The organism is Serratia sp. DD3 (assembly GCF_000496755.2).
This window is the reverse complement of sequence record NZ_AYKS02000032.1, coordinates 1-57,671: the sequence shown is the minus strand read 5'-3', so window position 1 is coordinate 57,671 and position 57,671 is coordinate 1. Positions and strand designations below refer to the sequence as shown.

Here is a 57,671-nt window from a genome sequence, read left to right as displayed (position 1 = left end):
CCAGTTCCTGACGGATTTGCTCAACCTGCTGGCGAATATCATCTTCCAGAGCCAGGAAGACTTCACGGTAGTTAGGTAGCGCTTGGCGTAACTGCTGTTTGACCGTGTTTATTGCGGCAGGAATGTTATCGATAAGTAAGGAAGCCATGAGTGTTCTCCTTGGGTGGTCTTTGAGCGAGGGCATACCCGTTGCCATTTAAGGCGCGGGGAGTTTGACCTCAACTTGAATGCACTGGATACAGAGAGAAGGTTGATGTTTTGTTGTTTTTACGTTAACCATTATCCGGTTTTATTAGAGGGAAATAAAGGGAAGTGTTTCATTCATAACTTCCCTGTTTTCGTTATTCGAAACTGATGTCAGTTTTTGGCAAGGGTTTCGTCAATCTTTATTCTCAGTCTGGGGCTAAGTGCAAAAAGCCTGTTGGTCATCAACGCCTGGCTAAGGGATACAGCGCTGCTGAGCCGTGGTATCAAGCCGGAAAAAATTTTTATTGGGGGGACTCGACAGCCTTACGGCGGTGGGATATGTTCAAACGCTGGCCACTCAGTGGTCAACGTCGCTCGGATGGTCCGGGCGCTAACGTCTTTTGAGGTATTTATGTCTGATAACAACCCACGCCGTTTCACACGGATTGAACGTCTTCCTCCTTATGTTTTCAATATCACTTCTGAACTGAAAATGGCTGCACGCCGTCGCGGTGAGGATATTATTGATTTCAGCATGGGTAACCCGGATGGGCCAACACCCCCACATATTGTTGAAAAACTCTGCACGGTAGCACAACGGGAAGATACCCATGGCTACTCAACATCACGGGGTATTCCTCGTTTGCGCCGGGCCATTTCGCACTGGTACCAGGAGCGCTATCAGGTGGATATCGACCCTGAAAGTGAAGCCATTGTCACCATTGGTTCGAAAGAGGGGCTGGCACATTTGATGTTGGCGACCCTTGACCATGGGGATACGGTGTTGGTGCCAAACCCCAGCTATCCGATCCATATTTACGGTGCGGTGATTGCCGGTGCTCAGGTGCGCTCGGTGCCGTTAGTGGAAGGGGGCGACTTTTTTGGTGAATTAGAGCGGGCCATTCGTGAAACCATTCCACGGCCAAAAATGATGATTCTTGGCTTCCCGTCTAACCCGACGGCGCAATGTGTTGAGCTGGATTTCTTTGAGCGCGTGGTGGCACTGGCCAAGCAATACGATGTGTTGGTGATTCACGATCTGGCCTATGCCGATATTGTGTATGATGGCTGGAAGGCCCCTTCCATTATGCAGGTACCCGGTGCCAAAGAGATTGCCGTAGAGTTCTTTACGCTATCAAAAAGCTACAATATGGCGGGCTGGCGTATTGGTTTTATGGTGGGTAATCCAGAACTGGTCAGTGCATTGGCGCGGATTAAAAGCTACCACGACTACGGTACCTTTACCCCACTGCAGGTGGCTGCTATTGCTGCGTTGGAAGGGGATCAACAGTGTGTGCTGGATATTGCCGAGCAGTATCGTCAGCGCCGTAATGTATTGGTGAAAGGGTTGCACGAAGCCGGTTGGATGGTGGAGAACCCCAAAGCCTCGATGTATGTGTGGGCGAAAATTCCACAGCCCTACGCTCATCTGGGGTCACTGGAATTTGCCAAGCGCTTGCTGGCAGAGGCCAAAGTGTGCGTTTCACCAGGAATTGGTTTTGGTGATTACGGCGATAGCCATGTACGCTTTGCGTTGATTGAAAACCAGGATCGTATCCGCCAGGCGGTGCGTGGCATCAAGGCGATGTTCCGGGCTGATGGGCTGATCAAACCCGCCAAATCGTCTACCGCGTAATCAGTTATACCAGACGATAGCCAAGGGTAGACAGCCTCCGGTAATGAACGAGAATCTTTGTGTGGCAGGGTTCCGATTTTGAACTATGCTTTTTTTACTGAATTGTACAGGGTGTGTATATTTTTTATTCAGTAAGAGTATTATTATGTCTGTAGCTTACTTTGTGAGCTATCAGCATCTAAGTGATAACACATTGTTTTTTTACTGTAAAACGTTCAGGAGGAGGCAATGGAAACCTTGGAAAAGTGTTACGTTTACGCAAAAAATACGAGCAACATGGATTTTCTCGCTTCTACAGTAGCATTCTTAGAGTTTCAAGGGCGTGAAATCGATGCTAATGGTGTGGCTGGTAATATGTCACCTGAACAGTGCGATAATTTTTTAGAGCGTCTTAATCACTACCGCTCTATCTATAAAAAGCAATCGCAGACAGCCTAGGCAATTCTGTATAAAAGCCCCGAGGATAACCTTCGGGGCCTTTTCCTAACACAACTTAACAGTGCTTACTTAACAGTGCTTACTTAACAGTGCTTAGTGTAGCTCTGGCCAGTATTCCTTATTGGCGGCGATCAGGTCATCAAGAATAGCCTTGGCAACTGAAGCACTCGGTACCGTTTTAGACAAGGTGATCGCCTGCCACAGTTTCAGGTAACTCCTTTGTTCCCAGGCGTCGACCACCAGTTTTTCCACCGCCACTTGCTGGCTCATCAAACCTTTCTGAAATTGCGGTATATTCCCCACCACCAAGGGCTCTGGCCCGTTAGTTCCCACCAGACAAGGGATCTCCACCATCGCTTCAGGATCAAAATTATTGATGGCACCATTATTGGGCACAATCAACAACATGCGTTCTTGGGTGTTGAAGGCGATAGCGGTGGCCAGATCAACAATATAGGAAGCGTGTTCGTCAATTTCCAAATGACCTGCGGAGGATTTCCCCGCCTGAATGATGGCATGACAGGAACCAAAGACCTGTTTTTCACGGTGTTCCATAACCTCGTTTGCCCGGGTGTGTTGCGGGTTGGCATGTTGCACCTCGTAATCGGGGAACAGGTAATACTTCAGATAGGTGTTCGGCAGCGTGGTAGGATCCAAGGCCCACACATCTTTCGCTTTTGCGAAGGTATCATTCCAACTGGCTTCGGTGGCGTGATGGTCTGTTGGTGGGACATAACCGAATTTTTCTACATGTTGACGAATTTTCGGCATTAAATCATTGCCTGCCAGATCTTCGACAGACGTCCACCAGCCAAAGTGATTCAGCCCATAGTAGCGAGTGCGCATCTGCTTGCGGTCTTGCAACCCGGCAATTTGCGCCATGCGGGCTTCAATGCCAATCGGCATATCACAGATATTGAGAATTTTGGCTTGAGGGCGCAGCCGGCGCGTAGCCTCGGCAACAATCGCCGCCGGGTTGGAGTAATTGAGCATCCAGGAATTAGGGGAGTACTTTTCCATATAATCGGCAATCTCCAAAACACCGCCAATGGAGCGCATCCCATAGGCGATCCCCCCTGGGCCGCAAGTTTCCTGGCCGACAACGCCATGACTGAGCGGAATTTTCTCGTCCTTTTCCCGCATCGGGTATTTACCCACCCGAATATGTGCCATCACAAAATCCACATCACTGAAAGCGGCTTGTGGGTGGGTGGTATAGCTGAATTCAATGTCTGGTGCTTGTTCTTGCAGAATGATTTTGCAGGCTTCAGCAATGGTTTCCTGACGTGCACCATCGTTATCATAGAATTTAATCGCTCGCAGCGGAAAACGGTGCTGGTTAGCTAATAACATCAAGACAATACCGGGGGTAAAGGTACTACCACCACCAGCGACAACGACTGAGAATTTTTTCATGATATAGCCTCCATCATGGTTGTTTTTTCGGGAATAGGAATAGTTTTCATCAGGGCTTCAATTTGATCCCTGACTTGAGGAACATGCAGGCCGACAATGACCTGAATACCATTGCCGCGACGCACCACACCATGTGCCCCCAGTGCTTTGAAGACATCATCACTGGCGGTTTGCGCCATATCTACCAAGGTGATACGTAAGCGAGTGGCGCAATTATTGACGCTGGAAATATTGTCACTTCCTCCTAGAGCTTGCAGGAAAGCAGCGGCCTGTTGGTTGTTAGCGCCTTGGCTTGCCATCGCGGTGGTTTGTTTACGTGCAGCTTGGTAGTCAGCTTTGTTGTAGAGCTTGATTTCACTCTCTTCGCGACCCGGGGTTTTCAGATTAAAGCGCAGGATCAGTGTGCGGAAGACCACAAAATAGATCCCGGTGAACGCGATACCGATACCTATTTGTGTGGCTATCATCGAGGCATGGTTATGGAACATCGGGATCCAGTTCTGTGGCAGGAACTGATCAAGTAAGCCACCGCCCATATTGCCGACCACGCCAAAAAGGTACATCACGGTTGCCATGGTGGCGGCGAGAACGGCATGGACAGCAAAGAGCACTGGTGAAATAAACAGGAAAGTGAATTCCAGCGGTTCAGTGATGCCAACCAACATGGCGGTGAGGGTGGCAGGGATCAATAATCCCGCAACCTTGATACGATTTTCTTTGCTGGCGGTGAAGTACAGTGCCAACGCAATACCGACAGAACCGAACACTTTCGAGTTACCGTGCAAGGCAAAACCGCCTTCGGGGAACAGCGTTTTTAACGGCACGGTACTTTGGCTGAATTCTTGCAGATGCTGCGCCCAGTAAACCTGAATCCCCCCCTCTACGGCAGCCGGGCCGTAAATGAAGGGGCCATAAATAAAGTGGTGCAAACCTGTTGGGATCAGAATACGTTCGAGGAAAGTATAAACCCAGACCCCAAGGGCTCCTGCGCTACGCAGAAAAACCTGTAAAGACTCAATACCCAGTTGGACTTTGGGCCAGCTTAGCAGCGTCAACCAGGCACAAGGGATCATCACCAGGAAAGCGATAATGACCACAAACGAACTGCCTTGAAAAATACCTAAAAATACGGGTAGGGGTTTATCGAAATAGCGGTTATGGATGGCGGTGACCAACCCGGCAATGATAATAGCCCCAATAATACTGGTATCGAGAGTTTTAATCCCGGCGATGACGGTTAAGCCGCTGCCGGCGGTGGGTTCAGCAGTGAAGTCTACGCCAAAGTAGCTTCCCCAGGTCATTCCCATGGCATTAATAAAGTAGTTCCAGGTCAGAAAACTGACTAATACCGCCAGACAAGCGCGCCCCTGAGCTTGTTTAGCCAAACCAATAGGCAAGCCTGCAGCGAATATCAGCGGCATATTACGAAATACCGTCCAACCCCCTTCTTCAATGATATGAACAATTTGTGCAAATAAATGCGTGGGGTCTGCCAGCGCCTCACCAACAAACATCGGACTACGTAGCATGATGGCGATACCCACCACCATACCGGCAAAAGGAAATAGCAGCACTGGGGTGAACATGGCGCCGCCGAAACGTTGTATTTGACTGAGCATACTTAAATCCTCATGTAACAACCTGAATAATTATTGATGGTTTTTTTAGTATGAAGCTGGGGGGAGCATAAGAAGTGGTCAGTGATATAGCTTGGTCAGTTGTGGCGATTCGTGATCGCACGCATGGTTTTTATTGCGCCAAAGTTGTCTAATTTTTAATGATTTTCTAGACAAAAGAATTTTAACTTAGAAAGTGGGTTAGCAAAATTAAGTATAATTAACTGTTTAATAAATATTTATAGGGAATATTACCTGATGATTTTTTGGTTAAAAGAGATCTGCTGATGATCTACAAATCCATTGCCGATCAACTGCGAATTCGTTTGAACTCTGCCGATTACAACATTGGCAGCCCGTTACCGAGTGAAAAACGCCTGGCAGAGGAGTTTAACGTTTCGCGTATGACGATCCGTAAGGCTGTAGATTTATTAATAAGTTGGGGGTTGGTGGTCAGGCGCCATGGCAGCGGTATTTACGTTGCACAAAAAGATGTGCATCATGAAACCACCAATCTGACGGGTTTTATTGAAGTGATGAAAAATCAGGGCAAGCAGGTGATCAGTGAAGTGCTGGAGTTTGTGGTCATGCCAGCGCCACCGGCCATTGCCAGTCAGCTACGTATCAAGATTGATGAGCGGATCTATTATTCACGTCGTGTCCGTTCAGTAGATGGCAAACCCTTGATGGTAGAAGACAGTTATATGCCAGTAAAACTGTTTCGCAATCTGTCGCTAGCGCATCTGGAAGGGTCAAAATTTACTTATATTGAAGATGAGTGCCAAATAGTTATTTGCGGTAATTATGAAAGTTTAACACCAGTATTGGCGGATAAAAAAATGGCCGCGTTGCTCAATATTGAACCGCTAACACCGATTTTAAGAATTACCTCCCTTTCTTACAGCGATAATGGCCAATTTCTTAACTATTCGGTGATGTTCCGTAATGCCAGTGAGTACCAGGTGGATTATCACCTGCGGCGCGAGTCACCGCGCCGTGATATACGTTAACTTGTCAATATTAAAGCTGGAGAGTAAATCGCTCCCCTAATAGGGGGAACCCTAACGGTTCCCCATTTCCTACTGTTATCCTGTATCAGGATCACGGGTTTTTAGATCGTTTGAGCCGATTACCATTCGCATCGATAAAGCTGCCAACAACCGTTTAGCCTGGGGGATTGATTTTTTTACCTTGTAGTGTGTAAACCTCTTTCTGACCCTCTTGTTTCGGTGTCGCATAGAGGTAACCATTGAGGTATTCAATACGGTAATAATTGGGTGGCAGAATGGGTTTGCCCGTTAGGGTATAAGCACCATATTTCCGTTGGTAATCATCCGTTTTCTCTCCCAGTGAAGCAATAAAGAGACCGTTAACAATTTTGGGATTAACAAACTTCATCGGAATGACAAACTGCCGGGTACGGAAATTGTAGAGCCCATAACTGCCATTGGTTGTTTTCTGAACCAGATACAGGTCATCGCCAACATTCTCCAAGATACTTTCAAACGGCATTTTTATTATCTGGCGCGTTTTGGGATCGACCGAGATATAGCTGGAGATAAGCCAGGATGAATCTTCATTATTTTGAGATGGATTTTCATTATGCACGCGGTAAATACCTTTGATGTTGAGATCGTTAGATTCGATAACAGCAAACTGCGGTTTGATGACCCAGTTGCCACGTTTATCGATAAAACCAAACTTGTCGGTCGCATCATCTTTGGCGATGTATAAATCTTGCTTAGCCAGGCTGTTGGCGAAGTTTTGGCTAACAGTACGTGTTTGCTCTTCGGGGAGGATATAGAGCACCACGGATTGCGGTTGGGCAACAAAAGTGAGGTTCTTTAGTATCAGTATTTTATCCTCAGGGTCGTTTTTAAACTCTGCAGAGATTTTTTCCAGATGTTGCTGCAAGCTGTTGCTATCAGCGAACTGTTTAATATTGTCCCGGGTTTTAACCAAAGCTTGATGGTAAAGTTTGAGCTGTTCTATTTGCCCTTTAGAAGGGACAGAAAGGGTAGTGCTGCCAGGCATTCGCAATGATTTCCCGCCAGCGGTCAAGCCCTCTACCAGATAAGTGGCTGACAGGGGTAGGGTGAATTGCAATGCAACCATCCCCTCCTGCATACCAATCAACTCATAGCTTGAACCATCATCGTTAGTGACTTTTTTATTATCTTTGTCTAGGACGACTTTTTGGTAAGAGGGATAAAAAGAGTAACGAACGTCCATTACCATGCGATCTAAGGGTTTTTTGGTTGTCAGTGTTAATGGGCTGCTAAGTTCCTGGTAACCATCAGCCGCAATGGACGGATCTTCAATTGTCGGGGCAAATTTTTGTTCGCTGCCATCGCTGAAATAGAGATGGGTAATTTTATATTCCGCTAAGGAGGAAGTCAGTCCAACCAGATCATCGAGATTTTGATCAGAAAAGCGGATCTTAGAGTTTTCGGATGAGAGTATTTGCTTGAATTTAATCGGTTGCTTTTTAAGTAAATTGAGCTGTTCAGTCAATTGTTGACTGGTGAGTAATGTAAAGGGTTCTTCATATTCAATGGATGAGTCAAGCTTTTTTTGGCTGATTTCCATTTTACGATCAGTCGCGTCAAAGAAGTCAGAGGCTGCTCCCCGTTTTCTTTCCAGTCTGTTAATGGAGTGACCGAGCTCACTGATCAGATCATTCAGGCTACTCTCAGCTTCAGGCATTGATAGCGTGGCGATATTGTCAATGCTCTCTTCAGTGCTCTCTTTTACGGTCAGTGGATTCTCTTCGGCATTGGCCCCAAAAACCATGAGCATCAAAACCAAGCTAACCCATCGTCCTATTTTACCGGGTAATTTTTTTTCCATTTTCAATTTCCTGAATTTCCTATTATCCAAATTTTCTCAGCAGGTTGGGCAGTTTGTCTATGCGCTAAATTATTCGAGTTGCTTAGGGAGCTCCATCCCTCCACTCATGCTCCACTGCACCACACTAGCATCATCTGGGCAGAGGGCTTGTTCGGTAGGTTCAAACAGACCTTTTGCCCACTTTTCTGTGGCGGTGTACCCAAACAGCCGCCAACGTAGCGGGTTTTTTCTGCACAACTTTGATCTGGTACCCGATATTACCCCTAATGGAGTAGCCTTGCATGAGGGTACGGGCTACGAGCACTCAATGGCCTATGTTATTATTTGGCAATCTAAAGAGGAGTATAAAATCCCCATGCTGGAAGCTAAAAGCCTGAGTTGTTTCCGTGATCAACGTCTCTTGTTTGACGGGCTCAGTTTTTTAGTGAGCCCAGGGGAGATTATCCAGGTTGAAGGGCCTAATGGCGCGGGTAAAACCAGCTTGCTGCGCATTTTGGCGGGGCTAGTGCAGCCAGAGAGTGGTGAGGTGTGTTGGCAAGGGGAAAATACGCGCTACCACCGCAGCAACTATCATCAGCAACTGCTATTTCTCGGGCATCAGCCAGGGGTTAAATCTATGTTAACCCCATTTGAAAATTTGCAATTTTATCAAGCCGTTGATCAACAGCCGGAGCCTGGCGCAGTCTGGCAGGCACTGGAGCTAGTGGGGTTGACGGGCTATGAAGATTTGCCGGTGGCGCAACTTTCAGCCGGGCAACAGCGGCGTGTGGCGCTGGCGCGATTATGGTTGAGTCATAAACCACTGTGGATCCTGGATGAACCTTTAACGGCAATAGACAAACAAGGTGTCGTTGCACTGGTGGCACTGTTTGAACAACATCGGCAGCAGGGGGGAATGATAATACTCACCACCCACCAAGATCTGATTGGTACCCCATCGGCGGTAAGGAAAATTCGCCTGGCAGCAACAAGCGCGGAGAGTTCTTGATGTTTTTTATCATCCTGCGGCGTGAACTGAAAATAGCTTTCCGCAAAGGTGCCGAGATTGTTAACCCGTTATGGTTCTTCCTGATTGTTATTACCCTGTTTCCGTTGGGGGTAGGGCCGGAACCGCAACTGCTGGCGCGCATTGCACCGGGTATTATCTGGGTAGCAGCGCTGCTGGCGTCACTGCTTTCTTTAGAGCGGTTATTCCGTGATGACTTCCTCGATGGCTCTTTGGAACAGTTATTACTCTTGCCGAGCCCTCTGGCGATGACGGTGTTGGGCAAAGTCTGTGCCCATTGGCTGGTTACCGGGTTGCCATTGTTATTACTCTCACCCTTGGTCGCGCTGTTGTTGTCGTTGGATATGCATACCTGGTGGGCGATGGCGCTGACCTTGTTGCTGGGTACGCCAGTATTGAGTTTGGTCGGGGGGATTGGCGTCGCATTGACCGTGGGGCTACCTAAAGGGGGGGTACTCTTGAGTTTGTTGGTTCTGCCGTTGTATATCCCGGTGCTGATATTTGCTACGGCGGCCATTGATGCTGCCGCCATGGGCATGCCCATAGATGGTTATCTGGCTATCCTGGGGGCGATGTTGGCAGGCAGCATCACGTTGGCGCCTTTCGCTACTGCGGCGGCGTTGCGTGTGAGCATACATTGATTGTGAGCATACATTGATTGTGAAGATACATTGATCCTGAGTATCCATTGATGTGGCGTGGTTATAACCCTACTACCCAGGGCCGCCACCGAATAATTCTTTACCGTGAGCAAAAAAGATAATGTGGAAATGGTTACATCAATTTGCCCATCCAGAGCGTCTGTACTCTCTCTGTGGGCGCTTAGTTCCCTGGTTTGCCATCGCGGGGGGGCTTTGCCTGTTGATAGGTTGGGTGTGGGGATTTGGCTTCGCCCCCAAGGATTATCAGCAAGGTGATAGTTTCCGCATTATGTATATCCATGTCCCGGCGGCGATCTGGTCGATGGGGATCTATGCCTCCATGGCGGCTGCGGCGTTTATCGGCCTGGTATGGCAGATAAAAATTTCCGATACCTTGGTGGCGGCCATGGCGCCGGTTGGGGCGGTGTTCACTTTTATCGCCTTGGTTACCGGTTCCGCTTGGGGCAAACCGATGTGGGGCACCTGGTGGGTGTGGGATGCGCGCTTAACCTCGGAGCTGGTATTGTTGTTCCTCTATTTAGGCATTATTGCCCTGTACAATGCCTTTGATGATCGTCGTCTGGCTGGTCGTGCTGCGGGTATTCTGGTGCTGGTGGGGGTGGTCAATCTGCCCATTATCCATTTCTCCGTTGAATGGTGGAACACATTGCATCAAGGATCGACCAATATGCAGCAAAGTATTGCGCCAAGTATGCGCACACCATTACGTTGGGCCATTTTCGGTTATCTGCTGTTCTTTATCACACTTACCTTGATGCGTTTGCGTAATCTGATTCTGCTTCATGAGCGCCAGCGCGCCTGGGTTATCGCGTTGATTAATCGGGAGCGTCAGTCATGAGTAGCGCGGCATTCAACTCCTGGTCGGACTTTTTTGCTATGGGGGGCTATGGGTTCTACGTCTGGTTGGCGGTGGCGGTTACCTTGCTCTCATTGCTAGGGTTACTCACTCATACCTTATGGCAACGTAAGCAACTGTTGGTGGAGATACGGCGTCAGGCCGCCCGTGAACAGCGCATTCGTCAATCAAATCAAAAAATGGCAGTACCGCAATCCGCCAATCGACAGGAGAAATCATTGTGAATCCACGTCGTAAAAGCCGCCTCTACCTGGCGATAGTGGTCGTCATGGGTATCGCGCTGACTATCACGCTGTTGCTGTATGCGCTGCGTGCCAATATCGATCTGTTTTATACCCCAAGTGAAATTTTACAAGGCAAGGGGCAGAAGCATGAAAAGCCACAAGTGGGTCAGCGTTTGCGCATTGGCGGGATGGTGATGCCTGGCTCGGTTAAGCGTGATCAGGACAGCTTACGGGTGAATTTCAAAGTATATGATGCTCATGGCGCCATTGATGTGACCTACCAAGGTATTCTGCCGGACTTGTTCCGGGAGGGGCAAGGGGTTGTCGCGCAAGGCGTATTAGGCGAGGGCAATGTTGTCAATGCCAGTGAAGTGCTGGCAAAACATGACGAGAAATACACACCACCAGAAGTGACCGCAGCGATGCAACAGAACCATCAAGGCCCTGCATCCAACTATAGCAGCCAGCCTCAAGGGGAGAACCTGCCATGATACCGGAAGTGGGTAATTTTCTACTGTGCCTGGCATTAGCGATTTCACTGTTATTAAGCATCTATCCACTCTGGGGCGCTGAGCGGCAGGATAGCCGAATGATGTCGGTGGCTCGCCCGTTAACTTATGGCATGAGCGCGGCAATAACCTTGGCATTCCTCTGCCTGGTGTATGCGTTTATCACCAATGATTTCACCGTGGCTTATGTAGCCGCTAACTCTAATAGCCAACTGCCGGTCTATTACCGTATTGCAGCGACTTGGGGGGCCCACCAAGGTTCACTGCTGTTATGGGTGTGGCTATTAAGTGGTTGGTCGCTGGCAGTGGCCTGCTGCAGTAAGCGGATGCCACCTGATGCCGTCGCCCGGGTCTTGGCGGTGATGGGGATGATAACGGTCGGCTTTTTGCTGTTTATTATTGTTACCTCTAACCCATTTGTACGTACTTTGCCTGATTTTCCCATCGACGGTGCCGATCTAAACCCCTTACTGCAGGATATCGGGCTGATTTTCCATCCCCCTTTATTATATATGGGTTATGTTGGCTTCTCGGTGGCGTTTGCCTTCGCCATTGCTTCGTTGATGGCGGGCAGGCTTGATACGGCCTGGGCACGCTGGTCTCGGCCCTGGACCATGGCCGCTTGGGTATTCTTGACACTGGGCATCGTGCTGGGTTCGGCCTGGGCCTATTATGAATTGGGCTGGGGCGGCTGGTGGTTCTGGGACCCGGTAGAAAATGCGTCCTTTATGCCGTGGTTGGTGGGTACCGCGTTGATTCATTCATTAGCGGTAACTGAAAAGCGTGGCTCCTTTAAAGCCTGGACGGTGTTGCTGGCAATTGCCGCTTTTTCACTGTGCTTATTGGGTACCTTTCTGGTGCGTTCCGGTGTGCTGGTGTCGGTCCACGCTTTTGCCTCAGACCCGCAGCGCGGGATGTTTATTCTTGCTTACCTGGTGATTGTTATTGGTGGTTCACTGCTGCTGTATGCCGTGAAGGGCGGGCAGGTACGTAGCCGGGTACAGCATGAGGTTTTCTCACGGGAAACCTTTTTACTGGGTAATAACGTCTTGTTGATCGCCGCCATGTCAGTGGTGCTGTTAGGGACCTTATTGCCACTGGTACATAAACAGTTAGGGCTAGGCAGTATTTCTATTGGCGAGCCCTTTTTTAACACCATGTTTACCTGGCTGATGGCACCCTTTGCGTTGTTATTAGGCATCGGGCCACTGGTTCGCTGGCGACGTGATGAACCAGGCAAGCTTTGGCGACGTCTTGGATTGGCGCTGGTGGTAACACTGCTGTTATCGGTTCTACTTCCTTGGTTATTGCAAGACAGCATTGCCGGGATGACCGTAGTTGGCTTGGTGATGGCGTTCTGGGTGATCCTGTTAACGCTGCTGGAACTGCATGAGCGGGCCACCCATCGCCATGGTTTCTGGCGCGGTTTGCGCTGCCTTCCGCGCAGCCATTGGGGCATGACCTTGGGTCACTTGGGGGTCGCGGTGACGGTGATCGGTATTGCATTTAGCCAGAATTACAGCATCGAACGTGATGTGCGCATGCGCATGGGTGATAGCGTGGAAATTCGTGACTACCGCTTTACCTTCCGTGATGTGCATGACATCCGAGGGGCGAATTATACCGGTGGTGTCGGGATTATTGACGTCACTCGTAACGATCAACCAGAAGCGACCTTACGGGCGGAAAAGCGTTACTACAATACCGCGCGTAGCATGATGACGGAAGCGGCCATTGATGGTGGCCTGACGCGTGACCTTTATGCGGCGTTAGGTGAGGAGCTGGATGATGGCTCTTGGGCGGTACGCCTTTACTATAAGCCTTTTGTGCGCTGGATCTGGTTTGGTGGCCTATTTATGGCATTGGGTGGAGTGTTGTGTCTTCTTGACCCACGTTACCGTATCAGTAAACAGCAAAAGCTTGCCGAGAACAGCGGGGAATAGCCATGAGACGTAAGTTACTTTTTATCCCATTAATTATGTTTCTTTTATTGGCACTGGCGCTGTTGTTGCAACTAATGCGTAATGCCGGAGGGGAGGAACCTACCCTGCTGGAGTCGGCATTGATTGGCAAGCCGGTGCCGGTGTTCAAGCTTGAATCACTCGAACATCCTGGGCAAACCTTTGATCAGGCGGTGTTGCATAAGGGTAAGCCGATGCTACTCAATGTTTGGGCCACCTGGTGCCCTACTTGCCGGGCGGAACATGAGTATCTCAATACGCTGGCTGCCAAGGGGGTACGTATTGTCGGTTTGAATTATAAAGATGACCGTAGTCAAGCAGTACGCTGGTTGCAGCAGTTGGGTAACCCTTACGCCCTGAGTTTATACGATGGTGACGGTATGTTGGGGTTAGACCTGGGGGTTTATGGTGCGCCAGAGACCTTCCTGATCGACGGCGAGGGGATTATTCGCTATCGCCATGCAGGTGATATGAACGAACGCATCTGGCAGCAAGAGGTGTTACCCCTGTATCGGCAATTTGGGGGGGATGCATGAGATTCTCCACCTGGCTGATGGCGCTGTTTCTGAGCTGGAACGCGTTTGCGGCGATCGACACCTACCAATTCGACTCCCTGGAACAGGAACAGCAATATCGCCAATTGACAGAACAGTTACGCTGCCCAAAGTGCCAGAACAATAGCATTGCCGATTCCAACGCCATTACTGCGGCGGATATGCGTACCAAAGTGTATGAATTGATGCAGCAGGGGCAAAGCAAACAGCAAATCATCGATTATATGGTCGCGCGCTATGGCAATTTTGTTACTTATGATCCCCCGGTAACGCTTGCGACGTTGATCTTGTGGATTGGGCCACTCTTGCTTGTCTTGATTGGCGGCAGTGTGGTGATCCTGAAGGCCCGTCATCGTCGCGGCGTTGAGGATAAACCAGAATTATCGGACTTTGACCAGCAGCGTCTTGCCGGGTTATTGGAAGAGCGTGACAGGAAGAAAACCTAATGACTTTTTGGTTGCTTATCATAGTGTTGTTAGCGGGTGCGGCCTGTTTGCTGGTGGTGCCGGTACTACGGCGCGGTAAAGTGAACGAGGCGGTTAATCGAGATGCCTTGAATAAAGCGCTTTATCAGCATCATCTTGATGAACTGATGCAGGATGAAGCGTTAGGCGTGGTGGCTCAACCCAGTGAACTGATAAAGGAATTACAGCAGAACCTGTTACAGGATATACCCGAGCAACCGCCAGTGCAGGGCAGTGCTATCAGCCGCTGGGCGTTGGTGCCCGGTGTGGTACTGCTGGTCGTGGTCGCGGTTGGTTTTTATCTGAAAACCGGAGGATTGACTCAGGTGGCGGCTTGGCATCAAGTCGAGCAGCAACTGCCACAGCTGCGTGAGCGAGTGGCTGATGAGCAGGCTAACCCGTTGAGTACCGAAGAGATTGCTCGTCTTGGTCTGGGACTACGCACCTCCTTACAGTATGATGACCGCAATATTAACGACTGGATTTTGCTTGGTCGCATTGGTATGGCGTTGAATAACGCAACCACCGCCACACAGGCTTTTGCTCATGCTTACCGTCTGGCCCCAGATAATATGGACGTGCGCTTGGGTTATGTTCAAGTGTTGATGCGTTCAGGCGATCCGGCTGACAATAAACAGGCGACAGAGATGTTGCGCAAGATGGTGGCAGAAGATCACTCTAATGTGCAGGTGCTGAGTCTGCTGGCATTTAATGCTTTTGAACAGCAAGATTACCCGCAAGCCATCAGCACATGGCAGTTAATGTTAAAATTGTTGCCAGCTAACGATACGCGAACAGAAATAATAAAACGCAGTATGGAGCAAGCAAAACGTCAGATGAGTGGGCAACTGGGTAACATTGCTGTTAATGTTACCCTGTCGCCAGAAGCCGCGAAAGCCTTACCTCCACAGGGAACGCTAATGGTTTCGGTCACTGATGGGGAAAATCCGCAGCCAGTGGCGGTTAAAAAGTTGGCTCTCAGCCGTTTCCCGCAGTCATTTACGTTGGATGACAGTGACGCTATGATGCCAGAACGCCAGCTTTCGGCTCTGCAGCAGGTGAAGGTGCATGTTCGCCTTTCCGGTGATGGACTGGCTACCCCGCAACCGGGGGAGTGGTTTGGTGAAAGTGAGCTGCAGACCGTGAACGATAAGGAACCGATCAGCGTTCAGATAGACAAGCAGGTTCCCTGACAAAAAAACAATGGTTTTTGATGGAGAAAAGATATGAATTTTCGCCTGACTGGGTTGGCTTTTGCAACGGTGCTGTTAGTTGGATGCGCCAGTTCGTCTAGTAGTGATCCTCAAGGACGATCCGATCCGCTGGAAGGTTTTAACCGGGCGATGTTTAACTTCAACTACAATGTGCTGGACCCGTATGTGGTGCGCCCAGTGGCAGTGGTATGGCGAGATTATGTTCCCACCCCGGCGCGTAATGGCCTGAGCAACTTTACTGGCAACCTGGAAGAGCCAGCCAGCATGGTGAACGAGTTTCTGCGTGGTAACCCCTATCAAGGCATGATCCACTTCAACCGCTTCTTCTTGAATACCTTGCTGGGAATGGGGGGCTTTATCGATGTCGCAGGAATGGCTAACCCGAAACTGGCACGTGAAGAGCCACGCCGTTTCGGTAGCACGCTAGGGCATTATGGTGTTGGTTATGGCCCGTATGTCCATTTGCCGGTCTATGGCAGCTTTACGATACGTGAAGATGGTGGCGATTGGGCTGACAGCGTTTACCCGGTGCTGAGCTATCTCACTTTCTGGATGTCGGCGGGCAAATGGGTGGTTGAAGGGGTTGAAACCCGTGCCCAGTTGTTGGACTCTGACGGACTGCTGCGCAACTCCTCTGATCCTTACCTGATGGTGCGTGATGCCTACTTCCAGCGCAACGACTTCCTGTCGCGCGGCGGAAAACTTCAATCGCAAGTGAACCCAAATGCCAAGGTAATTCAGGGCGAGTTGGATGAGATTGACTCTGCTCCGTAGGTGTTTGACGGAACAGAGGATATAAAAAACGGCGGATAATCCGCCGTTTTTTTCTGTACTGCACCTTAAGAACCATTAGAAACGGTAGTTGACTCCAGCACCGTATAACCAGGCGCTACCGTCGGATTCAAAACGGTAAGGCCCTTCGTTGATGGTGACTTTCTGGCCATGCATATAGGACAGCCCGACATCAACCGAGGTGTTTTTATTGAAGGCGTAAGTTGCCCCGGCACTTAACCAGGTGCGGTTTTGGTCTGGAATAGAGATGCTTCGGTTATTAGCGGGTACCGGGCTTTGGTCAAAGGCGATACCGGTGCGGAAGGTCCAGTTATCGTCATGGAAATAGGTAGTCCCGATCGCCATGCGGTAAGCATCGCGGAAGCCTTCATGCTTGTAGAACAGCGTATTACCGCCACTGCCAGTGGCTTTCAGTTCTTGGAACTGACTCCAACTGGTATAGGTCATGTTGTAGTGGACTGCCCATTGTGGTGCCACTTTGTGATAAGCAGAGAGCTCCCACATTTCGGGTAAATTCAAGGTGAGATAACCCGGGATGGTATTACCGTCAGTCCCCATTGGTAATCCGAGCTGCTGCAGTAGGCCATTGTATGCCGATGGCAGTTGACTGCTGTAGTCACCATCAAAATCTATTTTTATTTCAGAACGATAAGTGAAGCCAAAACGGTTGTTCTCATCCATTTCATACAGAATACCGGCATTCCAGCCATAACCCCATTTGCTGCCTTCCAGATGAGAAATTTGTGTATTAGCAGGAAGTTGCGCGACTTGGCCAGCTAAAGCGGGCGGTAGTTTCCCGGAGCCGGCGATCAGTAACGGTAAATCACCGGCGTGCCGCTCAATTTTGGCGTCAGCATACACGGCGTCAAAGCCCAAGCCGAAGCTGAAATTCTGATTCAGCCGATAAGCAGCACTTAGGTTTAGATTCAGTGTCGTCAGCTCGGTGTTTCCCCCAACGGAGCCCGCGGGGTAATTGTCACTATATTCCGTCGACAAACCGTAGTTGCTGGTGACGGAACCACCGACTGCCCATTGGTCGTTCAGTGGCTGAATATAATGCAGATCTGGCACCCAGGCGGTTGGGGCGATATCTTTGGCATCAAGGCTCTGCCCGGAAGGTGACCTACCGGTGATATTGACATCAGGGTCGATAAATACGGCACCACCAGAGATGATTGGGCTGCTAAACATCATCATGGTTGCCGGGTTCCGGCTTGCTGACGCAGCGGTATCAGCCACTGCACCTTCACCAGAATAAGCGCGGCCTAAACCAATGGCAGAAAACTCGTTCAATTGGAATCCGGCAGCGTAGACATTGGAGGAGATAATTGCCACTGCAGCGGCGAGCGCTGATTTAGCGAACAGGTTTTTCTGGCTCATGACCAAAACCTCGTCTTATAGGTTTATTATTTGGATAATGTTACACGGTGTAACACCGAATGTACCAGTGTAATAGTCCATTGCCATATCAACAAATCGGACCAGTGCTGAATTATAAGTCTGATTTATTAAAATAGCGCAATGTTGACGGCCAAATGTTGCATATATGATCTCAAAAAAGAGATCTGTACTGCAAAAAAGGGGCTTATTTTAACCGGTGATGGTTATTTAACCAGGGAGCGACTTGGCCAGATTGAACCTGTTCAATGCGCTATTTTGCGACAGAACAATAAGCGTTAGAACAATAATTGAGAGTTCTGGTACGCTATTTGCCAGTTAAAAATAGAGATGAAAAGTAAATCTAGTGATTGGTGGGTCTGAAGCGTAAAATAGCGCTAATAACTTGGCGAGAGTTAACAGAATCAAATAACTATTTATCCGCATGCAATATGCGGTTTGTGAGGAGGTTTACGTTATGTCAGATGCAATTAACAAATGTAGTGCTCAGGAAACTGCGGCTTGCTGCTGTGTGGATGTCGGTACAGTGATGGATAACACCGATTGTACCGCCTCTTATAGCCAGGTGTTTGCCACCCAACCTGAGGCAGAAAAAGCGTTGGCGGCATTGACAGAGAAAGCGCGTAGCGTTGAGTCTGATCCTTGTGACATTAGCAGCCAGATCAAACCGGTTGAAGGTGGCGTGCAACTGGATGCTGATTTTACTTTTACCTGCCAGGCAGAAACGCTGATTTTCCAACTCGGATTACGTTAATCCCATAGTTCTATCCGCCTAGACAAGAGCAGACTCCCTGGTCTGCTCTTGTGCCCCAAGCGCCTGCGTTATTCAACGTATTAGTAATCCTATTCTGAGCATGTTCCCGGAAGCTTGCCGAAAGGTCGTATTTAAATCGGCTTATGGCGGGATTTGTCATTCAACTTACTGGCTATGGCTTGAATTACCTGGCAGGAAAGTTGCTGCTGCTCGCAGTTTTCACCGCTCCCCCTTTGCCAAATGTAATTATCTGGTTAACAATGTGCGGGTCAGGTCAGACCTCTTTGATTCGTTGTGTCAACGGCCTCTCTTTAGGAGTGTTTATGAATAAGGCATTGCCGCTGGTTACTGCTTCTGGTGATCGTATCGCCATTGTTCAGGGTTTACGTACCCCTTTTGCTAAACAGGCTACGGCTTATCACGGTGTACCGGCGGTTGATCTGGGCAAAATCGTGGTCAGTGAATTGCTGTTTCGCAGTGGTATCGATCCGGCATTGATTGACCAACTGGTTTTTGGGCAGGTGATACAAATGCCTGAAGCCCCCAATATTGCTCGGGAAATTGTGCTCGGTACCGGAATGAGTGTACACACCGATGCCTACAGTGTTTCACGCGCCTGCGCAACCAGCTTCCAGGCCATTGCCAATGTGGCAGAAAGTATTATGGCGGGTAGCATCAGCATCGGTATTGCTGGTGGAGCGGACTCCTCATCGGTATTGCCCATCGGTGTCAGTAAGGCACTGGCTCGCACCCTGGTGGATGTGAGTAAAGCTCGTACGCTATCACAACGGTTGAAACTGTTTAGCAAATTAAGACCCCGTGATCTGATGCCCGTGCCCCCGGCGGTGGCAGAGTATTCAACAGGTCTGCGTATGGGGGATACTGCCGAGCAAATGGCGAAAACCCATGGTATTACGCGTGAACAACAGGATGCATTTGCACATCGTTCCCACCAATTAGCCGCCAAAGCATGGGAACAGGGGGGGCTGCGGGATGAGGTGATGGTTGCCCATGTGCCGCCCTATAAGCAGCCTTGCGATGAAGATAACAATATCCGCAAAGATTCCACGCTTGAGTCTTATGCCCGCCTGAAACCAGCGTTTGATCGTAAACACGGCAGTGTGACGGCGGCGAATAGTACCCCGTTGACCGATGGTGCCGCTGCTGTCCTGATGATGAGTGAATCTCGGGCTAGAGCGCTGGGTTTGCAACCGTTGGGCTACCTGCGTAGTTTTGCCTTCGCTGCCATTGATGTTAGGCAGGATATGCTGCTTGGTCCTGCCTATGCTACCCCACTGGCCTTGGATCGAGCGGGTATCACTCTGGCTGATCTTACACTGATAGATATGCATGAAGCCTTTGCTGCACAAACCCTAGCCAACTTGAAGATGTTTGCCAGTACCGAGTTTGCTCAACAGCAACTGGGGCGTGAACAAGCGATCGGCGCAGTCGATATGGATAAGTTTAATGTGTTGGGGGGCTCAATTGCTTATGGTCATCCCTTTGCAGCAACCGGGGCTCGTATGATCACTCAGACGCTACATGAACTAAAAAGACGCGGTGGTGGGTTGGGATTGGTTACTGCTTGTGCGGCCGGTGGATTAGGTGCTGCGATGATTGTGGAGGTGGAATAATGAGCTTAGATCAGACCTTTCTAGAGCAGCCAGCCCAGCCTTCAGCGTTTCATTTGACTCTGCGACCTGACGATATTGGTGTGATTACCATTGATGTACCCGGGGAAAAACTTAATACCCTGAAGGCTGAATTTGCCGAACAGATCAGTCAGGTGTTATTGGCTGCGCAACAGCACACGGGGCTGAAAGGCTTAGTGATTCTGTCTGGTAAAGCGGATTCGTTTATTGCGGGTGCCGATATCACCATGATTGCCGCCTGTCACAGTGCTAAAGAGGCAGAACAGCTGTCACAGCAGGGGCAGCATCTATTGGCGCAGATTGCGGCGTTTCCGGTACCGGTAGTGGCTGCTATTCACGGTGCTTGCCTGGGCGGGGGGCTAGAGTTGGCACTGGCTTGCCATAGCCGTATTTGTTCGCAGGATGATAAAACAACCCTCGGCTTGCCGGAAGTACAGCTCGGCCTGCTACCAGGTTCGGGGGGTACCCAGCGTTTGCCACGTCTGGTTGGGGTGGTTAAGGCGTTGGATATGATGCTGACAGGTCGACATATCCGCCCCGCTCAGGCGCTGCGTATGGGGCTGGTCGATGATGTGGTGCCCGCTGCTATTTTGCTGCAAACGGCCATTGAGCGAGTCAAACAAGCGGGCCAAGCACCGCGCAGGTTACCCTGGTTGGCGCGTGCGTTTAATTTGCCATTAGCCAGAACTTGGCTGCTAAACCAGGTGCGTAGCAAAACCCTAGCGAAAACCCACGGCAACTATCCGGCAGCAGAGCGTATTATTCAAGTGGTGCGCATTGGGCTGGAGCAAGGGGAGAGCCAAGGCTATCAGGCAGAGGCCAGTGCTTTTGGCAAACTGGCAATGTCATCTCAATCGGCGGCATTACGTAGCCTGTTCTTCGCATCAACGGCGGTGAAGAAAGAGTATGGCGTTACCGCAACACCGCGTGAGTTACAGCGCATCGGTATTCTGGGTGGCGGCTTAATGGGCGGCGGAATTGCCTTCGTTACTGCTATCCGCGCAGGATTGCCGGTACGCATTAAAGATATCAACGCGCAAGGGATTAATCATGCGTTGAAATATACCTGGGATTTGCTCAGCAAACGGGTGCGTAACAAACTGATGCGCCCAGCAGAGCGTCAGAAAAAAATGATGTTGATCTCGGGCTCAACGGATTATCGCGGTTTTGAACGTGTTGATATCGTGATTGAAGCGGTATTTGAAGATATAGAACTGAAACAGCAGATGGTGCAGGACATTGAACAGTATGCCGCGCCACAGACTATTTTTGCCTCCAATACCTCCTCGTTGCCGATCGGCCAAATTGCTGCCAAGGCGGCCAGGCCACAGCAGGTGATTGGCCTTCATTACTTCAGCCCGGTAGACAAAATGCCATTGGTGGAGGTGATCCCCCATGCGACTACCAGTGACGAAACGGTGGCCACCACCGTAGCCTTGGCACACCGGCAGGGTAAAACGGCGATAGTCGTCGCTGACCGGGCGGGGTTTTATGTTAACCGAATACTGGCGCCTTATATTAGTGAAGCCGCGCGCTGCTTGCTGGAAGGCGAACCGATCGAGTCGTTGGATAAAGCCTTGGTTGACTTCGGTTTTCCGGTGGGGCCGTTTATGTTGCTGGATGAAGTGGGTATTGATGTCGCCACCAAAATCACCCCGATTCTTAAGGCGGAATTAGGGGTGCGCTTTGCTGCACCAGCGGCATTGGACGCAGTGCTGAATGATGGGCGCAAAGGGCGTAAGAATGGCCGAGGTTTTTATCTCTACCCGACAAATATCCTGCGCAAGTGGCAACGCAAACAGGCAGACAAGAGTATTTACCCTTTGTTGGGGATCACCGCGAAAGTGCATATTCAGCATGCGGTGATTGTTCAGCGCTGTGTGATGATGATGCTTAATGAGGCGGCCCGTTGTCTGGAAGAAGGGGTGATCCGCTGCGCTCGAGATGGGGATATTGGTGCGGTCTTGGGCATTGGCTTTCCCCCTTTCCTTGGCGGCCCATTCCGGTATATGGATGAGCTGGGGGCAGAGAAGATGGTGAAAACATTGCGATATTTGCAGCATCATTATGGCGAACGGTTTACTCCCTGTGAGAGCCTGTTACGTATGGCCGATCAAGGTGAGCGTTATCACCCTTTGTAGTAAGCGCTATTTTTAACCGTAATTTCAATAATAACCGTGGGATAGGGAGGAGTAACGTCGCGTATTGTGATCTACGTGTGGATGTTAAGCTGTGATGGGTTTACCTTGGTGCTCAAGTGGTGTAAAAACAGCGTTTTCTTTCATACGAACTTTCAGGCAAAATGCCTCACCGCTATGATACCGGCCGTTATTTAAGCTGGGTATGGAAAGGAAAAGTGTCATCGCTATTCATTTTGGTTGGAGTTGGAATTGATAAACTCAACACGGCGATACCATCCTGTATAGCGCTATTTTGTCAACAACAGCGGTGCAATATGCAAGTTTTTATTATGCGGCACGGAGAGGCGGCAATGGATGCCGCCAGTGATTCAGTAAGACCCCTGACAACCTGTGGTCGAGATGAGTCGCAACAAATGGCGACTTGGCTGAATGCCAAATCAGTGGATATTGAATGCGTTCTGGTCAGTCCTTATCTGCGGGCCATGCAGACCTTAGAAACGGTACGTGAAGTATTAACCCTGCCAGACGGTGAAGAGGTACTTCCTGAGCTGACGCCGGGTGGTGATGCTGGGCTGGTAAGTTGTTACCTGCAAGCATTGGCGAAAGAAGGGGTTGGAGCGGTGTTGATCGTTTCCCATCTGCCGTTGGTTGGCTATCTGGTTGCTGAACTCTGCCCGGGTGAATGCCCCCCGATGTTTGCCACTTCGGCGATTGCTAACGTTGAACTGGATGTTAATGGCGCTAGTGGCAAGTTTGTCTGGCAGTGCAGCCCCTCCAATATCGATTCGATGTAACTATTTCCTGTCCCTCTGGTCGTAACAGAGGGCATAGTGACCTGCCGCTGCCGTTGAGTTAAATGACGGCGGCTATATTCTATTCTGTTAGCTCCACCAGCACTAACACCGCCGCATTCCCTCCCCACTCTTTTGGGGCCTGGTGAAACGCCAGTACATCTGGGTGTTGTGCCAACCACAGTGGCGCTTGTTGCTTAAGAATATGTTTTCCATGACCATGCATTACGCAGGCACAATGGACATGTTCGCGTTTACAGGCGGCGATCATCGCCCCCAGTTCCTGCTTGGCTTGCAATTGTGTCAAACCATGCAAATCGAGAAACAGGTCTGGAATGTAATCCCCCCGGCGTAGCTTCTTCAATTCATAATGGTTATAACCCGGGCGAACATAACGCATGGGCCCCTCAGCATCTAACTGTGGCTGAAATTCATCAGAAAAGTAAAAACTGGCATCCACCTGTTCTTGCAGCAGGCGTTGAGGCGTCACTTTCCTGCTGATTATTTTGGGCTTGGGATGGACGATAGTATCCTGCCGCAACCTTCTGGTGCCCGCGACCGATTCCCTGAAGAGCTGCAATTCGTCTTTGCTCAGCGGGTGACTATTCTTCATCATTAACTCACTGAATATCATTCACTCTATGGCGATAGTTTACCTTGTCGAGAGGTGCTGTCGACGCAAAACTTAATCCGTGAGCCCTTTGTTGCCGTTATAGCTGCTGATTTGTCGTCGGCTTCATGGCAAACTATGCCGATAAATCATGAAACAGCTTGTCTGCTGGAGGGTAAATTGGACAAAATTTTCGTCGAAGAAGCAGTGAGTGAGCTGTACAGCATCCAGGATATGCTGCGTTGGGCCGTGAGCCGTTTCAATGCGGCCGACATCTACTATGGTCACGGAACAGATAATCCGTGGGACGAGGCGGTGCAGTTGGTTTTACCTACGCTGTTCCTACCGCTGGACATTCCTGAAGAGATGTATACTTCGCGTTTGACCTCCAGTGAACGTCATCGCATTGTCGAGCGGGTTATCCGCCGGGTGAGTCAGCGTATACCGGTAGCTTACCTGACCAACAAAGCCTGGTTCTGTGGCATGGAGTTCTATGTTGATGAACGCGTATTGGTTCCGCGCTCACCGATTGCTGAACTGATCAATAATCGCTTCAGTCCACTACTGCCCAATCCACCTCGCCATATTTTGGATATGTGCACCGGCAGTGGTTGTATTGCCATTGCTTGTGCGGATGCTTTCCCGGAAGCAGAAGTGGATGCGGTGGATATTTCCACTGATGTCTTGGCGGTGACTGAGCGCAATATTCAGCAACATGGTGTTGAGCACCAGGTGATCCCGATCCGTTCTGATTTATTCCGTGAACTACCGTTGATCCAGTACGATCTGATTGTCACCAATCCCCCTTATGTCGATGCGGAAGATATGTCTGATTTGCCGCAAGAGTTCCGCTGTGAGCCGGAACTGGGGTTGGCTGCCGGGAGTGATGGCCTGAAACTGGTGCGCCGCATACTGGCTTGTGCGCCAGACTACCTGAGCGAGCAGGGTGTGCTGATTTGTGAAGTGGGTAACAGCATGGTACACCTGATGGAGCAATACCCGGATATTCCGTTTATCTGGCTGGAATTTGAAAACGGTGGTGATGGCGTATTTATGCTGACCAAACAACAACTGATTGATTGCAAAGAGCACTTCAGCATCTATCGTAGTTAACCAACGGTAAGGAGCCGGGATGGCAGGCAACAGTATTGGGCAATTTTTCCGTGTTACCACCTTTGGTGAGTCTCACGGCGTGGCATTGGGTTGTATTGTTGACGGTGTGCCCCCCGGCATCCCGTTAACAGAGGCTGATTTACAGCACGATCTGGATCGTCGTCGGCCAGGCACCTCACGTTACACCACACAACGCCGCGAGCCGGATCAGGTACGCATTCTTTCCGGCGTATTTGACGGGGTGACCACCGGGACCAGCATCGGCTTGATGATCGAAAATACCGACCAACGTTCGCAAGATTACAGTGCGATTAAAGATCTCTTCCGTCCGGGCCATGCTGATTACACCTATGAGCAGAAATACGGTGTGCGTGATTATCGTGGTGGTGGCCGTTCATCGGCACGTGAAACCGCGATGCGCGTGGCGGCGGGTGCTATCGCCAAAAAGTATCTAGCGCAAAAATTTGGGGTAACAGTACGCGGCTACCTGGCTCAGATGGGTGAAGTGTACTGTGAACTGAAAGATTGGCAGCAAGTTGAACAAAACCCCTTCTTTTGTCCGGATCCCGACAAGCTGGAACAGCTGGATGAATTGATGCGGGCGCTGAAGAAAGAGGGCGATTCTATTGGGGCCAAAGTCACGGTGGTGGCGGAGCATGTCCCCGTTGGCCTGGGTGAACCCGTTTTTGACCGTCTGGATGCTGATTTGGCCCATGCCTTGATGAGCATTAACGCCGTGAAAGGGGTGGAGATAGGCGACGGCTTTGCGGTGGTCACCAAGCGCGGTAGCGAAAACCGTGATGAGATCACCCCACAAGGTTTCCAGAGTAATCATGCCGGCGGTATTCTCGGCGGGATCAGTAGCGGGCAGCCAGTGATTGCCCATTTGGCGTTAAAACCCACTTCCAGCATCATGGTGCCGGGCCGTACCATTAACCGCCAGGGGGAAGAGATGGAGATGGTGACCCGTGGGCGTCACGACCCTTGTGTGGGCATCCGCGCAGTACCGATTGCGGAAGCAATGATGGCGATAGTGCTGATGGACCATCTGCTGCGGCAACGGGCGCAAAATGGCGATGTGATTTCTGACGTTCCACGCTGGTAAGGGTAATAACAATGAAAAAATGGATGTTAGTCATTGCCGCCTTGGTTGCCTCCAGTTCTGCCATGGCGCTAACCCCGTGGCAAAAAATCAATAACCCGGTCAGTGGCACTCCCCAAGCTGTCGGTGAATTCTCCAACGGGTGCATTATTGGCGCACAATCCTTGCCGGTGAATTCTGCGGATTATCAGGTAATGCGTACCGATCAACGGCGTTACTTTGGTCACCCGGACTTGGTGGCATTTATCCAGCGACTCAGTCAGCAGGCTAGTCAGAAATCATTGGGAACGGTGTTGATTGGGGATATGGCGATGCCTGCTGGGGGGCGCTTTAGTAGCGGCCACGCCAGCCACCAGTCTGGGCTGGATGTGGACATCTGGTTACAATTGCCAAGGCAACGTTGGAGTGCCCAGCAATTACTCAAACCGCAACCGATTGATCTGGTCGCGGCGGATGGTAAGCAGGTGGTAGATCGTCTGTGGCAGCCACAAATCGAATCCTTGATCAAACTGGCTGCTCAAGACAGTGAAGTGACACGTATCTTCGTCAACCCGGCGATCAAACAGCGTCTATGTCAGGATGCTGGGTCAGATCGTAGTTGGTTACACAAGGTTCGCCCGTGGTTTGCTCACCGCGCGCATATGCATGTGCGTTTGCGTTGCCCTGCGGGGAGCCAGGAATGTCAGGATCAAGCGCCACCTCCAGATGGTGACGGCTGCGGAGCCGAACTGGCTAGCTGGTTTAAACCACACCAACCTAACGCCAACCCGGTCAAGACTGAGCCGCCACCATTGCCGCCAACCTGTCAGGCGTTGTTGGATAATCACTTTGCCAAGCGCTGAGCAAGCATAATCTCGCTGTAACGAGCTGGGTTAGGGAAGCCAATGCTACTGCAGCCTTAAATGGCGACGGGTCAATACCCTGCTCTTAGGGCTGCACTGGCATGAATTAGGCATGGTTCCATTTTTTAGGCAGAAAACTTATGGATGGGCTGGCGTTAGCTCCCGAAATACTCGGAATACTGTTTTTTGTGGCGCTGTTTGCTGGGTTTATTGATTCAATCGCTGGTGGTGGTGGGTTGTTGACGGTACCGGCATTGTTGGCTGCGGGGGTGCCTCCGGCACAGGCGTTGGCCACCAATAAGCTGCAATCAGTTGGCGGCTCATTTTCTGCCAGCCTCTATTTTGTTCGCCGTCGGGTGGTGGATCTTAATACCCAGAAACTGACGATTTTCCTGACGCTGATAGGGTCAGTGATTGGCGCGATTCTGGTTCAGCACCTGCGCTCTGACTTGTTGCGCCAGATGTTACCCTTGCTGGTGATCAGTATCGGCATTTACTTCCTGTTAACCCCACGCTTGGGGGAAAACGATCGTCAGCGCCGTGTGGGTGCATTGGCTTTTGGCCTGATTGCTGGGGCCGGTATCGGCTTTTATGACGGTTTCTTTGGCCCCGGTGCCGGTTCGTTTTATGCCCTGGCTTATGTGACGTTGTGTGGTTTCAATCTGGCTAAAGCGACAGCACATGCCAAGGTATTAAACTTTACTTCTAACCTGGGTAGCCTGGTGATGTTTATCATGGGTGGGAACGTGGTCTGGACCATTGGCCTGGTGATGCTGGTGGGGCAAGTGTTGGGGGCGCGTTTAGGGGCACGAATGGTGCTGACCAAAGGGCAAAAACTGATCCGGCCAATGATCGTCGTGGTGTCACTACTGATGAGTGGTAAGCTGCTCTACGATAGCCATGGGGCGGAAATTCAGCAGTGGTTGGCCGGGTTTTTTTAGTGGTATTTGAACTTGCGCTGGTACTGCATAGCTGAAACGTAAAACCCCTTCGGTATATAATGCCTACTTATTTTATGGTTATTTGAGTTTTTTATATGTCACAGCAACACCAATATTTACAACTGATTGAAATTTTTAATCAATGTTTTAGTGAAGACTATAATACCCGCCTGGTTAAAGGCGACAATGAACCTATCTATCTGCCTGCTGATGAGCAATTTTCCTATCATCGGGTTATCTTTGCCCACGGTTATTATGCCAGCGGGATGCATGAAATTTCCCATTGGTGCATTGCCGGTGCCGAGCGCCGCAAACTGGTGGATTTTGGTTACTGGTATTGCCCGGATGGGCGTGATGCGCAGACACAAAAGCAATTTGAAGTGGTTGAGATCAATCCCCAGGCGTTGGAGTGGATGTTTTGCGTAGCCGCAGGGTTCCCGTTCAATGTCAGTTGCGACAATCTTAGTGGTGATGTTGAGCCGGATCGCATTGATTTCCAGCGGAAAGTGCGTACCCGAGTGCTGGAGTTGCTCGAAAAAGGCATACCCACACGCCCAGCACGCTTTATTCAAGCACTACAATCGTTTTACCATACGCCTCCGCTCGCCGCTGAGCACTTCCCGTATCCGGAAGATCTTTAGCCAAGTTCATTCAAGTTGCAGGCAGGCGGCAACTGAGCGAAGCCCCAGGAGCTTACACGAGATCGTTCCTGGGGTGAGTAAAGGTAGCCAACACCGCTGCAGTTTGAATGGCGACGGGTATTAACTGACGTAACCCATGACCGATTTAAGTGGCAGCCACCGTTATGTCATTTGAATCATAAGCACGACAAGAGGAAATAAGATGATCGCAGAGTTCGAAACACGCATTCTGGCACTGATTGATGATAGGGTAGAACAGGCCAGCGATGATGAGCTATTTGCTGGTGGCTACTTACGCGGTCATCTGACTTTGGCGGTAGCTGAGTCGGAACAACAAGGGGAGCAGCGTGCCGAACAACTCGACGCACGGGTGCAGAGCAGCCTGGATAAAGCCATCAAGGCCGGGGAACTTTCCCCGCCCGACCAAGTGTTAGTCTTGGAGATGTGGCAGAAGCTGTATCAAGCCGCGTTGCAGGCTAACTAGTCAAACCTCCCGTCCCTTTAATAATTTTCTGATCCACATACGGTTTGGGTTTAGCGCTGCCAGCATCTGAGCATCGCCAGGTAATGGCTCAGCAAACAACTGGGCCGCCAGGATTTCTGCGGCCAAGGGCGCGGAGCACAGGCCGCGTGAACCCAACCCGCTAATCATAAACAACCCCGAATAGAGCGGTGCTGGGGCAATGGTTTCCCCACCTTGCCGTTGCTGCTGCAAATCACTGTATTGCGCCAATGTGGCGGCATAGTCTGGCACGGCACCGACCATGGGCATATGGTCGCGGGTGGCGCTGCGTACACTACAGCGTGCTTGCTGGTCACTGATATCGACCTGCTGCGGCCATGACAGTTGCGGCAGACAACGCAGCAGGCGTGTACGGTTCTCTTGCTGTTCTGTTTCACTGTAGTGCGTTTCTGATATGCCGCGCTGGTAACTGGCACCGATACAGTGCTGTTGATGGCGCGGGTTGACCGGCGTCAGATAACCTTCGTAACACAGCACCTGTTTTAATGCACTTAAGGCTGGGGTGGTTGGAATATGTGAAGCCTGGCCGCGCACTGCATAGATCGGTAGTGCGGAGCAGGGCGCCAAAGTGGAGAGTTGGTGGCCATTCGCCAGGATCACCGTGGCATGTTGCCGTGCTTCGCCATTGGCAAAAAGTAGTTGCCAGCCTTCAGCCAGCGGCTGTAAATCAGTGAGCCGATGCTGATAGTAGCAGTGCAATCCTTGCCGTTGCGCCAGAACCATGGCCTCGGTAGTCAAGTCTGCTGGGCATAGCCACCCTGCCAAGGGGTAATAAATACCACCAACGCCGCTATCAATGCCGCAGAGATGGCTCAGAGTGGGGTGATCAACCGGTTGTACCAAGGCCGGGGGCCAGTCAGTGGCTACTATTTTGGCAATCTTGGCGGCACTTTTCTGGTTATAAGCCAACTGGCTGACGCCGCACCATTGATGATCGAATCTGACCCCTTGCTGTAACAGAGCATCGTACTGGCGGCGGGCAAAGAGAAAGGCGTTGCTGAAGAAATTTTCTCGCTCATCACCGGAACCATTCAATAACGGATAGAGTGCGCCCTGGCGGTTGCCAGAGGCCCCCGTGGCAGGGCGGGTATCGGCACAATAGAGCGTCACCTTGGCGCCACGGCGTAACAAGGCTAAAGCGGTGAGTACACTGGCGATGCCACCGCCAATAATGGCGATATCATCACGGTTTTTTGCCGCCGGGCGCAGGAACCAAGGGGCCTGATGTGCCACAGGCGCGGTGTTAACCGGTAATTGCCCAATGAGCATCTCACGTTTTTGGCCAAACCCTTTACTGCGGGTGACATTAAAACCCGCCTGTTGCAATCCGCGCCGCACAAATCCTGCTGCGGTAAAGGTCGCAAAACTCCCTTCCGGGCGTGCAAAACGTGCCATGGCGGCAAATAACGCATCGCTCCACATATCGGGGTTTTTTGACGGTGCGAAACCATCAAGGAACCAGGCATCAATTTGACCATTCATACTACTGTCAAGCTGCGCTAACAAATCATTGATATCACCGAACCACAGGTCGAGCGTGATGCGCCCTTCGGCAAGCAGCAGACGGTGGCAGCCGGGTAAAGGCAATGGCCATTGGCTGCGTAATTCATCGGCGAAAGGGGCCAACTCTGGCCATTGTGCATGGGCGGCAGCCAGATCAGCCTGCTGCAAAGGGAATTTTTCAAAACTGATGAAATGTAACCGTTGCAAGTGAGCCGCAGGGTGGTGGTGGTGGAAATCGGCAAATGCTTGCCACAGGGCAAGAAAATTTAGCCCGGTGCCAAAACCGGTTTCAGCGACAATAAATAGAGCGCGGGGGTGCTCAGTGAAACGTTGCGGTAATCGGTTACCGGCAAGAAACACATAACGGGTTTCTTGTAACCCATCCTGATTGGAAAAATAGACGTCATCAAACTGTTTCGAAACAGGTGTACCCTGTTCATTCCAGCTTAATGCTGCGGGTTGGATGGGGGCATGGCTCACGGTAAGAGGCTCGTTATTCAAGGGATGGGGTGATTTTAACCAGGGGCGGGTAGCGGTGCAAACAAGATGGTATTAATAGAGAATTATTCTGATCGGACTTGTTCGGCGTACAACTGTACGCTAAAGTGCGAACAAAATCCCGAATGTGAAATAGTGGAAGAGGTACCGAATGAAACGTGCAGTGATTACTGGCTTGGGAATCGTCTCCAGCATTGGTAACAACCAGCAGGAAGTTCTGGCAAGTTTGCAGGAAGGACGCTCTGGGATCACCTTCTCTCAGGAGCTGAAAGATTCCGGCATGCGTAGTCACGTATGGGGCAATGTTAAGCTCGATACCACTGGCCTGATTGACCGTAAAGTGGTTCGCTTTATGAGTGATGCCTCGATTTATGCTTATCTGGCTATGCAGGAGGCGATTCAATCTGCTGGGCTAGAGGAGTCGGTTTATCAGAACAACCCGCGTGTTGGCCTGGTGGCTGGTTCAGGCGGTGGCTCACCCCGTTTTCAAGTGTTCGGTGCCGATGCCATGCGCAGCCCACGTGGCCTGAAAGCGGTTGGCCCTTATGTGGTCACCAAAGCGATGGCTTCCGGTGTTTCTGCTTGTCTGGCGACACCGTTTAAAATCCATGGTGTCAATTACTCAATCAGTTCTGCATGTTCCACGTCTGCTCACTGCATTGGTAATGCGGTAGAACAGATCCAGATGGGTAAACAGGATATTGTGTTTGCCGGTGGCGGTGAAGAACTGTGCTGGGAAATGGCCTGCGAGTTTGATGCGATGGGTGCCCTGTCGACCAAGTATAACGATACGCCAGAGAAAGCCTCTCGCACCTATGATGCCAACCGTGATGGCTTCGTCATCGCCGGTGGTGGCGGTATGGTGGTGGTTGAAGAGCTGGAGCATGCTCTGGCCCGTGGTGCGCATATCTATGCCGAGGTGGTGGGCTACGGTGCCACTTCCGATGGCGCTGATATGGTGGCACCATCCGGTGAAGGTGCGGTGCGTTGTATGCAAATGGCCATGAGTGGTGTGGATACCCCCATCGATTACATTAACGTACACGGTACTTCGACCCCGGTTGGCGATGTTAAAGAGCTCTGGGCTATCCGTGAAGTATTTGGTGATCAGGTCCCGGCGCTTTCGGCTACCAAGGCGATGACCGGCCACTCACTGGGTGCTGCGGGTGTGCAGGAAGCAATTTACAGCCTGCTGATGCTGGAGCATGGTTTTATTGCACCGAGCATCAATATCGAGACCCTGGATGAGAAAGCGGTGGGCATGAACGTTGTCACCGAACCGACCAAACGTGAACTGACCACTGTGATGTCCAATAGCTTCGGTTTCGGCGGGACTAACGCGACATTGGTGATGCGTAAACTAGCGTAATCAAGCGCTATTCGCAGTCAATGTATTGAGTTATCAGGCACGGTTTACCGTGCCTGAACTTTTTTTAGCTGTGCTCAGGTGAGCGTAGCGGTTTCCCTCTGATTAAGGCAGTTTGATTCTGCTGAGTCGTTCAACTGCCAAACTAATCTCACCCGGTGTTAATGCAGAAAACCCAAGCAACCAACCATCACGTTGTGCCGCAGTCGTTTGATACTGCCTGGATAGCGGGGGGGTGATAACGCCCAATTGTTGTGCCTGCCTGGTTAACGCGCTTTCTTGACCCGTGGGTAGCCATACCGTGAGCTGTAAACCCCCACTCGCCGCTTGTGGTGTAGCAACATGCTTTAAATGCTGTTCGATTTGAGTTAACAACCAATCACGACGGCTGTGGTAAAGCTGGCGCATATAGCGAATATGCGCGGCAAAATGCCCTTGTTGAATAAACTCTGCCGTTACCGCTTGCATCAATTGGTTGCTATGCCCGTCATACAGGGTGCGTGCAGTAGTGAATGCATTAACTAACGTCGGCGGGACAACCAGATAAGCCAAGCGTAGTGATGGGAACAATGTTTTGGAAAAGGTGCCGACGTACAGCACCGAACCGTGGTTATCAACCCCTTGCAGTGCAGGCATCGGTTGACCGGTGTAATGAAATTCGCTGTCGTAATCATCCTCAATAATCCAGGCATGGTTTTTCCGTGCAGTCTCTAACAGCATCAAGCGCCTTTCCAGACTCAGCGCGACACCTGTGGGATAATGGTGACCCGGTGTTACGTAGATCAAACGTGGAGCAGGGAGGGTGTTATTGGGTTGTAGCCCATCCTGATCGACGCTGACGGGGATGAGATTGGCACCGATACTGATAAAGGCATTTCTCGCCCCCACGTACCCAGGTTCTTCCATCCACACATCATCACCATGGTCGAGTAACAAGGTGGCAATTAACTGTAATGCTTGTTGTGAACTGGTGAGGATGATGACCTGCTGTGCATCACAGTTCACTCCGCGCGTCTGACCAAGGTAACCGGCAATGGCCTCGCGCAGTGGCCGGTAGCCTTGTGGATCACCGTAGCGCAGTAATTGCTCCCCTCTGATGCGTAATTGTTGGTTGGTGATCTGTTTCCATAGTTTCAGTGGGAAAGCGCGCAGTTCTGGTGAGCCAGCGGCAAAGGCTTGTGGTTGTAGTGGGTCCTGGCAACCCCCGGTTTGGACAATTTGGTTACCGCGCTGAGAAAGTTGTAATAACCGAGAAGGTCGAGGCGTCTTGGGCGGCTTGATAATTTGGATTGAAACATAGGTACCCACCCCCACTTTACGCTGCAGATACCCCTCCGCTTCCAGTTGTGAATAAGCAGATTCGACAGTAACACGTGAAATATTCAAATCAGCCGCCAGCACTCGGGATGAAGGCAAGCGTTGCCCGATAGGCAGTGCCCCACTATGAATGGCATTGCGTAAACTACTGCACACCTGTTCACGTCGTGTTCCTGCAGTGTTTTTTGCCTGTTGAAACAAGGGAATCAGTATCTGGCGTGTCATTGGTCTTATTGTGCTGGCTAAATGGGTCTTATTGATAAGACCAAAATCAGGCAAAATTGTCATTAAATTTTAGCCAGACAGGAGCAATGACCATGGGCGACGTTTCACTAGTGTTAGCTTTTCCCCCACCAACGGCAGCCGAGAGTCAAAACTACTTGGCCGCAAAGCTGAGCTATTACACGGATTCTGCCGATGTGGCAGCAGATCTGCGTAATGGCATTGGCGATATTGTGGTGATCGACACGCGATCCGAGGCTTTGTATGGTGCAGGGCATATCCCCGGGGCAATCAGTTTCCTCCATCGTCTAATGAATGAAACCACTACCCGCCATCTCGACCGGAACAAAGTTTATGTGACCTATTGTGATGGCATTGGCTGTAACGGCTCGACTAACGGGGCTTACAAGTTGGCAAAACTCGGCTTCCGGGTGAAAGAGCTGATAGGCGGGTTGGATTTCTGGCAGCGTGATGGTCATCCGTTAGCGCTGGGTGATCAGCCGGGCAGCATGCAAGGTGAAGAAAGTCATCTGGCGTGCGGCTGCTAACCGCATAAGGTTGATTAAATTGGCGGAGTATCCCGCCAATTTGGGTGACTTGTTCTCTATTTACTCAGCAGTGGACAAACGGCGTTGGCGAAGTTTGCGCAGCACCGGTGGCAAGATCAAGACGGCGAGCGCCAGCACTAAGAGACATTGCGCAATCGGGCTGCTCCACAGAATAGCAAACTCACCGTTACTGATAGATAACGCACGGCGCAGGTTCTGCTCCAGCATTTCACCCAGCACAAAACCCAGGATCAGTGGCGACATGGGAAAGTGCAATTTCCGTAGAATATAGCCAAACACCCCGAGCCCAACCATCAACAGTAAATCGAAGGTAGTACTGTGAACCGCATAAACACCCACTGCCGAGACCGTAGCAATTGCGGGAACTAGCAGCCACAATGGAATGTTCAACATGCGGGTGAACAGACCGATTAACGGAATGTTCATAATCAGTAGCATGACGTTGGCGATCAGCAGTGCGGCAATCAGCCCCCAGACGATATCGGGTTGTTCGGTAAACATCGCCGGGCCCGGGGTAATATTATAGAGCGTTAATGCGCCTAACATTACCGCGGTAGTACCGGAGCCTGGGACCCCCAAGGTTAACATCGGGATAAACGAGCCACAGGCGGAGGCGTTGTTGGCCGCCTCCGGTGCTGCGACACCGCGAATATCGCCCTTGCCGAATGAGTCGCTGTTACCGCTGATCCTTTTCTCGGTCATATAAGTTAGCGCACTGGCGATGGTAGCTCCGGCCCCCGGTAAAATACCGACGAAAAAGCCAATCACCGATGAACGCAGGGTCGGGCCGACGCACTCTGCAGCCTCTTTACGGTTAAACAGCATACGCCCCGTTTTGCGGATCAATTTCTGCCCGCCACTGGTATTTTCCAGCATCAGCAGGATTTCACTGACAGAGAACAAACCAATCACCACCACGATAAATTGAATGCCATCGGAAAGGTGTACGCTGTCGAAGGTAAAGCGATAAACCCCGGTGTTGGCATCGACCCCTACTGTGGCTAAGCCCAGGCCGATCAACGCCGCCAGCAGCGATTTCAATGGGTTTTGACTCATCATGCTGCCCAGGCAAGCAATAGCAAATACCATTAATGCGAAGTACTCTGCCGGACCAAATGCCAGCGACCAGCGGGCCAGGATGGGGGCAAACAGAATAATTCCACTGATGGCGATCAGTGAACCGAAAAAAGAACTGACGGCGGAGATAGACAGCGCCACCCCGGCACGTCCTTGTTGCGCCATTGGGTAACCATCCAGTGCGGTCATGATGGCGGCTGCATCCCCAGGGACATTCAGCAAAATTGAAGAGATACGCCCACCGTATTCACAACCGATATATACCGTCGCCAGCAGAATCAACGCCGATTCGGCGGGTAATTTTAGTGCAAAGGCCAACGGCAGCAAGATTGCCACGCCGTTAATTGGCCCAAGACCGGGTAATAACCCAACGATGGTACCGACGAAGCAACCAATCAGTGCAATGACCAGATTTTGTGGTAGCAGAGCCACTTCAAAACCTTGTGATAAATATTGCCAGGTTTCCATCATAGCTCCTGTTAACTTAGCCAAATGCCGAGTGGCAGCGTGACATCAAGTAAATAATCAAAGGCGTAGAACAGTGAAATGCTCATGACAACGCCAGAGATCAGCGCTGCAATCAGGCTGGCTTGGAATAGCATGCCAATACTGAAGGTCAGCAGGGTGGTGGCCAGAGGGAAGCCGAGCCATTCGAAACCCCAGGCGTAAAGCACCAAGGTGATGACCAAGACCAGCAGGCGTTGCAGGACTTTATGGTGCGGCCAAGCGATCACTTGTGGCTTACTGAATAACAATAGGGCGGCACACAAGGCCATCAGGCTTAGAATAACCAGCGGAAAGGGGCGTGGCCCCAGCGGTTCATAGCTATATTCACTTTGAATATTCCAGCCGACAAACAGACCAGCGAGACACAGCAACAACCATAAACCGGCAAAAATACGTTCACTCATGGCATGTTCCTGGGTTATTTGGCGAGACCAAATGATTTAGCCATTTCACGGTATTGGTTAACCTGTTGTTTCACGTAGGCATCCAGTTCTGGCCCCGTTAAATTGAATTCAAACAGACCGCGTAAATTACGTTGTTTTTTGAATTCCTCGGTTTCTACCAATTTCTTGAAAGTATCGTTCCACCATTGATATTCGGCCTCGCTCACTTTAGGCCCCATATAAAAGCCACGGATGATAGGCCATACCAGGTTGTATCCTTGCTCTTTAGCGGTGGGAACAGAGGCGAGATCCCCGGGTAGACGTTGTTCAGCATAGACCGCCAGTACCCGCAGTTTATCGCCATTCAAATAGGGCACCATTTCGCTGAGGTCACCGGATACGGCCTGAATATGGTTACCGAGCAGTGCGGTGACCGGTTCGCCACCCCCTTCAAAGGCGACATAGCGCATCTTGTGAGGATCGATACCCACTTCCCGTGCCAGCAAGGCAGTTTTCATCCAATCCTGGCTGCCAATAGAGGCACCAGCACCAAATACCACTGCGTTAGGATCCTTTTTGAAGGCCTCCATCAGATCGTTGAGTGTTTTGTAGGGGGAATCCGCACGCACAGCAATGGCACCATAGTCTGTGCCTATCGCCGCCAGCCATTTCACATCATTAACGTTATAACGGCCAAATTTGCCTTGTGACAGATTCAGTAACGAACCGCCCGAGAATGCGACAACGGTACCAAATTCTGCTGGTCGCTGGGCGACAATCGCGTTATAGGCTACCGCGCCAACGCCGCCGGGCATATAGGTAACGCGCATTGGTTTGTTGATGGCGTTGGTTTCTTGTAATGAAACTTGAAGGAGTTTACAGGTGAGATCAAACCCACCACCCGGCTTGGCCGGCGCGATACATTCGGTACGTCCTGGTGCGTCAATGGCCCAGGTTTGATTGGCAGCTAACAGCAACAGTGCGGCGGTAAAGGTATGAGTCATTATTTTTTTCATGGTTTTCCCCATTGGTTTTCTTTCAGTTTGTGATATCGCCACCTGACAGGTAGTTAATATCTTGTTAAAACATTTACCTTTCATTTACCTTTCACCGTCGGGAAAAATTGACAGGATGTGATATGCGTCTCTTGCTTGTAGAGGATCACCCGGAGTTGTCACACTGGTTACAGAAAGCCCTCACCGGACTGGGGTTTGCTGTGGATGTCGCTTTGGATGGTGTGGTTGCAGACCATCTGCTATTAAATGAAAAGTATGCACTGGTGGTATTGGATGTCGCCCTGCCACGGTTGGATGGTTTTCAACTGTTGGCACGTTTACGTAAGCGTGGTCAGGCATTACCGGTATTGCTTCTGACCGCGCGAACGGAGGTCACTGATCGTGTGAAAGGGCTGAATCTGGGCGCTGATGATTACCTTACCAAACCGTTTGAGCTTGATGAGCTGGAGGCCAGGATCCGTGCGTTACTGCGCCGCAGTGTCGGTATTACGCAACAGGCGCTGGAATTCGGTGCACTCACTTATCACCATGAAGGTTATTTTGCCTTGGACGGTCAACCGCTGGCACTGACCCCGCGTGAGCTGGCGGTATTGACGGTGTTAATCCATCGTCGTGGCCGGCCGGTTGCCAAAATGCAGTTATTTGAACAAGTTTTTACCCTCAATGATCAAGCCAACCCTGAAAGTATCGAACTGTATGTGCATCGCTTACGCAAGAAATTGCTGGGCAGTAATGTGGCGATTATGACCTTAAGAGGGCTGGGGTACAGCCTGGAGTTGTGCAATGAAGTGGTTTAAGGCACCGCGCTCACTGTTTTATCAATTAATGTTGTTCTTCGGTTTACCCTTGTTGGTGCTGGGCAGCGTTTCAATCTATATCCATTATTTTAGCGCCATGAATGCCGCCAGATTAGCCTATGATCGTACCTTGTTGGCTTCCGCTCGGACGGTGGCGGAAAGGGTGGTGGTGCGTAACCAGAAACTGGAGGTGGATGTCCCTTATGTGGTGCTGGATAGCTTCGAGCGTAATATGAATGACCGTTTGTATTATCAAGTCATCTCACCGCAGGGAACCACGATTTCAGGTTATAACGACTTGCCATCCATGCCACAGGATACGCCTCGTTCCGAGCTTTATCCGGCGTTGGTGCATTTTTATGATGCGCAATATCGTGGCCAGCCGATTCGGGTGGCGGCCCTTTTTCAGCCAGTTAATGAAGCGGGTGTTATGGGGGTGGCGACCATTCTGGTGGCAGAAACCTTGGTGTCGCGCCATTATCTAGCACGACAAATGCTGTTAAGCGCGCTGCTCAGTCAGGGGGGCGTGGTCATTTTGACCTTGGCGTTGGCCTTTATTTTACTGAAACAAGTATTAAAACCCTTAGGCAAACTTTCCAGCCTGATGTTGCGCCGCGATCCGGGAGAATTGACACCACTACCCATGGTTTTACCTTGGTCGGAAATGCAGCCCTTACTGTTGGCGGTTAATCGTTATATCGAGCGGTTACGCTTGATGGTGGCGCGTCAAGAGCGGTTTAGCGCGGATGCAGCACATCAGTTACGCACGCCATTAGCGGTACTGAAAACTCAGGTTGGCGTCGCTTTGACCAGTAATCAACCGGATCAATGGCGTGAGAGCCTGGAAGGAATGAATGCAACGCTAGACAGCACTATTGCGCTCACCGCGCGTCTTTTGTCGCTCTCTCGGCTGAAGAGCGATGGTCAACAGGCCAACCATCAGTTACAGCCGGTGAATTTGGTACAAATATTGCGTGATACCTGCTTTTCATGTTTACCTGAGGCACGCAGTAAACAGATCGATTTGGGTTATGAAGGTGTTGATGCCTGTTGGGTGGCGGGAGAGGCGCTATTGCTGGCCGAATTATGTGCCAACTTGCTCGATAATGCTTTGAAATATACCCCCAGCGGTGGGACGGTCACTGCACGAGTGAGAGTGACTAGCGAGTTTATTCAGTTAGAAATTGAAGACAGTGGGCCGGGTATTGCTCAGGAACAGCGGGTGGCGGCCTTGCAACCCTTCCATCGCCTGGATAATGCCGGTGATCAGCCCGGTGCTGGGCTGGGGTTAGCATTGGTGAACGATATCTGCACCTATCATGGCACCCATCTTGAACTCTCCCGAGCTGATTCGTTAGGGGGCTTGCTGGTATCTGTTCGTTTTATCCCTACGGCTATTTAAACCACAAAAAAACTGCCTTGCTCCGCGCAATGCGGGCACTGCTCGGCTTCTTGAAACTTGATCCACTTTTCTGTCGATGCCAGCCTGCAACTTAATGGCGCTTGGGTATAGAATAGGGCGATTGCAAGATGATGGGAGAGAAACGTGAAGATCCTGGTTGATGAAAATATGCCCTATGCGTTGGAACTGTTTGGGCGCCTGGGAGAGGTGCAGGCGGTTCCTGGGCGGCCTATCCCGCAGCAGGCACTGGCTGATGCCGATGCACTGATGGTGCGCTCCGTGACAAAAGTGAATCAGGCATTGTTAGCCGGGACGCGAGTCAGCTTTGTTGGCACCGCCACTGCAGGCACCGATCATGTGGATGAAGCCTGGTTGCAGCAGGCGGGGATTGGATTTTCAGCGGCCCCTGGATGTAATGCCATCGCGGTGGTGGAGTATGTGTTTTCTGCCTTGCTGTTCTTGGCAGAGCGGGATGGTTTCCATTTGCGTGATAAAACGGTGGGGATTGTTGGCGTGGGCAATGTGGGCTCCCGCCTTGATGCGCGCCTCAAGGCATTAGGGGTACGTACCCTGTTGTGCGACCCTCCCCGTGCCGAACGTGGGGAGAGTGGTGAATTTTGGCCACTGGAAAAACTGGTGGCAGAAGCAGACATTCTCACCTTCCACACCCCATTGAATAAAACCGGGCCTTATAAATCGCTGCATCTGGTGGATGCCGATTTGCTGGATGCGCTGCCGGATGAGCGGATCCTGGTTAATGCCAGCCGTGGTGCGGTGGTGCACAATGCCGCGTTGCTGAAAGCATTAGAGCGCGGAAAAAGGCTGAGCACGGTACTGGATGTTTGGGAACCGGAACCGGACCTTTGCGTGCCGTTATTGGAGTGGGCGGATATTGCTACCCCCCATATCGCCGGTTATTCGCTGGAAGGCAAGGCGCGCGGCACCACACAGGTGTTTGCCGCGTTGGCACAACACCTGGGGCAACCCCAGGATATTGAGCTGTCGTCGCTGTTACCGGTGGCGGAGTTCAATGAGATCTGTTGCCACGGTCCGTTGGATGAAGGGAAATTAAAACGATTGATTCACTTGGTGTATGATGTGCGCCGCGACGATGCGCCATTGCGCCAGGTTGCCGGGCTGCCCGGTGAATTTGACCGCCTGCGCAAGTATTACCCGGATCGACGGGAATGGTCATCACTGCGGGTACAGTGTGATGACAGTGCCAGTGCTGAACTGTTGCAGCGACTCGGTTTTTCTGTTCGCTAAACGGTGGCGCAAGGTGAAATCCCTGTCGCCATATAAATAGATACTCTGGAGAACATCCCATGTCTGATGGTTGGAACATAGCTCTGCTCGGTGCCACTGGTGCCGTTGGTGAGGCGTTACTGGAGTTGTTACAGGAGCGCCAGTTTCCGTTGGGTGAGCTGTTTCCTTTAGCCAGTGAGCGCAGTGCTGGTGCGACGGTTCGCGTTAACGGCAAATCCATACGGGTAGAGAATGCCGAAGGGTTTGACTGGTCGCAGGTGCAACTGGCTTTTTTTGCTGCTGGTTGCGAAGCGGCGGCTCGTTATGCTGATGAGGCGGCCAATATGGGCTGCTTGGTGATTGATACCAGTGGTTACTTTGCCTTGGAACCAGATGTTCCGTTAGTGGTACCCGGTGTCAACCCGCAGGTATTGGCGGATTATCGTAACCGCAATATCGTGGCAATAGCCGACTGCATGGTCAGCCAATTGCTGACCGCGATTAAACCGCTGACCGAACAGGCGGGTCTTTCCCGTTTACAGGTAACGACGCTGATGTCAGCTTCATCACGCGGTAAACTAGCGGTGGATGAGCTGGCTGGGCAGAGTGCGCGCTTGCTTAATGGCATTCCTGCCGAACCCGGTATCTTTGCCAAGCAGTTGGCTTTCAACCTGTTACCTCTGATCAGTGATGAGCAGGGGAGCGTGCGGGAAGAGCGTCTTATCGTTGACCAGGTGCGTAAAGTGTTGCAAGACGCCGGGTTACCGATTTCCGTCAGTTGTGTGCAAACATCGGTATTTTACGGTCATGCACAAGTGGTGCATGTGGAAACCTTGCGTCCGCTGACAGTTGAAGAGGCACGCGGTGAACTAGAGCAAGCCGATGATATTCAACTGAGTGAAGATGACGACTACCCGACACAGGTGACGGAAGCTTCCGGGAGTGAGGTGTTAAGTATTGGTTGTCTGCGGCAGGATTATGGTATCCCGGAAATGCTGCAGTTTTGGTCAGTGGCCGATAATGTGCGCTTTGGTGGTGCCTTGATGGCCGTTGAAACCGCAGAACGCTTGTTGCAGGAGCAGATGTACTGATGTCTGCAGAGTCGCCCATTCTCCCGCCAATGCTGAAAATTGCGCTGGGGGTTGAATATGATGGTAGTCGTTATTACGGTTGGCAGCGCCAGCAGGAAGTCACCAGTGTACAGGCTTGCCTGGAGCAGGCGTTAAGTAAAGTGGCCGATGCGCCAATCAGCGTATTTTGCGCCGGGCGTACTGATGCCGGGGTGCATGCCACAGGGCAGGTGGTGCATTTTGAAACCACGGCGCGTCGTCAGGATGCTGCCTGGACAATGGGCGTCAATACGCATTTGCCGCCAGATATTGCGGTGCGTTGGGTTCAGGGGGTGAGCAGCGATTTTCATGCGCGTTTCAGTGCCACCGCGCGCCGCTATCGCTACATCATCTATAATCATCGCTACCGTCCGGCGATTATGCAGCAGGGGGTAACGCATTTTTATCACCCGCTGGATGCCGAACGGATGCATCGTGCCGCCCAGGCTTTATTGGGTGAGAATGACTTTACCTCATTCCGTGCGGTGCAATGCCAGTCACGCACGCCATGGCGCAATGTAAAACAGGTGAAGGTTTCGCGTTATGGTGGCTATATCCTGGTGGATATCAAAGCCAACGCATTTGTTCATCATATGGTGCGAAATATTGTTGGCAGCTTGTTGGAAGTGGGGTGTGGTAATCAGGAAGAGAGCTGGATAGCCGAACTGTTGGCGTTGAAAGATCGCAACCTGGCAGCCGCCACGGCACGGCCAGACGGTTTGTATCTGGTGGCGGTGGATTACCCAGAGCGTTTTGCGTTACCTTGCCCCCCGTTGGGGCCGTTGTTTTTAGCTGATGATTAAACCGTCAGATAGCAGATAGATAAGTATTTAGTACTGGGTAGCGTTACCCGGTTAAAATGAGAGAGTTTATGGACGTTATCAAGTTTATCATTGATTTTATTCTGCATATTGACGTGCATTTAGCCGAGTTGGTGGCGCAATATGGCGTCTGGGTTTATGCCATTTTGTTTTTGATCCTGTTTTGTGAAACGGGATTGGTGGTTACCCCGTTCCTGCCAGGGGACTCACTGCTGTTTGTTGCCGGAGCTTTGGCGGCGTTACCATCTAATGATCTCAATGTTCATACCATGGTCGCTTTGATGGTGGTGGCAGCGGTGCTTGGCGATGCGGTGAACTATACCATTGGGCGTTTGTTTGGTGAAAAGCTGTTTACCAATCCCAATTCCAAAATTTTCCGCCGCAGTTATCTGGATAAAACTCACCAGTTTTATGAAAAATATGGTGGCAAAACCATTATCCTGGCACGGTTTGTGCCTATTGTGCGTACCTTTGCCCCCTTCGTGGCGGGTATGGGGCATATGAACTATCGCCATTTTGCCGTTTATAACGTGGTTGGCGCACTGGTTTGGGTATTGCTGTTTACTTATGCGGGCTACATGTTCGGTGATTTACCGATAGTGCAAGAAAACTTGAAACTCTTGATTGTTGCCATCATTGTGGTTTCAATTCTGCCGGGTATTATTGAGATCTGGCGCCATAAACGTGCGGCAGCTCGGCAGCAAAAACAGTAAAAGTATCGGTTAACCCGTCAGTTAACGCAGTTTTTTGTCTACAGTATCGGGCCGATATGGTTTAATGAGCAGTATCTATGGTCTGTTTTTGTGAACCCGCCTATAGCCAGAGGTCTGGTGGTGGTTATCGCATAAACAGCGGGCTGGCATCTGCCTGGTTCAAACAGAAAGGTCATCAATGAGCTGGATTGAACGAATTCTTAACAAAAGTAATGTGACTCAAACCAATAAGGTGAGCATTCCTGAAGGGGTCTGGACCAAATGCGCTAGCTGTGGTCAGGTTCTTTATCGTGCTGAGTTGGAACGTAATCTCGAAGTGTGCCCCAAGTGTGATCACCATATGCGCATGTCTGCGCGTATGCGCTTGCATACCTTGCTGGATGAAGGTAGCGAGGTTGAGGTGGCGAGCGAACTGGAGCCGAAAGACGTTCTCAAGTTCAGGGATTCTAAAAAATATAAAGATCGCCTAAGTGCGGCGCAAAAAGCGACGGGTGAAAAAGATGCGCTGGTGGTAATGAAGGGGACACTTTACGGTATGCCCATCGTCGCTGCTTCGTTCGAATTCGCCTTTATCGGTGGTTCGATGTCTTCCGTGGTGGGTGCCCGCTTTGTCCGTGCGGTTGAACAAGCCTTGGAAGATAACTGCCCATTGATCTGCTTCTCTGCCAGTGGTGGCGCGCGTATGCAGGAAGCGTTGATGTCGCTGATGCAGATGGCCAAAACCAGTGCGGCGTTAGCCAAATTGCAGGAACGTGGTCTGCCCTATATTTCGGTGTTGACTGACCCGACCATGGGCGGCGTTTCTGCCAGTCTGGCGATGCTCGGGGATATCAATATCGCCGAACCTAAAGCATTGATTGGTTTTGCCGGTCCGCGTGTTATTGAGCAGACAGTGCGTGAGAAACTGCCGCCGGGTTTCCAACGCAGTGAGTTCCTGATTGAAAAGGGCGCGATCGATATGATTGTTCGTCGACCAGAAATGCGCCGGACTCTGGCAAACATCATTTCCATGTTGACTAATCAACCCCTGCCAGATTTTGATGGTGTTGCTCCGCTAGCCGCAGAGGAAAACCAGGCCAACGCCTAAGGTATGTCAGACCCTGCGTGTCAGCATTAGCGGGGTCTTCGTCACTTTATGGTTATACCCAAGTTCAATCACGTTGCAGGTAGGCGGCAAAGGAGTGAGTCCCTAGGAGCATAGAAAACTATGTGACTAGGGTGAATGAGAGTAGCCAACAACCCTGCAGCTTGAATGGCGACGGGTATATCACGGAATGCCCTCTTGGATTGACTTAAGAGGCGCACCTGACGGATTTTGAACCTAAAGTCAGTGATAGGATGTATGCAAAACCACCAAACTCCCCAAGCTACGGCACCCCTGAATACGTGGCTCTACTATCTGGAACATCTGCATAGCCAAGCGATAGAACTCGGTCTGGAGCGTGTACGGCACGTTGCCGCCCAACTCGATCTGCTTACGCCGGCTCCGACGGTGTTTACGGTGGCCGGCACCAACGGCAAAGGTACTACCTGCCGCACGTTGGAGGCCATTATGCTAGCCGCCGGGTTACGGGTAGGGGTTTATAGCTCCCCCCATCTGGTGCGCTATACCGAGCGGGTACGTATCCAGGGGGAGGAACTCAGCGAAACGGAACACTGCCGTTCATTTGCCGCTATTGAGGCCGGTCGCGGTGAAACCTCGTTGACCTATTTCGAATTTGGTACCCTGTCGGCATTATACCTGTTTAAACAAGCTAGACTTGATGTGGTGATCCTCGAAGTGGGGCTCGGCGGGCGTCTTGACGCCACCAACATTGTTGATGCTGACGTGGCAGTAGTGACCAGTATTGCGCTGGACCATACTGACTGGCTGGGGTGCGATCGTGAAAGTATTGGCCGTGAAAAAGCGGGTATTTTCCGTGGTGGTAAACCTGCTGTGGTCGGTGAACCGGATATGCCTCACAGTATTGGGCAAGTGGCTGAGGAGCTGGGGGCCCACTTGTATCGCAGTGGTGACAACTGGGTGTTCAGTGAACAAGGGGAGCGTTGGCAGTGGCAAGGGGAGGGCACCAGCCTGACTGAGTTGCCGATGCCTAATGTGCCCTTGGCCAATGCGGCAACCGCGTTGGCTGCGTTATACTACTCAACATTAGACATCGATGAGAAAGCCATTTTCAGTGGCTTACAGCAGGCTACGCTGCCTGGGCGTTTTCAAACTGTACAGCACAACCCACGGGTGATCCTGGACGTGGCTCATAACCCGCATGCTGCAAGCTATCTAGCGCGTCAACTGGCAAAATTGCCACGTAACGGTGGCAAGGTTCGTGCGGTGGTGGGGATGCTATCGGACAAAGATATCGCCGCTACGTTGGCTTGCCTGAGTGAAGTAGTGGATATATGGTACTGCGCATCGTTGGATGGCCCAAGAGGGGCAAGTGCAGAACAACTGGCACAATATTTAGTGCAGCCACAACAGTTTGATGATGTTGAAACTGCCTGGCGCCAGGCTATGCAGCAAGCCGATATTCAAGATATTGTGATCGTCTGTGGCTCATTTCATACGGTAGCACCGGTGATGGCAGCTATAGACGAGGGGCGGGGAGTGTGAGTGGCAAGTAAATTTCAGAATCGACTGATTGGCACGGTGATTTTGGTCGCCTTAGGGGTCATCATTCTGCCGGGTTTGTTGGATGGCAAAAAAAGGCATTATGAAGATGAGTTTGCCGCTATTCCCCTGGTACCCAAACCCGGTGACTCCCATGAAGCTGACATGATCCCGCCAGCGTCACAACCATTACCTTCTCAACCCCCTGAAGGGGCGGGGGCATTGGTTGAACAGCAGGCAGCGGTAGAAGCGGCAGCCCAACAGGCCGCCAGACAAAATACTCAGCAGCAGCAATTGCCACCGGTTGTGGTGCCTCCGGCAACCAGTCAACCGATTCAACCCCCGCTGCAGCAGGAAACCAAGCCAGCAGAGGTGAAACCCAAGCCAGTGGTTGAACCGAAACCGGAAGTGAAGCCTGAAACCAAACCGCAGCCTAAACCCGCAACCGAAGAAAAAGCACCGGTGGGGCAGGCCTATGTGGTGCAGTTAGGTGCGTTGAAAAATGCCGCCAAGGTCAATGAAATTGTCGCTTCATTACGTTTGTCTGGCTACCGGGCCTATACAGTGCCTTCGACACCGGTTCAAGGGGTGATTACCCGGATCTATGTGGGGCCTGATGCATCGAAGCAGAAATTGCAGTCATCTTTGGCTGAACTCAATGCCATTAGTGGGTTGAGTGGTCAGGTGAAGCCGTACAGTGTTCGTTGATGGGGCTGAACTGCTCTCTGTTGGCGGCAAACACTGAAGGTGAATGGCATGGCGTTCAGGTTTTTTTCGCCGCGTTATATTTTTAATGTGGCGGGAAATCCGCTACGCAAACGTTTTCTTTTTCTGTTAGAATTCGCCGCGAATGAGATGCAAGGGCGATTCATCATTGGAATAGTTCATGGTCTGGATTGATTACGTCATTATAGCGTTGATTGGATTTTCGGCTTTGGTCAGCCTGGTCCGAGGTTTTGTACGCGAAGCATTGTCACTTGTGACATGGGGATGTGCGTTTTTTATAGCCAGCCATTTTTACCCTTACCTTGCAGCCTATTTCACTCGTTTAGAAGATGAACTGGTGCGGAATGGCGTTGCGATAGCTCTATTATTTATCGCAACGTTGATTGTGGGCGCTATTGTTAACAACGTGATCGGCACATTGGTCGATAAGACCGGGTTATCGGGTACTGATCGCGTGTTAGGTGTCTGTTTTGGTGCATTGCGTGGCGTATTGATTGTGGCGGCGCTCCTGTTTTTTCTGGATACCTTCACCACCTTGTCACAAAGTGCGGATTGGAAACAGTCGCAATTTATCCCCTATTTCAAGCCCATCATCACTTGGTTCTTTGACTATCTGCAAAGCACGTCGAGTTTATTACCCCCCTAGTTACCGGGGCGGTAACGGCTTAGAGGAAAAGACAACATGTGCGGTATTGTTGGTATCGCCGGTTTTATGCCGGTAAACCAGTCTATTTATGATGCGTTGACAGTGCTTCAGCACCGTGGGCAGGATGCCGCTGGCATCGTAACGATTGATGCCTATAACGGGTTTCGTCTGCGTAAGGCCAATGGCCTGGTGAAAGATGTGTTTGAAGCACGTCATATGCAGCGTTTGCAGGGTAACATGGGCATTGGCCATGTGCGCTATCCTACTGCAGGCAGCTCCAGTGCTTCAGAAGCCCAACCATTCTATGTCAACTCGCCATTCGGTATTACGCTGGCACACAACGGCAATCTGACGAATGCCCATGAACTGCGCCAGAAACTGCTTGAAACTGGCCGCCGTCATATCAATACGACCTCCGACTCGGAGATCCTACTGAATGTGTTAGCCACTGAGCTTGACCGTTTCCAGCACACCCCGCTGGAAGCTGATAATATTTTTACTGCCATTGCGGCAATGCACCAGCAATTACGCGGTGCCTATGCCTGTGTGGCGATGATTATCGGTCATGGCCTGGTGGCATTCCGTGATCCTAATGGTATTCGCCCGCTGGTGATTGGCAAGCGGACATTGGATGATGGGCGCTGTGAATATATGGTGGCATCCGAGAGCGTGGCGCTGGATACATTAGGTTTTGAGTTCTTGCGTGACATTGCACCTGGTGAAGCGGTCTATGTCAGTGCTCAGGGGCAGCTTGCCACCCGCCAGTGTGCCGAAGATCCTAAAAACCACCCCTGTTTGTTTGAGTATGTCTATTTTGCCCGTCCAGACTCGTTTATGGACAAAATCTCGGTCTACAGTGCGCGAGTGCGTATGGGGCAGAAGTTGGGTAAAAAGATTGCCCGCGAATGGGAAGATCTGGACATTGATGTGGTGATCCCAATCCCGGAAACATCTTGCGATATTGCGCTGGAAATTGCCCATATTCTGGGAAAACCTTATCGCCAGGGATTTGTTAAAAACCGTTATGTGGGCCGTACTTTTATCATGCCGGGTCAGCAAGTGCGCCGCCAGTCGGTACGTCGCAAGCTGAACGCCAACCGTGCTGAGTTTCGTGACAAGAACGTGTTATTGGTGGATGACTCCATCGTGCGTGGCACGACCTCTGAGCAGATTGTCGAGATGGCCCGTGATGCGGGAGCCAAACGGGTTTATTTGGCCTCTGCGGCACCGGAAATCCGTTTCCCCAATGTCTATGGTATTGATATGCCGAGCGCCTCAGAGCTGATTGCTCATGGGCGTGAAGTGGATGAAATCCGCAAGATGATTGGTGCCGATGGTTTGATTTTCCAGGATCTGACTGATTTGATCGACGCGGTTCGGGAAGAGAACCCAGATATCACTCAGTTTGAATGCTCGGTGTTCGACGGTATTTATGTCACAAAAGATGTCGACCAAGACTATCTGGAGTATCTGGAGACATTGCGCAATGATGATACCAAAGCGTTGCGCGGCCAAACCGAAGCGGAAAATCTGGAAATGCACAATGAAGGCTAATCGCTAATCGGGCTGCTATACCCAAGTTCATTCAAGTTGCAGCCTACATTGCTGCAGCTTGAATGGCGATGCGGGTCTAGCATAGAGCTCACTCACCATCCCTTCTGCTGGGGGGCTGCAAAGTCTACCCCAATTCAGCTATGCTAGCGGCCTATCTCTAGGCAGAGACTCGTATTATGAAAAAACTCATTGTCGGAATTTCTGGTGCCAGTGGCGTCATCTATGGTGTGCGTTTGCTGCAAGTTTTGCGCAGTGTGGAAGGGGTTGAGACCCATTTGGTGATGAGTCAAGCCGCGCGCCAGACGTTAGCACTGGAGACCTCGTTAAATCTGCGTGATGTACAAGCGCTGGCGGATGTGGTCTATGATTCGCGAGATATTGCCGCCAGCATCTCTTCGGGTTCTTTCAAAACCATGGGCATGGTGATCCTGCCTTGCTCAATCAAAACATTATCTGGCATCGTCAACAGCTATACGGATGGGTTATTGACCCGAGCTGCTGATGTGGTGCTAAAAGAACGGCGGCCTTTGGTCCTCTGCGTGCGTGAAACCCCCCTGCATCTTGGCCATCTACGTTTAATGACTCAGGCCGCGGAGTTGGGGGCGGTGATTATGCCACCGGTGCCTGCCTTCTATCATCGCCCACAAACCCTTGATGATATCATCGATCAAACCGTGAACCGGGTTATCGACCAGTTTGATATTGAACTGCCGCAAGACCTGTTTACGCGCTGGCAAGGCGTTAATTAACAATTTTACAATTAAATCTATACATTTTTGCAGCGTTGCACTGATTTAGTGCCACGTATGCACCATAATAGTTCTGCTGCACCATGCTTTCATACGGGTGTTTACCCAAGGTGAGAAGGGCTAGACTCAAACAACGGTCTATTTCACCAACTGGGTCCTGTGAGATTCACGCCAGTGAATGGAATAGGTGCAGAGTCAATGGCTTATCGTGTTCTGTAACAAGAAATGGCATGATTGCTGCATCCTTGGTACCGGAAAAAGGTCACCTCTGTGTGGACATCGGAAAAATCTAATCGAGGAATATTATGAAAAATCTTGTTAAGGCTCTTCCCTTAGTGTTACTGCTGGGGGCGATGGGTAGTGCTTTGGCTGCTTTGCCCACGACAATAAAAATTGGTACTGACCCAACTTATGCTCCTTTTGAATCCAAAAATGCACAGGGTGAATTGGTGGGTTTTGATATCGATTTGGCCAAAGAGATGTGCAAACGGGCGAATATCCAGTGCACTTTTGTCGAGAGCGATTTTGATGCGCTTATCCCTTCACTGAAAGCGAAAAAAATTGACGCAATTCTCTCCTCACTCTCCATTACTGAAAAGCGCCAACAGGAAATCGCCTTTACCGACAAATTATTTGCCGCTAATTCACGCCTGATCGCACCGAAAGGTTCAACGATTTTACCCACCATAGAAGCACTGCAAGGCAAGAGTGTGGGGGTGTTACAAGGAACCACACAAGAGGCTTATGCTAACGCTTTTTGGCAGCCTAAAGGCATCACGGTGGTCCCTTATCAGAACCAGGATTTATCCTATGCGGATTTAGCTTCCGGGCGTATTGATGCGGCGTTTCAGGATGAGGTGGCGGGGAGTTATGGCTTCCTTCAACAACCTATGGGTAAGGATTATGCCTTTGCGGGTGAGTCAGTCAAAGATGACAAATACTTTGGTGTCGGTACCGGTATGGGGCTACGCAAGGATGCAACCGAGTTGAAAGCAGCATTGGATAAGGCTTTTGCTGAAATGCGCCAAGATGGCACTTACGATAAATTGGCCAAGAAGTACTTTGATTTTGATATCTATGGTGGTTAATTCTCGTCCTGTCTCATGTTGAAGCCACTGGGTGAGCTTCAATAGGCTGGTATGATCTAGCGAACCGCCGACAAGCTGTGGCGGTTCTATACTCGTCATACTTCAAGCTGCTTGGGTGTTGGCTACGTCAGTTCGCACCAGTCACATAGTGGCCTATGCTCCTGGTGACTCTCGGACTTGCCGCCTACAAGCAATTCGAATTATTTAGAGTATAAGTCAATCAAAACAGGATAAAAGAAATGCTACAAGGCTATCCTCTATTGATCTTCGAGGGGGCTCTGGTGACACTGGAGCTGGCCCTCAGTTCCGTTCTGTTGGCGGTGGCGATCGGCTTGTTCGGTGCTGGCGGTAAGCTTTCGTCCAACCCTATCATCTCAACAATATTCGGTGCCTATACCACGCTGATCCGCGGAGTCCCTGATTTGGTGCTGATGCTGCTGATCTTTTATGGCTTGCAGATTGCCTTGAATAGCGTGACGGAGTCACTGGGTTTTGCGCAGATCGATATAGACCCTTTAAGTGCCGGTATTATCACCTTGGGGTTTATCTACGGTGCCTATTTTACGGAAACTTTCCGTGGTGCCTTTCTGGCGGTACCGAGGGGGCAAATTGAGGCGGCCACGGCGTTTGGTCTTTCCAAAGGGCAAATTTTTCGCCGTATTCTGTTCCCGGCGATGATGCGTTTTGCGTTACCTGGCATTGGCAACAACTGGCAGGTGATCCTGAAGGCGACCGCATTGGTATCGATCCTGGGTTTGAATGATCTGGTAAAAGCGACACAATTGGCAGGAAAAGGCACCTACCAGCCTTTTTTCTACGCCATTGTTGCTGGGGCGGTCTACCTGCTTTTCACCACCCTTTCTAATGGTGTCTTGCTGTGGCTTGAGCGGCGTTATTCACTGGGCGTCAAAAGGGTTGAGCTATGATCGACATCTTGCAACAGTATTGGCAACAACTACTGTGGACTGATGGCTACCGTTTTACTGGTGTGGCGGTGACGTTATGGTTGCTGATTTCATCGGTGGTGATGGGGGGGCTAATGGCTGTCCCGATGGCGGTGGCGCGAGTCTCTTCTGTTCGCTGGCTGAGTCTTCCCGTTTGGCTGTATACCTATGTGTTTCGCGGCACTCCGCTGTATGTACAACTACTGGTGTTTTATTCTGGGGTGTACAGCTTGGAGATGGTGCGTGGCACCGAACTGCTGAATGCATTTTTCCGCAGTGGGCTTAACTGCACCATTTTGGCACTGACACTGAATACTTGTGCCTATACCACCGAGATTTTTGCTGGGGCGATCCGTTCGGTACCCGAAGGTGAAATTGAAGCAGCCAAAGCCTATGGTTTTTCGCGCTTTAAGCAGTATCGCTGCATTATTTTACCTTCAGCACTGCGTACCGCATTACCGGCATACAGCAATGAAGTGATTCTGATGCTGCACTCGACGGCATTAGCGTTTACCGCCACGGTACCGGATTTGTTGAAGATTGCGCGTGATATTAATGCGGCGACTTACCAACCCTTTTATGCCTTCGGCATCGCAGCAGCACTGTATTTGATTGTCTCTTACGTGTTGATCAGTCTGTTCCGTAAAGCGGAGAAGCGTTGGATGGCACATGTTACTCATCGATAAATGGCGGAAATAGTCATGTCTGAAAATAAATTAGCCGTCAGTGGATTATACAAACGTTATGGTGACCATGAGGTATTGAAAGGCGTTTCTCTGGCGGCGAACGCCGGGGATGTGATCAGTATTATTGGTTCATCTGGCTCGGGGAAGAGTACCTTTTTACGCTGCATTAATTTTCTGGAAAAACCCACCGAGGGAAGTATCAGACTAAACAATAAAGATATTTCCATGGTACGTGATCGGGATGGTCACTTGAAAGTTGCGGATAGTAAGCAACTGCAGTGGTTACGTACCCGGCTAACCATGGTATTCCAGCATTTTAACTTATGGAGCCATATGACCGTGTTGGAGAATGTCATGGAGGCTCCTATTCAGGTATTAGGCTTGAGTAAAGCGCAAGCCTTTGAGCGAGCAGTGCGCTATCTGGAGAAGGTCGGCATTGATGAACGCGCGCGGATTAAATATCCCGTCCACCTTTCTGGTGGTCAACAGCAACGGGTGTCGATTGCCCGGGCACTAGCGATGGAGCCGGAAGTCTTATTGTTCGATGAACCGACTTCCGCCTTGGATCCGGAACTGGTGGGGGAGGTGTTGCGCATCATGCAAAAGCTGGCGGAGGAGGGGAAAACCATGGTGGTGGTGACCCATGAGATGGGTTTTGCACGCCATGTGTCCAACCACGTTATTTTCTTACATCAGGGCGTGATTGAAGAGCAAGGCTCACCAGACGAACTGTTCGATCATCCGAAAAGTGCCCGTTTACAGCAGTTCCTTTCCGGGTCACTGAAGTAAACTCCGTGATGGTCATTATTTGAAGGTGGTGTTGGTTAAATGGGTCACCTTTTTGCTGGACCAAAACGTTGAATATTTTGGTCCAGCGACTTGAATGGTAAAGCTCTCAATAAATTCTAACGTTGTGACTGGCGATTAACCACATCATCCAGTGCCTGCTCCAACTCCATAAAGTGGAATTTGAAACCCGCCGCCTCCAATTTTCTTGGTATCGCCCGTTGCCCTTCGAGAACCAGTACTGAGGCCTCCCCCATCAGCAAGCGTATGGCAAATGCCGGGGTACGCAGAAAGGCGGGTCTAGCCAACACATTCGCCAAGATGGCGCTGAATTGCTCATTATGCACTGGGTAAGGGGCCACCATATTAAATGGACCGGACAGTGAGGGATGATCTAACAGATAAATAATGGCATTGACCATGTCGTCAATATGGATCCAGGGCATATATTGGCGGCCATTACCTATTGGCCCACCCAAGCCTAAACGAAACAGGGGGATTAACTTTGCCAATGCGCCCCCTTTGGGGGCCAGTACAATACCGGTACGTAGCAAGCAGACTCGAGTGTGGCTACTTTGCGCCTGAAGTGCCAGGGCCTCCCAACGCTGGCAGAGTTGATGAGTAAACCCCGGCTGGGGTGGCTCATCTTCGGGCACTACCGATTGGCCCTGATCGCCATAATAGCCCACAGCGGAGCCAGAAATCAGTACCGTAGGGGGGAGGGAGCTGGTCTTGATCAAGCCCGCCAGCCGTTCAGTCAGTTCCCAGCGGCTACGGCACAGCCGCTCTTTTTGTGTTGCACTCCACCTTTTATCCGCAATTGGTTCTCCTGCCAGGTTGATCACCGCATCAAATCCATCCAGAGAACGTTGTTCATCCAGCGAAGACCAATAGCTCACGGTATCACCGAATTTTTCCCGCGCTTTACTGATATTACGGGTCAATAAGGTGAGTTGATGCGAAAGATGCAGCAGCTGCCTGGTGAGGTGGCTACCGATCAATCCTGTTGCGCCGGTAATCAGGATCTTCATGGGCGGATCTCCCTGATAGGTATAAATAGGCTGTTATTCAGAGAGATATTTTATCTCTCTGAATCAGTTTAAGTATAGGAGGGCTCCCGGCAGTAACTCAAGGTCATCGAGACCGAGTCGGCATAACGCAGGGCCAACAATTTATCTATTTCCACTTCAGCATAGGTGACCCAAGGATGTTGTTTCACGATATCGAGCACATCTTGAGTTAATTTTTCCAATAAAGCGAAACGGTTATCTTCGATATGGCGAATGATCGATTTGGTGATCGTGCGGTAATTGAGGGCATCGGCAATATCTTCACTATGACGGGCTTTATCGGCTGGATAGTGAATCACCACATTAACCAGGATATCCTGGCGGTTGTTGATTTCTTCTTCCTTGATACCAATAAAAGTACGTAAGCGCAGGTTTTTAATACGGATAATGGCATCGTTTGGCGGAACAGGCATCGGAAGTCCTCTACAGGTCAGTATGTTGCTACCCAGCATAGATGGAAAATAAGGAAAGACAAAACATTGTTCACCGTTACAAGCTAAACGGCGCTGTTTAAGCCGTGGTCGATACCCTTACGGCGGGTTAGGGCCCGCTAATAAAAATTATCCAGAGCAAGAATTCAACAGGTTAAGAGCCCGAACCAAGCGCAGAACGATTTTCTGCTAATGCTAACGCATGTTGTTGAATCGTCAGTCGCAACCAGCGGCGCAACCGATCATTATGTGTTCGCTCATGCCAGATCTGCATCATATCGACACGCGGTAGTTCCAGGGGTAAAGGGTAAAGGCGCAATTCAGGATCGCGAGTCACTGCCTCTTCGCCAACTGAACGCAGACAGGTGAGCAATAAGTCACTGCCTCGGATTAAACGACTTGGTGCAAGAAAACTGGAGAGCCCAGCAACGACGTTACGCGCGAGGCCTTGGCGTTGAAGATAACGATCAACCACCCCATTGAGATCACCAGTTAATGTTGTCAGAACATGCTCGCAGGCCAGATAAGTGTTCAGGTCGAGCCCATCCTGCAGCAAATGATGACCTGCCGCGGCGAGTACCACAAAATCCTCACTCAGCAAGCGTTGCTGATGAAACGTATCCGGCAGTTGATCGTAGAAACCGGCAATAGCCAGGTCACAGGTTCCCTTTTCGAGTTCTTCCCGTGGTAATAGGCCGCGTGTGTTATGGGTGATCAGCACCAGATTGGGCGCCTCTTGTCGCACTATTGGCAACAAGCCTGGCATCATGATCTGCTCCATGTAATCGGTGGTATAGATGTGGATGCGCTCGGCGCGGGCAAGAAAATCACGACCTTCACATTGATCGTAAAACGTCTCAATATCCTCCACCAGCTTTTGCACCTGAAGCGCAATTTGATGGGCACGTGGGGTAGGGGCCAGACCGCGTGGCGCTCTAACAAAAAGCGGATCGCCAAACTCATGGCGCAATTTACTGAGTTTATGGCTCATTGCGGGTTGGCTGAGAGACATGCGAACCGCCGCCATTGAGGCATTACGCTCTTGATATAACACGTGGAAAAACAGCAGCAGATTGAGGTCTTTATTGAATATATTCATTTTTTGAATACCTGAAATGAAAGCTTTTAATTTTTAGAATTATAGCGACTCATCTATGCTTATATCCAGTTCACTGATTCAGGCGCAATAGCGCTCAATGGAGATAAATGATGAAAATCCTGATGGTATTGACCTCTCACGACAAACTGGGTAACACCGGCCACAAGACCGGGTTATGGCTGGAAGAGTTTGCGTCACCCTATTATGTTTTCCGCGATGCGGGTGCGGATATTACTCTGGCCTCACCGCAAGGGGGCCAACCGCCTCTGGATCCGAAAAGCAGTCAGCCAGATGCACAAACGGCGTCTACTCGTCGGTTCGATCAGGACACCACCGCGCAGCACGCGCTGGCGAATACCGTGAAGTTGCAGGATATTAACGCTGACGATTTTGATGCGCTGTTTTACCCAGGCGGCCATGGCCCGCTGTGGGATTTGGCGGAAGATAGCGTCTCTGTTGCTCTGATAGAACAATTCCACGCGCAGGGTAAACCGGTTGCTGCGGTGTGCCATGCCCCAGCCGTATTGCGCCACGCCAAGAATACATCAGGCCAGCCCCTGGTTATGGGCAAGCAGGTTACGGGATTCAGCAACAGTGAAGAAGAGGCGGTACAACTGACTCAGGTAGTGCCTTTCCTGGTTGAAGAGATGCTCAAAGATAACGGTGGGCATTACAGCCGTGGTGAGAACTGGCAGAGCCACGTCGCAGTGGATGGTTTGCTGATTACGGGGCAAAACCCAGCGTCTTCAGATGCAACCGCTGAAGCGGTACTCAAATTGCTCAAATAACGAGAGACACGAACCACCGCTAATCAAACTGCGGGACTCCATTCACAGGGAATGCCTGTGTCTGAGGGCCCGCAGTTATCTGGTTATTTCAAAAAGTCTTCACGCTGAGGGGTAAAGGTATCCAGCAGCGTTCCCGCCTCCAGACAGACACAGCCATGTATCACATCAGGCTTTTTATACAGGGTGTCACCAGCGCCCACTTCTTGGCTAACGCCATATACCGTGAAATCTGCATTGATTATTACGCCGTTCAGAGTTTTCGATAATAAAATTCATCTTAAATCTAATTATGTAGGGATCTATGCTAAGGATTATTATGATTTTAATATAATGGTAAATCAGACCAGCATTTCCGAATTTGGACTGATGATGGTATATTGATTTGCTCTAAAATGGCGATGTCTAAATTTGGGAGTGATATGATATATAAATCTGGTGAATTTAAAAAGTCTCAGTCTTTCATAATTCTGATTGTTTGAAATATAGAGGAAGCCATAATAAAGGGGCGGGTATTGTTAACCATGTGGACAGCCATGTAAATACTTGAACTAAATTGAGAGTACTTCATACATTTACTCATTAACTTTAAAAAGCTAAACTCTTAGCGTGGATGCTCGCAACAGCATAAGGAATAAGGGAAATGGCAACAGGCTACTGGATCGTTAAAGGCGATAAAACTTCATGCGGAGGCAGCGTTCTTGAAGGACACCCAAAAGGCTTAGCCATCCCCTCATATGAGCAAGGCATGGCAAGGCTTCTGAGGTATGATCTCCGTTCTTGACCAGCTAATAGCGAGCAGACAGCCTCCATGCTTAACCACGAAATAATTCTTAACCACATTGATGACATATTCGGACAGGACATGCATGCCAAGCGTGTCTTGTCGCTCGCCAATGCAACCCACGGGGTTATTGAGTCGGGGTCATTGGCCATCCATGCCATTGGCAATGGCCTCTCTTTGGCCAGCGGCCTTGAGCGAAAGCACGCCGTCAAGCAGGTGGATAGACTGCTCACCAACACAAAGCTCAATGTCTGGAGCTTGTTTGATGATTGGGTTCCCTA

General features: G+C 50.7%; 56 protein-coding genes and 3 pseudogenes (1 of these 59 running past the window's edge). 44 read left to right on the top strand and 15 right to left on the bottom strand.

All coding sequences use genetic code 11. The features are described from left to right. A protein-coding gene (locus tag IO95_RS04870) for a DUF1479 domain-containing protein (RefSeq protein WP_023491287.1) crosses the window boundary here: on the bottom strand, positions 1–148 show its start. It extends 1,097 nt beyond the left edge of the window; 148 of the gene's 1,245 nt are visible here — the first part of the coding sequence; its start codon is at positions 146–148; the stop codon falls past the left edge of the window. A 450-nt stretch (positions 149–598) separates the two neighbouring features. Here IO95_RS04870 and alaC point away from each other — a divergent pair, with 450 nt between their 5' ends. Together alaC and IO95_RS04860 are read left to right on the top strand one after the other, a co-directional pair. Continuing rightward, on the top strand, positions 599–1,822 hold the full coding sequence (alaC, locus tag IO95_RS04865; RefSeq protein WP_023491286.1) for an alanine transaminase: 1,224 nt from the start codon (positions 599–601) through the stop codon (positions 1,820–1,822). Between the two features lie 228 nt (positions 1,823–2,050). After that, the gene (locus tag IO95_RS04860) at positions 2,051–2,260 is read left to right on the top strand and encodes a glycogen synthase (RefSeq protein ID WP_023491344.1); all 210 of its coding nucleotides are present in this window, start codon (positions 2,051–2,053) and stop codon (positions 2,258–2,260) included. A gap of 93 nt (positions 2,261–2,353) precedes the next feature. Here the strand turns inward: IO95_RS04860 and IO95_RS04855 are convergent, their stop codons facing one another. Together IO95_RS04855 and IO95_RS04850 are read right to left on the bottom strand one after the other, a co-directional pair. Next, positions 2,354–3,676: a 6-phospho-alpha-glucosidase gene (locus IO95_RS04855; protein ID WP_023491343.1), complete on the bottom strand. Its 1,323-nt coding sequence runs from the start codon at positions 3,674–3,676 to the stop codon at positions 2,354–2,356. Further along, positions 3,673–5,295, bottom strand: coding sequence for an alpha-glucoside-specific PTS transporter subunit IIBC (locus tag IO95_RS04850; RefSeq protein ID WP_023491342.1), 1,623 nt, complete (start codon positions 5,293–5,295; stop codon positions 3,673–3,675). The genes IO95_RS04855 and IO95_RS04850 overlap by 4 nt, the downstream gene beginning before the upstream one ends. A gap of 284 nt (positions 5,296–5,579) precedes the next feature. On the opposite strand from IO95_RS04850, the gene IO95_RS04845 reads away from it, so the two are divergent. Beyond that, on the top strand, positions 5,580–6,302 hold the full coding sequence (locus IO95_RS04845; RefSeq protein WP_023491341.1) for a GntR family transcriptional regulator: 723 nt from the start codon (positions 5,580–5,582) through the stop codon (positions 6,300–6,302). Between the two features lie 154 nt (positions 6,303–6,456). Here the strand turns inward: IO95_RS04845 and IO95_RS04840 are convergent, their stop codons facing one another. After that, positions 6,457–8,142, bottom strand: coding sequence for a WG repeat-containing protein (locus IO95_RS04840; RefSeq protein ID WP_023491340.1), 1,686 nt, complete (start codon positions 8,140–8,142; stop codon positions 6,457–6,459). Between the two features lie 355 nt (positions 8,143–8,497). Between IO95_RS04840 and ccmA the strand changes: the two genes are divergently transcribed. From ccmA to mlaA, 10 genes are all read left to right on the top strand, one after another. Continuing rightward, entirely contained in the window at positions 8,498–9,130 is a 633-nt protein-coding gene (gene ccmA, locus IO95_RS04835) for a cytochrome c biogenesis heme-transporting ATPase CcmA (protein WP_037384112.1), read from the top strand. Further along, entirely contained in the window at positions 9,130–9,789 is a 660-nt protein-coding gene (gene ccmB / locus IO95_RS04830) for a heme exporter protein CcmB (RefSeq protein ID WP_023491336.1), read from the top strand. Before ccmA ends, ccmB begins: the two co-directional genes overlap by 1 nt. Before the next feature lie 121 nt (positions 9,790–9,910). Beyond that, positions 9,911–10,648, top strand: a complete 738-nt coding sequence (locus IO95_RS04825; RefSeq protein ID WP_023491334.1) for a heme ABC transporter permease — start codon at positions 9,911–9,913, stop codon at positions 10,646–10,648. After that, a complete protein-coding gene (gene ccmD / locus IO95_RS04820) occupies positions 10,645–10,890 on the top strand; it encodes a heme exporter protein CcmD (protein WP_023491332.1) in 246 nt (81 codons plus the stop codon). Before IO95_RS04825 ends, ccmD begins: the two co-directional genes overlap by 4 nt. Beyond that, the gene (gene ccmE, locus IO95_RS04815) at positions 10,887–11,381 is read left to right on the top strand and encodes a cytochrome c maturation protein CcmE (RefSeq protein WP_023491331.1); all 495 of its coding nucleotides are present in this window, start codon (positions 10,887–10,889) and stop codon (positions 11,379–11,381) included. Before ccmD ends, ccmE begins: the two co-directional genes overlap by 4 nt. Continuing rightward, complete coding sequence (locus IO95_RS04810) at positions 11,378–13,342, top strand: heme lyase CcmF/NrfE family subunit (protein WP_023491330.1); 1,965 nt, start codon at positions 11,378–11,380, stop codon at positions 13,340–13,342. The genes ccmE and IO95_RS04810 overlap by 4 nt, the downstream gene beginning before the upstream one ends. Before the next feature lie 2 nt (positions 13,343–13,344). After that, positions 13,345–13,896, top strand: coding sequence for a DsbE family thiol:disulfide interchange protein (locus tag IO95_RS04805; RefSeq protein ID WP_023491329.1), 552 nt, complete (start codon positions 13,345–13,347; stop codon positions 13,894–13,896). Then, the gene (locus IO95_RS04800) at positions 13,893–14,360 is read left to right on the top strand and encodes a cytochrome c-type biogenesis protein (RefSeq protein WP_023491328.1); all 468 of its coding nucleotides are present in this window, start codon (positions 13,893–13,895) and stop codon (positions 14,358–14,360) included. Before IO95_RS04805 ends, IO95_RS04800 begins: the two co-directional genes overlap by 4 nt. After that, positions 14,360–15,571: a c-type cytochrome biogenesis protein CcmI gene (ccmI, locus tag IO95_RS04795; RefSeq protein ID WP_023491327.1), complete on the top strand. Its 1,212-nt coding sequence runs from the start codon at positions 14,360–14,362 to the stop codon at positions 15,569–15,571. The genes IO95_RS04800 and ccmI overlap by 1 nt, the downstream gene beginning before the upstream one ends. A gap of 33 nt (positions 15,572–15,604) precedes the next feature. Continuing rightward, entirely contained in the window at positions 15,605–16,366 is a 762-nt protein-coding gene (gene mlaA, locus IO95_RS04790) for a phospholipid-binding lipoprotein MlaA (RefSeq protein WP_023491326.1), read from the top strand. A 75-nt stretch (positions 16,367–16,441) separates the two neighbouring features. Here the strand turns inward: mlaA and fadL are convergent, their stop codons facing one another. Next, positions 16,442–17,764 carry a long-chain fatty acid transporter FadL gene (gene fadL / locus IO95_RS04785; protein WP_023491325.1) on the bottom strand — a complete coding sequence of 441 codons (1,323 nt, stop codon included), beginning with the start codon at positions 17,762–17,764 and terminating at the stop codon, positions 16,442–16,444. A 475-nt stretch (positions 17,765–18,239) separates the two neighbouring features. Here fadL and IO95_RS04780 point away from each other — a divergent pair, with 475 nt between their 5' ends. From IO95_RS04780 to sixA, 4 genes are all read left to right on the top strand, one after another. Then, positions 18,240–18,536 (top strand): YfcZ/YiiS family protein, encoded by a 297-nt coding sequence (locus IO95_RS04780; RefSeq protein WP_023491246.1) that lies wholly within the window; start codon positions 18,240–18,242, stop codon positions 18,534–18,536. A 323-nt stretch (positions 18,537–18,859) separates the two neighbouring features. Then, complete coding sequence (gene fadI, locus IO95_RS04775) at positions 18,860–20,170, top strand: acetyl-CoA C-acyltransferase FadI (RefSeq protein ID WP_023491245.1); 1,311 nt, start codon at positions 18,860–18,862, stop codon at positions 20,168–20,170. Then, the gene (fadJ, locus tag IO95_RS04770) at positions 20,170–22,329 is read left to right on the top strand and encodes a fatty acid oxidation complex subunit alpha FadJ (RefSeq protein ID WP_023491244.1); all 2,160 of its coding nucleotides are present in this window, start codon (positions 20,170–20,172) and stop codon (positions 22,327–22,329) included. The genes fadI and fadJ overlap by 1 nt, the downstream gene beginning before the upstream one ends. A 314-nt stretch (positions 22,330–22,643) precedes the next feature. Beyond that, on the top strand, positions 22,644–23,123 hold the full coding sequence (sixA, locus tag IO95_RS04765; RefSeq protein ID WP_037384106.1) for a phosphohistidine phosphatase SixA: 480 nt from the start codon (positions 22,644–22,646) through the stop codon (positions 23,121–23,123). 79 nt (positions 23,124–23,202) lie between these two features. On the opposite strand, the gene smrB is transcribed toward sixA, so the two are convergent. Continuing rightward, entirely contained in the window at positions 23,203–23,733 is a 531-nt protein-coding gene (gene smrB / locus IO95_RS04760; RefSeq protein ID WP_023491241.1) for an endonuclease SmrB, read from the bottom strand. 177 nt (positions 23,734–23,910) lie between these two features. On the opposite strand from smrB, the gene prmB reads away from it, so the two are divergent. From prmB to IO95_RS04730, 6 genes are all read left to right on the top strand, one after another. After that, the gene (gene prmB / locus IO95_RS04755) at positions 23,911–24,843 is read left to right on the top strand and encodes a 50S ribosomal protein L3 N(5)-glutamine methyltransferase (RefSeq protein ID WP_037384103.1); all 933 of its coding nucleotides are present in this window, start codon (positions 23,911–23,913) and stop codon (positions 24,841–24,843) included. A gap of 19 nt (positions 24,844–24,862) precedes the next feature. Beyond that, positions 24,863–25,948: a chorismate synthase gene (gene aroC / locus IO95_RS04750; RefSeq protein WP_023491238.1), complete on the top strand. Its 1,086-nt coding sequence runs from the start codon at positions 24,863–24,865 to the stop codon at positions 25,946–25,948. 11 nt (positions 25,949–25,959) lie between these two features. Beyond that, positions 25,960–26,787, top strand: a complete 828-nt coding sequence (mepA, locus tag IO95_RS04745) for a penicillin-insensitive murein endopeptidase (RefSeq protein WP_023491237.1) — start codon at positions 25,960–25,962, stop codon at positions 26,785–26,787. Positions 26,788–26,927: 140 nt separating this feature from the next. Then, complete coding sequence (locus IO95_RS04740) at positions 26,928–27,728, top strand: sulfite exporter TauE/SafE family protein (protein ID WP_023491236.1); 801 nt, start codon at positions 26,928–26,930, stop codon at positions 27,726–27,728. 95 nt (positions 27,729–27,823) lie between these two features. After that, positions 27,824–28,369: an elongation factor P hydroxylase gene (locus tag IO95_RS04735; RefSeq protein ID WP_023491234.1), complete on the top strand. Its 546-nt coding sequence runs from the start codon at positions 27,824–27,826 to the stop codon at positions 28,367–28,369. Positions 28,370–28,571: 202 nt separating this feature from the next. Further along, positions 28,572–28,853: a YfcL family protein gene (locus IO95_RS04730; protein ID WP_023491233.1), complete on the top strand. Its 282-nt coding sequence runs from the start codon at positions 28,572–28,574 to the stop codon at positions 28,851–28,853. Here IO95_RS04730 and mnmC read toward each other — a convergent pair whose 3' ends face one another. Next, the gene (gene mnmC / locus IO95_RS04725; protein ID WP_023491231.1) at positions 28,854–30,875 is read right to left on the bottom strand and encodes a bifunctional tRNA (5-methylaminomethyl-2-thiouridine)(34)-methyltransferase MnmD/FAD-dependent 5-carboxymethylaminomethyl-2-thiouridine(34) oxidoreductase MnmC; all 2,022 of its coding nucleotides are present in this window, start codon (positions 30,873–30,875) and stop codon (positions 28,854–28,856) included. A gap of 169 nt (positions 30,876–31,044) precedes the next feature. Here mnmC and fabB point away from each other — a divergent pair, with 169 nt between their 5' ends. Continuing rightward, on the top strand, positions 31,045–32,262 hold the full coding sequence (fabB, locus tag IO95_RS04720) for a beta-ketoacyl-ACP synthase I (protein ID WP_023491230.1): 1,218 nt from the start codon (positions 31,045–31,047) through the stop codon (positions 32,260–32,262). 102 nt (positions 32,263–32,364) lie between these two features. Here the strand turns inward: fabB and IO95_RS04715 are convergent, their stop codons facing one another. Next, positions 32,365–33,801 carry a PLP-dependent aminotransferase family protein gene (locus tag IO95_RS04715; protein WP_023491229.1) on the bottom strand — a complete coding sequence of 479 codons (1,437 nt, stop codon included), beginning with the start codon at positions 33,799–33,801 and terminating at the stop codon, positions 32,365–32,367. Positions 33,802–33,893: 92 nt separating this feature from the next. Here IO95_RS04715 and IO95_RS04710 point away from each other — a divergent pair, with 92 nt between their 5' ends. Further along, positions 33,894–34,346: a rhodanese-like domain-containing protein gene (locus tag IO95_RS04710; protein ID WP_023491228.1), complete on the top strand. Its 453-nt coding sequence runs from the start codon at positions 33,894–33,896 to the stop codon at positions 34,344–34,346. 60 nt (positions 34,347–34,406) lie between these two features. Here the strand turns inward: IO95_RS04710 and IO95_RS04705 are convergent, their stop codons facing one another. The 3 genes from IO95_RS04705 to IO95_RS04695 are packed head-to-tail and all read right to left on the bottom strand — an operon-like array spanning position 34,407 to position 37,350. Then, the gene (locus IO95_RS04705) at positions 34,407–35,912 is read right to left on the bottom strand and encodes a tripartite tricarboxylate transporter permease (RefSeq protein WP_023491226.1); all 1,506 of its coding nucleotides are present in this window, start codon (positions 35,910–35,912) and stop codon (positions 34,407–34,409) included. 11 nt (positions 35,913–35,923) lie between these two features. Continuing rightward, positions 35,924–36,355: a tripartite tricarboxylate transporter TctB family protein gene (locus IO95_RS04700; RefSeq protein WP_023491224.1), complete on the bottom strand. Its 432-nt coding sequence runs from the start codon at positions 36,353–36,355 to the stop codon at positions 35,924–35,926. Positions 36,356–36,369: 14 nt separating this feature from the next. Continuing rightward, positions 36,370–37,350, bottom strand: coding sequence for a tripartite tricarboxylate transporter substrate binding protein (locus tag IO95_RS04695; RefSeq protein WP_023491222.1), 981 nt, complete (start codon positions 37,348–37,350; stop codon positions 36,370–36,372). 122 nt (positions 37,351–37,472) lie between these two features. Here IO95_RS04695 and tctD point away from each other — a divergent pair, with 122 nt between their 5' ends. From tctD to hisP, 16 genes are all read left to right on the top strand, one after another. Next, entirely contained in the window at positions 37,473–38,147 is a 675-nt protein-coding gene (gene tctD / locus IO95_RS04690) for a transcriptional regulator TctD (protein WP_023491220.1), read from the top strand. Then, complete coding sequence (locus IO95_RS04685) at positions 38,134–39,549, top strand: sensor histidine kinase (protein WP_023491218.1); 1,416 nt, start codon at positions 38,134–38,136, stop codon at positions 39,547–39,549. Before tctD ends, IO95_RS04685 begins: the two co-directional genes overlap by 14 nt. A 144-nt stretch (positions 39,550–39,693) precedes the next feature. After that, positions 39,694–40,815, top strand: a complete 1,122-nt coding sequence (gene pdxB, locus IO95_RS04680) for a 4-phosphoerythronate dehydrogenase PdxB (protein WP_023491217.1) — start codon at positions 39,694–39,696, stop codon at positions 40,813–40,815. 59 nt (positions 40,816–40,874) lie between these two features. Further along, entirely contained in the window at positions 40,875–41,885 is a 1,011-nt protein-coding gene (locus tag IO95_RS04675; RefSeq protein ID WP_023491216.1) for an aspartate-semialdehyde dehydrogenase, read from the top strand. Beyond that, positions 41,885–42,706, top strand: a complete 822-nt coding sequence (truA, locus tag IO95_RS04670) for a tRNA pseudouridine(38-40) synthase TruA (RefSeq protein WP_023491215.1) — start codon at positions 41,885–41,887, stop codon at positions 42,704–42,706. Before IO95_RS04675 ends, truA begins: the two co-directional genes overlap by 1 nt. Positions 42,707–42,774: 68 nt before the next feature. Then, positions 42,775–43,437: a DedA family protein gene (locus IO95_RS04665; protein ID WP_023491214.1), complete on the top strand. Its 663-nt coding sequence runs from the start codon at positions 42,775–42,777 to the stop codon at positions 43,435–43,437. A 178-nt stretch (positions 43,438–43,615) separates the two neighbouring features. After that, entirely contained in the window at positions 43,616–44,524 is a 909-nt protein-coding gene (gene accD / locus IO95_RS04660) for an acetyl-CoA carboxylase, carboxyltransferase subunit beta (RefSeq protein WP_023491213.1), read from the top strand. A 255-nt stretch (positions 44,525–44,779) separates the two neighbouring features. Further along, positions 44,780–46,045 (top strand): bifunctional tetrahydrofolate synthase/dihydrofolate synthase, encoded by a 1,266-nt coding sequence (gene folC, locus IO95_RS04655; protein ID WP_023491211.1) that lies wholly within the window; start codon positions 44,780–44,782, stop codon positions 46,043–46,045. Further along, positions 46,046–46,750 carry a cell division protein DedD gene (gene dedD, locus IO95_RS04650; protein WP_023491209.1) on the top strand — a complete coding sequence of 235 codons (705 nt, stop codon included), beginning with the start codon at positions 46,046–46,048 and terminating at the stop codon, positions 46,748–46,750. Between the two features lie 178 nt (positions 46,751–46,928). Continuing rightward, positions 46,929–47,414 (top strand): colicin V production protein, encoded by a 486-nt coding sequence (cvpA, locus tag IO95_RS04645; RefSeq protein WP_023491207.1) that lies wholly within the window; start codon positions 46,929–46,931, stop codon positions 47,412–47,414. A 36-nt stretch (positions 47,415–47,450) separates the two neighbouring features. Continuing rightward, positions 47,451–48,968: an amidophosphoribosyltransferase gene (purF, locus tag IO95_RS04640; protein ID WP_023491206.1), complete on the top strand. Its 1,518-nt coding sequence runs from the start codon at positions 47,451–47,453 to the stop codon at positions 48,966–48,968. Positions 48,969–49,144: 176 nt separating this feature from the next. After that, complete coding sequence (locus IO95_RS04635) at positions 49,145–49,717, top strand: UbiX family flavin prenyltransferase (protein ID WP_023491205.1); 573 nt, start codon at positions 49,145–49,147, stop codon at positions 49,715–49,717. 305 nt (positions 49,718–50,022) lie between these two features. After that, entirely contained in the window at positions 50,023–50,805 is a 783-nt protein-coding gene (locus IO95_RS04630) for a lysine/arginine/ornithine ABC transporter substrate-binding protein (protein WP_023491204.1), read from the top strand. A 239-nt stretch (positions 50,806–51,044) separates the two neighbouring features. Next, positions 51,045–51,731 carry a histidine ABC transporter permease HisQ gene (gene hisQ / locus IO95_RS04625; RefSeq protein WP_023491203.1) on the top strand — a complete coding sequence of 229 codons (687 nt, stop codon included), beginning with the start codon at positions 51,045–51,047 and terminating at the stop codon, positions 51,729–51,731. Continuing rightward, a complete protein-coding gene (locus IO95_RS25035) occupies positions 51,728–52,435 on the top strand; it encodes an ABC transporter permease (protein WP_023491202.1) in 708 nt (235 codons plus the stop codon). Before hisQ ends, IO95_RS25035 begins: the two co-directional genes overlap by 4 nt. A gap of 15 nt (positions 52,436–52,450) precedes the next feature. Continuing rightward, a complete protein-coding gene (gene hisP, locus IO95_RS25030; protein ID WP_023491200.1) occupies positions 52,451–53,224 on the top strand; it encodes a histidine ABC transporter ATP-binding protein HisP in 774 nt (257 codons plus the stop codon). Between the two features lie 116 nt (positions 53,225–53,340). Here hisP and IO95_RS04610 read toward each other — a convergent pair whose 3' ends face one another. The 3 genes from IO95_RS04610 to IO95_RS04600 form a co-directional block, all read right to left on the bottom strand. Further along, complete coding sequence (locus IO95_RS04610; protein ID WP_023491199.1) at positions 53,341–54,252, bottom strand: TIGR01777 family oxidoreductase; 912 nt, start codon at positions 54,250–54,252, stop codon at positions 53,341–53,343. Positions 54,253–54,320: 68 nt separating this feature from the next. Further along, positions 54,321–54,704: a dihydroneopterin triphosphate 2'-epimerase gene (gene folX, locus IO95_RS04605; RefSeq protein ID WP_023491198.1), complete on the bottom strand. Its 384-nt coding sequence runs from the start codon at positions 54,702–54,704 to the stop codon at positions 54,321–54,323. Positions 54,705–54,876: 172 nt separating this feature from the next. Beyond that, entirely contained in the window at positions 54,877–55,821 is a 945-nt protein-coding gene (locus tag IO95_RS04600) for a LysR family transcriptional regulator (RefSeq protein ID WP_023491197.1), read from the bottom strand. 110 nt (positions 55,822–55,931) lie between these two features. Between IO95_RS04600 and IO95_RS04595 the strand changes: the two genes are divergently transcribed. After that, positions 55,932–56,609: a type 1 glutamine amidotransferase domain-containing protein gene (locus tag IO95_RS04595; protein ID WP_023491196.1), complete on the top strand. Its 678-nt coding sequence runs from the start codon at positions 55,932–55,934 to the stop codon at positions 56,607–56,609. Between the two features lie 83 nt (positions 56,610–56,692). Here IO95_RS04595 and IO95_RS25960 read toward each other — a convergent pair. After that, a pseudogene (locus IO95_RS25960) lies at positions 56,693–56,818 on the bottom strand (cupin domain-containing protein); the annotation flags it as partial. 431 nt (positions 56,819–57,249) lie between these two features. Here IO95_RS25960 and IO95_RS26405 point away from each other — a divergent pair. After that, a pseudogene (locus tag IO95_RS26405) lies at positions 57,250–57,324 on the top strand (PAAR domain-containing protein); the annotation flags it as partial. 93 nt (positions 57,325–57,417) lie between these two features. After that, positions 57,418–57,671: pseudogene (locus IO95_RS04585) on the top strand (IS4 family transposase); the annotation flags it as partial.

Coding starts and splice junctions, on each gene's coding strand:
- IO95_RS04685 (WP_023491218.1), top strand. CDS start 38,134: ATGAAGTGGTTTAAGGCACCGCGCTCACTGTTTTATCAATTAATGTTG.
- IO95_RS04595 (WP_023491196.1), top strand. CDS start 55,932: ATGAAAATCCTGATGGTATTGACCTCTCACGACAAACTGGGTAACACC.
- aroC (WP_023491238.1), top strand. CDS start 24,863: ATGGCAGGCAACAGTATTGGGCAATTTTTCCGTGTTACCACCTTTGGT.
- IO95_RS04610 (WP_023491199.1), bottom strand. CDS start 54,252: ATGAAGATCCTGATTACCGGCGCAACAGGATTGATCGGTAGCCACCTC.
- fadL (WP_023491325.1), bottom strand. CDS start 17,764: ATGAGCCAGAAAAACCTGTTCGCTAAATCAGCGCTCGCCGCTGCAGTG.
- IO95_RS04840 (WP_023491340.1), bottom strand. CDS start 8,142: ATGGAAAAAAAATTACCCGGTAAAATAGGACGATGGGTTAGCTTGGTT.
- IO95_RS04630 (WP_023491204.1), top strand. CDS start 50,023: ATGAAAAATCTTGTTAAGGCTCTTCCCTTAGTGTTACTGCTGGGGGCG.
- IO95_RS04810 (WP_023491330.1), top strand. CDS start 11,378: ATGATACCGGAAGTGGGTAATTTTCTACTGTGCCTGGCATTAGCGATT.
- IO95_RS04735 (WP_023491234.1), top strand. CDS start 27,824: ATGTCACAGCAACACCAATATTTACAACTGATTGAAATTTTTAATCAA.
- alaC (WP_023491286.1), top strand. CDS start 599: ATGTCTGATAACAACCCACGCCGTTTCACACGGATTGAACGTCTTCCT.
- IO95_RS04845 (WP_023491341.1), top strand. CDS start 5,580: ATGATCTACAAATCCATTGCCGATCAACTGCGAATTCGTTTGAACTCT.
- IO95_RS04710 (WP_023491228.1), top strand. CDS start 33,894: ATGGGCGACGTTTCACTAGTGTTAGCTTTTCCCCCACCAACGGCAGCC.
- sixA (WP_037384106.1), top strand. CDS start 22,644: ATGCAAGTTTTTATTATGCGGCACGGAGAGGCGGCAATGGATGCCGCC.
- IO95_RS04825 (WP_023491334.1), top strand. CDS start 9,911: ATGTGGAAATGGTTACATCAATTTGCCCATCCAGAGCGTCTGTACTCT.
- IO95_RS04600 (WP_023491197.1), bottom strand. CDS start 55,821: ATGAATATATTCAATAAAGACCTCAATCTGCTGCTGTTTTTCCACGTG.
- IO95_RS04805 (WP_023491329.1), top strand. CDS start 13,345: ATGAGACGTAAGTTACTTTTTATCCCATTAATTATGTTTCTTTTATTG.
- ccmI (WP_023491327.1), top strand. CDS start 14,360: ATGACTTTTTGGTTGCTTATCATAGTGTTGTTAGCGGGTGCGGCCTGT.
- mepA (WP_023491237.1), top strand. CDS start 25,960: ATGAAAAAATGGATGTTAGTCATTGCCGCCTTGGTTGCCTCCAGTTCT.
- IO95_RS04635 (WP_023491205.1), top strand. CDS start 49,145: ATGAAAAAACTCATTGTCGGAATTTCTGGTGCCAGTGGCGTCATCTAT.
- truA (WP_023491215.1), top strand. CDS start 41,885: ATGTCTGCAGAGTCGCCCATTCTCCCGCCAATGCTGAAAATTGCGCTG.
- IO95_RS04695 (WP_023491222.1), bottom strand. CDS start 37,350: ATGAAAAAAATAATGACTCATACCTTTACCGCCGCACTGTTGCTGTTA.
- tctD (WP_023491220.1), top strand. CDS start 37,473: ATGCGTCTCTTGCTTGTAGAGGATCACCCGGAGTTGTCACACTGGTTA.
- ccmD (WP_023491332.1), top strand. CDS start 10,645: ATGAGTAGCGCGGCATTCAACTCCTGGTCGGACTTTTTTGCTATGGGG.
- folX (WP_023491198.1), bottom strand. CDS start 54,704: ATGCCTGTTCCGCCAAACGATGCCATTATCCGTATTAAAAACCTGCGC.
- ccmA (WP_037384112.1), top strand. CDS start 8,498: ATGCTGGAAGCTAAAAGCCTGAGTTGTTTCCGTGATCAACGTCTCTTG.
- hisP (WP_023491200.1), top strand. CDS start 52,451: ATGTCTGAAAATAAATTAGCCGTCAGTGGATTATACAAACGTTATGGT.
- IO95_RS04800 (WP_023491328.1), top strand. CDS start 13,893: ATGAGATTCTCCACCTGGCTGATGGCGCTGTTTCTGAGCTGGAACGCG.
- IO95_RS04855 (WP_023491343.1), bottom strand. CDS start 3,676: ATGAAAAAATTCTCAGTCGTTGTCGCTGGTGGTGGTAGTACCTTTACC.
- fadJ (WP_023491244.1), top strand. CDS start 20,170: ATGAGCTTAGATCAGACCTTTCTAGAGCAGCCAGCCCAGCCTTCAGCG.
- IO95_RS25035 (WP_023491202.1), top strand. CDS start 51,728: ATGATCGACATCTTGCAACAGTATTGGCAACAACTACTGTGGACTGAT.
- IO95_RS04780 (WP_023491246.1), top strand. CDS start 18,240: ATGTCAGATGCAATTAACAAATGTAGTGCTCAGGAAACTGCGGCTTGC.
- folC (WP_023491211.1), top strand. CDS start 44,780: ATGCAAAACCACCAAACTCCCCAAGCTACGGCACCCCTGAATACGTGG.
- smrB (WP_023491241.1), bottom strand. CDS start 23,733: ATGAAGAATAGTCACCCGCTGAGCAAAGACGAATTGCAGCTCTTCAGG.
- purF (WP_023491206.1), top strand. CDS start 47,451: ATGTGCGGTATTGTTGGTATCGCCGGTTTTATGCCGGTAAACCAGTCT.
- IO95_RS04730 (WP_023491233.1), top strand. CDS start 28,572: ATGATCGCAGAGTTCGAAACACGCATTCTGGCACTGATTGATGATAGG.
- IO95_RS04850 (WP_023491342.1), bottom strand. CDS start 5,295: ATGCTCAGTCAAATACAACGTTTCGGCGGCGCCATGTTCACCCCAGTG.
- IO95_RS04665 (WP_023491214.1), top strand. CDS start 42,775: ATGGACGTTATCAAGTTTATCATTGATTTTATTCTGCATATTGACGTG.
- IO95_RS04700 (WP_023491224.1), bottom strand. CDS start 36,355: ATGAGTGAACGTATTTTTGCCGGTTTATGGTTGTTGCTGTGTCTCGCT.
- hisQ (WP_023491203.1), top strand. CDS start 51,045: ATGCTACAAGGCTATCCTCTATTGATCTTCGAGGGGGCTCTGGTGACA.
- IO95_RS04675 (WP_023491216.1), top strand. CDS start 40,875: ATGTCTGATGGTTGGAACATAGCTCTGCTCGGTGCCACTGGTGCCGTT.
- fabB (WP_023491230.1), top strand. CDS start 31,045: ATGAAACGTGCAGTGATTACTGGCTTGGGAATCGTCTCCAGCATTGGT.
- ccmB (WP_023491336.1), top strand. CDS start 9,130: ATGTTTTTTATCATCCTGCGGCGTGAACTGAAAATAGCTTTCCGCAAA.
- cvpA (WP_023491207.1), top strand. CDS start 46,929: ATGGTCTGGATTGATTACGTCATTATAGCGTTGATTGGATTTTCGGCT.
- mlaA (WP_023491326.1), top strand. CDS start 15,605: ATGAATTTTCGCCTGACTGGGTTGGCTTTTGCAACGGTGCTGTTAGTT.
- fadI (WP_023491245.1), top strand. CDS start 18,860: ATGAATAAGGCATTGCCGCTGGTTACTGCTTCTGGTGATCGTATCGCC.
- IO95_RS04860 (WP_023491344.1), top strand. CDS start 2,051: ATGGAAACCTTGGAAAAGTGTTACGTTTACGCAAAAAATACGAGCAAC.
- accD (WP_023491213.1), top strand. CDS start 43,616: ATGAGCTGGATTGAACGAATTCTTAACAAAAGTAATGTGACTCAAACC.
- IO95_RS04715 (WP_023491229.1), bottom strand. CDS start 33,801: ATGACACGCCAGATACTGATTCCCTTGTTTCAACAGGCAAAAAACACT.
- IO95_RS04740 (WP_023491236.1), top strand. CDS start 26,928: ATGGATGGGCTGGCGTTAGCTCCCGAAATACTCGGAATACTGTTTTTT.
- IO95_RS04705 (WP_023491226.1), bottom strand. CDS start 35,912: ATGGAAACCTGGCAATATTTATCACAAGGTTTTGAAGTGGCTCTGCTA.